The sequence below is a fragment of the Streptomyces sp. NPDC058284 genome (assembly GCF_042881135.1).
Taxonomy (GTDB): Bacteria; Actinomycetota; Actinomycetes; order Streptomycetales; family Streptomycetaceae; genus Streptomyces.
Genome location: NZ_JBHVYE010000002.1, coordinates 74,649 through 130,293, shown reverse-complemented (window position 1 = coordinate 130,293; position 55,645 = coordinate 74,649). Strand labels below are relative to the sequence as shown.

Genomic DNA, 55,645 nt, shown 5'->3' with positions numbered 1-55,645 from the left:
ATGGCCTTCGTGCTGCTGATCGCCGGACACGAGACGACGGTCAACCTCATCGGCAACACCGTGCACACTCTCTTCACCCACCCCGGTCAACTGGCCGCGCTGCGTGCCGACATGACGCTCCTCGACGGCGCCATCGAGGAGGCGCTGCGCTTCGAGGGCCCGGTGGAGGCCGCGACGTACCGCTTCGCCACCGAGGACACGGAGCTGGGCGACCTCGTCATCCCCGCGGGCTCCGTCGTCCGGATCGGCCTCGCCGCGGCCGACCGTGACCCCGCCCGCTTCCCCGACCCCGACCGCTTCGACATCCGCCGCGCCCCGCAGGGCCACGTCGCCTTCGGGTACGGCCTGCACCACTGCCTGGGCGCCCAGCTGGCCCGGGTGGAGGCGAAGATCGCACTCGGCTCGCTCCTGGAGCGCTGCCCGGACCTCGCGCCGGACGGCCCGCCGGGGGAGTGGCTTCCGGGGACCCTGATCAGGGGGATGCGGCGGCTTCCCGTCCGGTGGTAGAAGTCGGTCATGACCGAGCCCTCCGCCGAGTTCCCCGCCGAGCCGCCCCTCGCCGACGATCCTGCCGAGATCCCTTCGGAGACCTCTGCGGAGACCGCGCCCGTGCAGCCTGCCGATGAGCCGCTGCCCGACCTGCGTGGGCTCGCCATGGCCCAGAAGGTCCTGGACGCCCAGCCGTTCAGCCGCCTCGTCCGGTCCCGCATCACCCGGTTCGGCGAGGGCGCGGCCACACTGGAGATCGGCATCCGCGAGGAACTGCACCAGCAGAACGGCTTCCTGCACGGCGGCGTGCTCGCCTACGCGGCCGACAACAGCATCACGTTCGCGGCCGGCACGACGCTCGGGCCCGCCGTGCTGACCTCGGGCTTCTCCATCCAGTACGTACGTCCCGCGACGGGCGCCACACTCGTCGCGCGCGCTGTCGTCGTCCACTCGGGGCGCCGCCAGGCGGTGGTCCGCTGCGAGCTGTCCACCGTGGCCGACGAGGGCACGGAGACACTCTGCGCGATCGCGCAGGGCACGGTGCTCTCCGCGGGCTGAGAGCCTGTCTTTGAACCCCCGTCGTCCGCGCGAAGCGCGGGCGCAGCGGTGGATTGGGGCCTCCCCTGCTCGAGCGGAGCCGAGAGCTTGGGGAAGCGTGCGATCGGTGTGCGGAGTCCTGGGTCATGTGGCGGAGCCACCTGTCCTGGGGCTCCGTGCGCCGAGCGTGCGTGCCGGGCGCCGGGGCGCAGGCGGGGGTTCAAAGACAGGCTCTGAGCCGCGCCGCGAGCCCGCCGGCCCGGTAGCGCGGCGCCCTACCCCTCGTACCCCTCCGAGTCCTCCGCGATCTCGGTCATCCGTACCGGCCGACGCTCCCTGCGCGACAGTTCGCACGCCTCCGCGATGCGCAGCGCGTGCAGCGCCTCACGGCCGTCGCAGGGGTTCGTCCGGTTTCCCCGGATGACGTCGACGAAGGCGGCGAGCTCCGCCTCGTACGCGGGGGCGAAACGCTCGAGGAAACCGGGCCAGGGCTTGACCGGCGCGGGCGGGCCCGCCGGTTCCACCGAGGTGAGGGGCGTGCGCTCGTCCATGCCGACCGCCAACTGGTCGCGATCCCCGGCGAGTTCCATGCGGACGTCGTACCCCGCGCCGTTGCAGCGGGTCGCCGTCGCCGTGGCGAGCGTGCCGTCGTCCAGGGTGAGGACCGCGGCCGCCGTGCCGACGTCGTCCGCCTCGCGGAACATCGCGGGGCCCGCGTCGGAGCCGGTCGCGTACACCTCGGTGACCTCACGCCCGGTGACCCACCGCAGGATGTCGAAGTCGTGGACCAGGCAGTCGCGGTAGAGGCCGCCGGAGAGCGGCAGGTACGCGGCCGGGGGCGGCGCCGGGTCCGAGGTGATCGCCCGCACGGTGTGCAGCCGCCCGAGGCGGCCGGCCCGCACCGCCTCGCGCGCCGCCGCGTACCCCGCGTCGAAGCGCCGCTGGAAGCCGAGTTGCAGCACCGTGCCCGCCGCCTCGACCTCGGCGAGGGCGGCGAGCGTGCCCGGCAGGTCGAGGGCGATGGGCTTCTCGCAGAACACCGGGAGCCCGGCCCGCGCGGCCCTGCCGATCAGCGGGGCGTGCGCCGAGGTCGCCGCCGTGATCACCACGGCGTCCACCCCGGCGGCGAAGACCTCGTCGACCGAGGGCACGGCCGTCGCGCCGGTCCGCGCCGCGAGATCGGCCGCTCTCGCGGCGTCCACGTCGGCGATCACCAGCGACGTCACCGCCGGGTGGCGGACCAGGGCCGCCGAGTGGAAGGAGCCGATGCGGCCCGTACCGATCAGTCCGATGCGCATGGCCCCACCCTCGCGACACCGGACCGGCCTGTCAATCCTTTGTCCGGACAACAGAACTTAATAACTTCCCGTCATCATCTCCTGGGGCTACGCTCGCCCCGTGTCCAAACCAGTCGCCAAAGCAGCTCAGGACAAGCCGGTCCAGGACCCCACCGTGGACCTCAGGCTCGGCGTCGACCGCAGCAGCCCCGTCCCGCTCTACTTCCAGCTGGCCCAGCAGCTCGAGGCGGCGATCGAGCGCGGCGCCCTCACCCCGGGCAGCCTCCTCGGCAACGAAATCGAGCTCGCCGGGCGGCTCGGCCTGTCCCGGCCCACCGTCCGCCAGGCCATCCAGTCCCTCGTCGACAAGGGCCTGCTCGTGCGCCGCCGCGGCGTCGGCACCCAGGTCGTGCACAGCCAGGTCAAGCGCCCCCTGGAGCTGAGCAGCCTCTTCGACGACCTGGAGGCCGCCGGCCAGCGCCCCGAGACCCGCGTCCTGCGCAACACCCTCGAACCGGCGTCCGCCGAGGTCGCGGCGGCGCTCGGGGTCGCCGAGGGCGACGCCGTGCACCTGGTCGAGCGGCTCAGGCTCGCCCACGGCGAACCCATGGCGCACCTGCGCAACCACCTGCCGACCGGACTCCTCGACCTCGACACCGCCCGCCTGGAGGCCACCGGGCTCTACCGCCTGATGCGCGCCGCGGGCCACACCCTGCACAGCGCGCGCCAGTCCGTCGGCGCCCGCGCCGCCACCGAGGAGGAGGGCGAGCTCCTCGCCGAGCCCGCCGGCGCCCCGCTGCTCACGATGCGGCGCACGACCTTCGATGACACGGGCCGGGCGGTCGAGTTCGGCTCGCACGTCTACCGCGCCTCGCGCTACTCCTTCGAGTTCCAGCTCCTCGTACGGCCGTAGCCGCCCGCACGGCCCCGGGCGTCCGGGCGTCCGAATGTTCTGACAAACCCATTGACGCTCCCTCACCTCCACCGCTAGAACTCCTCCAGCCGCACCGGGCGGCCGGGAGAAGAGGGGTGGTCCAACATGCGCACATCCCGCACGGCGAGGGGCGTCACGGCCTGTCTGGCGGTGATCGCGCTCGCCGCCGGCTGCAGCAGCTCCGGCGGCAAGGACGACGAGGACACGTCGGGGGACGGCGGCGGGGGCGGCAGGGGCGTGCACACGCCCCGCCTCAAGATCGCGATGGTCACGCACTCCGGCGAGGGCGACACCTTCTGGGACATCGTCCGCAGCGGCGCCAAGCAGGCGGCCCGCAAGGACAACGTCGACTTCCTCTACGCCAACGACAAGGAGGCCAAGGGCCAGGCCGAGCTCGTCCAGTCCTTCGTCGACAAGAAGGTCGACGGGCTCGTCGTGACCCTGGCCAAGCCCGAGGCGATGCGCTCCGTGCTCGCCGACGCGAAGGACGCCGGCATCCCGGTGATCACCGTCAACTCCGGCGGCGAGTTCTCCGCGAAGTTCGGCGCGCTCGGCCACATCGGCCAGGACGAGTCGGTGGCGGGCGAGGCCGTCGGCGACGAGCTGAACACGCGCGGCAGGAAGAAGGCGCTCTGCGTCATCCACGAACAGGGCAACGTCTCCCTCGAACAGCGGTGTGCGGGCGTCAGGAAGAGCTTCGAGGGCTCGGTCGAGAACCTCAACGTCGACGGCACCAACGCGCCCGCCGCCCAGTCCTCCATCAGCGCGAAGCTGCAGGCCACCAAAGGCATCGACGCCGTCGTCACGCTCGGCGCGCCCATCGCCGCGTACTCCGTGAAGGCGAAGGCCGAGGCGGGGAGCAAGGCGGAGGTCGACACGTTCGACCTGAACGCCGAGGTCGTCAAGCGCCTGAAGGCCAAGGAGGTCGGCTTCGCCGTCGACCAGCAGCCCTACCTCCAGGGCTACGAGGCCGTCGACCTGCTCTGGCTCCACGCGTACAACGCCGACACCCTGGGAGGCGGCAAGCCCGTCCTCACCGGGCCCGCGATCGTCACCGGTAAGGATGTGCCGAAGCTGGAGAAGTACACCGCTCGCGGTACCCGATGAACACATGCGTGATCCGCGTGGTCGATACTTGGGCGGCTGGGGCCGGAGATCCGGACCGGCCGCACAGAGCAGCAGAGCAAGAAGGGCACGGCGTCGTGGCAAGGGTGAAGACAGGGGTACGTGCGGTGGGCGCCGTGCTGGTGGCGGTGCTCGGCGTCACCGCGGGACTGACCGGGTGCAGCAGTACCGGCGGCAAGCGCGCGGAGGACGCCCGCAAGGCGGCGACGGCCGGGGGCAGGGCGGCGGTGGACACGCCCCGCTGGACCTTCGGCATGGTCACCCACTCGGGCGACGGCGACACCTTCTGGGACATCGTCCAGGAAGGCGCCAGGCAGGCGGCCCGCAAGGACAACATCAAATTCCTCTACTCCCACAACGCCGAGGCCCAGCAGCAGGCCCAGCTCGTGGACTCCTACATCGACAAGAAGGTCGACGCGATCATCGTCACCCTCGCCAAGCCCGACGCGATGAAAGGCGCCCTGGCCCGCGCCAAGAAGGCCGGTATCCCGGTGGTCACCGTGAACTCGGGCTCCGCGGAGTCCAAGAAGTTCGGCGCGCTCACCCACATCGGCCAGGACGAGACGATCGCGGGCGAGGCCGTCGGCGAGGAGCTCAACAAGCGCGGCAGGAAGAAGGCGCTCTGCGTCCTGCACGAGCAGGGCAACGTCGGCCACGAGCAGCGCTGCGCGGGCGCCAAGAAGACCTTCGACGGCACGATGCAGAACCTGTACGTGACCGGCACCAACATGCCCGACGTGCAGTCCTCCATCGAGGCCAAGCTGCAGTCCGACAAGTCGGTCGACGCCGTCGTCACGCTCGGCGCGCCCTTCGCGGACACCGCCGTGCAGGCCGCGGAGAGCGCGGGCAGCAAGGCCGAGGTCGACACCTTCGACCTCAACGAGAAGGTCGCCGCGGGCCTGAAGTCCGGCTCCCTGGGCTTCGCCGTCGACCAGCAGCCCTACCTCCAGGGCTACCAGGCCGTCGACCTGCTGTGGCTCTACAAGTACAACGCCGACGTCCTCGGCGGCGGCAAGCCCGTCCTCACAGGACCGCAGATCGTCACCAAGGACCAGGCCGACGAGCTGGAGGAGTACGCGAGGCGAGGGACCCGATGACCGCGAAAGCAACCACCCCCGCACCCGCGCCCGCCGACGACGCCGACGAGCGCCTGGTCAAGACCTCACCGCTGAAGAAGCTGATGGGCCGCCCGGAGCTCGGCTCGGTCGTCGGCGCCATCGCCGTCTTCGTCTTCTTCTCGTTCGTCGCGGACAGCTTCCTGCAGGCCACGAGCCTGGCGACGGTCCTGTACGCCGCCTCGACCCTCGGCATCATGGCGGTGCCGGTCGCGCTGCTCATGATCGGCGGCGAGTTCGACCTGTCGGCGGGCGTGCTCGTGACGACCTCCGCGCTCGTCTCGTCGATGTTCAGCTACCAGATGACGGCGAACGTCTGGGTCGGCGTCGGCGTCTCGCTCCTGGTCACGCTCGCCATCGGCGTCTTCAACGGCGTGATGCTGACCCGCACGGACCCGCCGAGCTTCATCATCACGCTCGGTACGTTCCTGATGCTGACCGGCATGAACCTCGGCTTCACGAAGATGATCAGCGGCACGGTCTCCACCAAGTCGATCTCCGACATGGAGGGCTTCTCCTCCGCCAAGGAGGTCTTCGCCTCGACGATCACCATCGGCGGCGTCGACTACAAGATCACCATCGTCTGGTGGATCGTCCTGGTCGCGGTGGCCACCTGGATCCTGCTGCGCACCCGCGTCGGCAACTGGATCTTCGCGGTCGGCGGCGGCGAGGACGCGGCCCGCGCGGTCGGCGTCCCGGTCGCCAAGACCAAGATCGGCCTCTACATGGGCGTCGCGTTCGGCGCCTGGATCGCGGGCCAGCACCTGCTGTTCAGCTACGACGCCGTGCAGTCCGGCGAGGGCGTCGGCCAGGAGCTGATCTACATCGTCGCGGCCGTCATCGGCGGCTGCCTCATCACCGGCGGCTTCGGTTCCGCGGTCGGCGCGGCCGTCGGGGCGCTGATCTTCGGCATGGCCAGCAAGGGCATCGTGTACGCCGAGTGGAACTCCGACTGGTTCAAGTTCTTCCTCGGCGTGATGCTGCTCCTGGCGACGCTGCTCAACCACTGGGTCCGCAAGCGTGCGGAGGCGACGAAGTGACCACGGACATCACGAAGGCCGACGCGGTCGCGGAGGGCGGGCGCACGCCGCTCGTCGAGCTGGACGACGTCAGCAAGTTCTACGGCAACATCCGCGCGCTCGAAGGGGTGTCCCTGGAGGTGCACGCGGGGGAGATCTCCTGCGTCCTCGGTGACAACGGCGCGGGCAAGTCCACGCTCATCAAGATCATCGCGGGTCTGCACCGGCACGACGCGGGTGTCTTCCGCATCGAGGGCGAGGACATGCGTCTCAGCTCGCCGCGGGCGGCCCTGGACCTGGGCATCGCCACGGTCTACCAGGACCTCGCCGTGGTCCCCCTGATGCCGGTCTGGCGCAACTTCTTCCTCGGCTCCGAGCCGACAAAGGGCGTCGGCCCCTTCCGCCGCATGGACGTCGACCTCATGCGCAGGACGACCCGCGCGGAGCTGCTCCGCATGGGCATCGACCTGCGCGACGTCGACCAGCCCATCGGCACGCTCTCGGGCGGTGAGCGCCAGTGCGTGGCGATCGCGCGGGCCGTCTACTTCGGCGCGAAGGTCCTCGTCCTCGACGAGCCGACCGCTGCGCTCGGCGTGAAGCAGTCGGGCGTGGTCCTGAAGTACGTGGCCGCCGCGCGGGACCAAGGCCTGGGTGTGGTCCTGATCACCCACAACCCGCACCACGCGTACCTGGTCGGCAACCGCTTCGTCCTCCTGAAGCGGGGCGTGATGTCCGGCTCGTACGCACGCGACGAGATCACCCTGGACGAGCTGACCCGCCAAATGGCGGGCGGCACGGAACTGGACGACCTCCGCCATGAGCTGGAGGGCGGGGCCCCTTAGCGGGGGGGCGATGTCGCCGGGTGCGCCCCGCCCGGACACGGGACGTCGCCGGGTGCGCCCCGTAAGGGGCGCGGGGAACTGCGCGAGCGACCAGGGCGGGTCCGCAGACGCATCTGGGCGCGTTCCCGGCAGACGCGTCTGCGGCTTTTCCCGGGCGGGGCGCGCAGTTCCCCGCGCCCCTGAGGCCACCCGGCCCCGGGCCACCGGGAGAGGACCCCGCCCCCCCCACGGGGGGCCGAGCCCCGTATCCCGTTGTGCGCGCCCCCGCGAGCGTGAGGCAGAATCGCCGCAATGAGCACCTACCGCGACCTCGCGCACCGCGGCTCCGCGCGAGCCACCGTTCTGCGGACCGTGGGCACCCGCGAACGCCGATCGCACCTCACGGCGCCCCGCGTCAACACCGTCGGCATCGACATCGGCGGCACCAAGGTGATGGCGGGCGTCGTCGACCCCGACGGCAACATCCTGGAGACCCTGCGCACGGAGACCCCGGACAAGTCGAAGAGCCCCAGGGTCGTCGAGGACACCATCATCGAGCTCGTCCTCGACCTCTCCGACCGGCACGACGTGCACGCCGTCGGCATCGGCGCGGCCGGCTGGGTCGACGCGGACCGCAACCGCGTGCTCTTCGCGCCCCACCTGTCCTGGCGCAACGAGCCCCTGCGGGACCGCATCTCCGGACGCCTCGCCGTCCCCGTCATGGTGGACAACGACGCGAACACCGCCGCCTGGGCCGAGTGGCGCTTCGGCGCGGGCCGCGGCGAGGACCACCTGGTCATGATCACGCTCGGCACCGGCATCGGCGGCGCGATCCTCGAGGACGGCGCGGTCAAGCGCGGCAAGTTCGGTGTGGCCGGCGAGTTCGGCCATATGCAGGTCGTCCCCGGCGGCCACCGATGCCCGTGCGGCAACCGCGGCTGCTGGGAGCAGTACAGCTCCGGCAACGCCCTGGTCCGCGAGGCCCGCGAGCTCGCCGCCGCCGACTCCCCGGTCGCGTACGGCATCATCGAGCGGGTCAAGGGCAACGTCCCCGACATCACCGGCCCGCTCATCACCGAGCTGGCCCGCGAGGGCGACGCCATGTGCGTCGAGCTCCTCCAGGACATCGGCCAGTGGCTCGGCGTCGGCATCGCCAACCTCGCCGCCGCGCTCGACCCCTCCTGCTTCGTGATCGGCGGCGGCGTCAGCGCGGCCGACGACCTTCTGATCGGCCCGGCCCGCGACGCCTTCCGCCGCCACCTCACCGGCCGCGGCTACCGCCCCGAGGCCCGCGTCGCCCGCGCCCAGCTCGGCCCCGAGGCCGGCATGGTGGGCGCCGCCGACCTCTCGCGCCTGGTCGCCCGCCGCTTCCGCCGCGCCAACCGGCGCCGCGTGGAGCGCTACGAACGTTACGAGCGCTACGCAGAGGCGCGCCGTACCAACGACCGCACCTCCCAGGGAACCCCGTAGATGACCGTGCCCCGCCAGCCCTCGTCCCCGGACCACCCCGGCGCCCCGGAACCGCCGGACCGCGACGAGGGCAAGGCCCTGAAGACCGAGGACCGCCGCCACATGCTCCGCCGCCGCTGGCTGACGGCGATCATCATCGTGCTGCTCATCGGCGTCCCCGCCGGCTATCTGGTGATCTCCGCGAACCAGAGCCGGAACAGCGGCCGCGACAAGGAGGACAAGTACTCCGCGACCGGCCTCACCGCGGGCTGGCCCTCCAAGGTGCAGCGCCGCCTGTACGACGTGCCGGTCCAGCCGTACTCCGCGGAGGTCGCCTACTACGAGACGAACAACTGGCGCACCAGCCGCCTCTACGTCCAGTTCCTCACCAGCAACGAGGGCCTGAAGCGGTTCCTCACGCAGATCGGCACCACCGAGGACAAGCTCAAGCCGAAGGACATCACCATCAGCAAGCGCGACAGGAACGTCGTCGGCTGGGAGTTCACGGGCCAGGGACCCTGGTCCGGCCTCACCCACGACCAGAAGAACCCCAAGCCGACGCAGGACGTGGTCGTGGACCGCTCGAACGCGCAGCACCCGATGGTGTACGTGGTCTCGACGACGACGCCCTGAATTCTTTCGCGACGGTGAAGATCGGGGCGTTCCCCCGACAGGGGGCCCCAAGGCCTCCTAGCGTGTGGCCATGACAAGAATTTCGGACTCGGAATCGGCGTACGACCGGCACAGACTGCACCAGTGGCTGGCCGGGGAGGCCCGCGCAGAGGGGGTGGGCCGCCGGGACCTCCTGCGGCTCGCGGCCACCGTGGGCCTCGTCTCCGCCGTACCGGCCGCGCTGGCACCGGCCACGGCGAGCGCGGCGGACGTAGCGGACGAGGCGGGCGGTGCGACGGACGGGCAGCCCCGGTCGCGTGCCGTGGGGGACGGCATCGTGAAGCCGCTCCCGCCGGAGCGGTTCATCCTGCACGGCACCAACGCGGAGACCCGCTTCGAGTCCCTCGCGGACACCGGCCACCTCACCCCCGTCTCCCACTTCTTCGTCCGCAACCACACGACGACGCCGCGCGTCGACGCGCGGACCTGGCGGCTGAACGTCTGGGGCGACGGACTCACCGGCGCAGCACGGCAGTTCGGCCTCGCGGAGCTGAAGAGCCTTCCCCCGGTGACCCGTACGGCGTTCGTCGAGTGCGCGGGCAACGCCAGGAACTTCTTCAAGACCCAGCAGGGCCAGTCCGTTTCGGGCACGCCGTGGACCATGGGCGCGATCGGCGCGGCCCGCTGGCGCGGCGTACGCCTCGCCGACGTCCTGCGCAGGGCGGGCCTCTCGCACCGCGCGGTGGACGTCATGCCGCGCGGCCTCGACGACGAGTACGTCACGCCGAACGGCACGAACTACGGCCGCGTGCGGCGCCCCATGCCGGTCTCCAAGGCCCTGGACGACGTCATCCTCGCGTACGAGATGAACGGCGAGCCCCTCCCCGCCGACCACGGGCACCCGGTCCGCCTCCTCGCCCCGTCCTGGGTGGGTATCTCCTCGATCAAGTGGCTGGGCGACATCGAGGTCTCCACCACGCCCCTCTACTCGCCCTGGAACACCGACTTCTACCGGCTCTACGGCGACGCGTACCCGCCGGGCGGCAGCGCCCCGCTGACCCACCAGACCCTCAAGTCGGCCTTCGAACTCCCCTGGAACGCGCCGCTGTCCGCACACACCCGGCACCGGCTCACCGGCCGCGCCTGGTCCGCCACGGGCGCGATCACCAAGGTCGAGGTCAGCACGGACGGCGGCGCCTCCTGGCGACCGGCCCGCCTGCACGACCGCTCGCACCCCGGCTCATGGACACGCTGGTCGACGCGGTGGACCCCCGGCGAGCCCGGCCCCGCCGAACTCCTCTCCCGCGCCACGGACTCCACGGGCCGCACCCAGCCCGAGACCACCGTCCACAACACGCAGGGCTACCTGTTCGACGCGGTCGTGCGGCACGCGGTGACGGTGGGAGCCTGAGAGCCTGTGTCATATCCCCGGCCGGGTGGTCGCCGCCTGGCACGCACGCTCGCCGCGTTGCCGAAAAGCCCTAGTAGCTCCTCCCCCAGGCCTGAACGGCCCGGGGGGACCCCCACCGAGGACTTCCCGGCGCCTTGCGATCGCACGCACCAGACGACGCCCACTGATCCGACCGGGGATATGACACAGGCTCTGAGGGGCCCTCACCCGGTGGCCGCCCACCCCTCGTACACGGCGGCCGCCACCGCCAGGTCCTCCCAGGCCATCCCCGCCGACTTGAACAGCCGGGGCCGCCCCTCCACCGGCTTCACCTCGCCCCTGACCAGGGCGTCCAGCGTGTGCAGGCGCTCCATGGCGAAGGCGCCCTCGGCGACCGCGAGGACCAGGTCGCCGCACTCCCGCTCCGCCACCTCGCGCGACTCCGCCACCACGGTGGCGCGCCCCACGAGGCGGGCGTCCACCTCGCGGGCGTCCGGCTCGTGCGAGCCGACCGCGGCGACCGTCGCGTGGGCGGGCAGCAGGGAGCTGTCGAACAGCGGCTCACGCGCCGTGGTGCAGCAGCAGACCACGTCGGCCCGGGCCACGGCGTCCGCCGTCGTGGGGGACGCCGGGAGGCCGGCCGCGCGGCAGCGGTCGACGAAGGCGGCCACCCGGCCGGTGTGCCGCGCCACCACGTCGACGTGGCGCAGCGCGGGACGTACCGCACGCACCGCCTCGACGTGTCCCCACGCCTGCGGCCCCGTCCCGAAGACGACCAGCCGCTCGGCGTCGGGAACCGCGAGCCGCCCGACGGCCACGCCGGACACCGCGGGAGTACGCAGCGACGTCAGCGCGATCCCGTCCAGCAGGGCCAGCGGCGCATGGGTCACGCCGTCCAGGAGCAGGTACAGCCCCTGGACGCGGGGCAGAGCGCGCTCGGCGTTGCCCGGCGTGACCGTGACCGCCTTCACGCCGGTGTACGAGGCCGTGGCCGACGGCATCAGGAGCAACTGGCCGCCGGGTACGTCCACGACGGAGCGGGGCGGCTCCGCAGCGGGGTCGAGCCCGGCGGTGATGACGGCCTCCAGCGCGTCGACGGCGGCGGACATGGGGACGAGCCGGGCCATGGTGGCGGCGTCGATGTGGGGCGTGGCGGGGGAGGGGGCCGGTGTGCTCATACGGGTCCTTGTCGTGCGGGTGATGTGACGGATCCGCGGTGCGGCGGGAGTGAAGGCGGACGTCCCGGGCACTCGCGGGGGGAAGGCAAAGGTGCACTGCCCGGCCCCGGCGGAGAAGGGGCCGGACGAGTTCACGAGGAAAGGTGTCATCCGTGTCGCAAGTCGAAGAGTCCATCGAAGTCAACGTGCCGGTCCGCGCGGCGTACAACCAGTGGACCCAGTTCGAGACGTTCCCCGAGTTCATGGAAGGCGTGCAGCGGATCGAACAGCGCACCGACAAGCTCACCCACTGGGTGACGAAGATCGATGGTGTGGAGCGGGAGTTCGACGCCGCGATCACCGAGCAGATCCCGGACGAGCGGGTGGCCTGGACCACGGTCGAGGGGCAGGCCAAGCAGGCCGGTGTCGTCACCTTCCACCGCCTGGACGACTCGCGGACCAAGGTCATGCTGCAGATGGAGTACGACCCTGAGGGTCTGGCCGAGACGGTCGGCGACAAGCTCGGCTTCGTGAAGCGGCAGGTCACCGGGGACCTGGGCCGGTTCAAGAAGTTCATCGAAAAGCGCGACGGCGTGGAGACCGGCGCCTGGCGTGGCCAGGTGTAGTTCCCGGAGCCCGACGCGAGATCCCTGGTGACGCCCAGCGGCGGCGCCCCACGGTCCTCATACGGACCACTGGTGGGCGCCGCCGCGAGCGCGCGGAGCAGGCGTCCTTCGGCGGTGTCCGTGTGCACATCGGGCCTCGACCGTCTCGCGGCGGGACGGGCCGCGGAAAATCGTAGGCCGAACGCGTCCCGTGTCGGTTAACGTGGAGGCGACTTCGAACATGTGACGAGGAGCCCGGACATGGTGGTGGACGACGACATCTCCGGGTGATGCCCGGACCCGGCAGGCCACCGGCAGGCGCGTGGAAGCGCCGCCGATGTGGTCTCGCTGTCGTGCCGTCCTCCGCTGTCTGCCGCAGGGGCAGAAATGTCTTGCCTGCCCCCCGTCCGCAAGGTCACCACCATGCCCGAAGCGTCCATTGTGTGCTCCAACCTGTCCTTCGCCTGGCCCGACGACACCCCCGTCTTCCAGGACCTGTCCTTCACCGTCGGCTCCGGCCGTACCGCTCTCGTCGCCCCCAACGGCGCAGGCAAGAGCACACTGCTCAAGCTCGTCGCCGGTGAGCTGCGGCCCCGTTCCGGGTCGCTCTCCGTGGCCGGCTCCCTCGGCTACCTCCCGCAGAGCCTCCCGCTGACCGGTGACCTCACCGTCGCCGAGGTGCTGGGCGTCGCCGCGATCATCCGGGCCATCGACGCCGTGGAGTCCGGGGACGTCGACGAGAAGCACTTCACCGCCATCGGCGACGACTGGGACATCGAGGAACGCACCCGCGCCCAGCTCGACCGCCTCGGCCTCGCCGACCTCACCCTGGGCCGGCGCCTGCACACCCTCAGCGGCGGCCAGGTCATCTCCCTCGGCCTCGCCGCCGAGTTGCTGAGGCGGCCCGACGTCCTGCTGCTCGACGAACCCACCAACAACCTCGACCTGGACGCGCGACACCACCTCTATGCCGCGCTCGAGGAATTCACCGGCTGTCTCTTCCTGGTCAGCCACGACCGTGCGCTGCTCGACCGCATGGAACGCGTCGCCGAACTCGACGGCGGCGAACTGCGCTTCTACGGCGGGAACTTCACCGAGTACGAGGAGGCCGTCAGGGCCGAGCAGGAAGCCGCCGAGAACAACGTCCGCAATGCCGAACAGCAACTCAAGCGCGAGAAGCGGGAGATGCGGCAGGCCCGCGAGCGCGCGGAGCGCCGGCAGAGCAATGCCGCCCGCAACCTCAAGAGCGCCGGTCTGCCCCGCATCTTCGCCGGCAACATGAAGCGCGGCGCGCAGGAGTCGGCGGGCCGTGCTGGCCGGCTGCACGCGGGCCGGGTCGGCGATGCGCAGGCCCGGCTGGACGAGGCCGGGCGTGCGCTCCGCGAGGAGCAGCGCATCACGATCGACCTGCCGGACACCCAAGTGCCCGCAGGACGCACCCTGTTCCTCGGGGAGCGGCTGCGGGTCCGGCTCGGGGGCAAGGAGGTGTTCGCGGGCCAGGGCGTCGACCTGACGATCCGTGGCCCCGAGCGCATCGCGCTGACCGGTCCCAACGGCGCGGGCAAGAGCACGCTGCTGCGGCTGCTCAACGGCGATCCGACGGCGGGGTACGAGGGCGTGATCAAGCGGGCCGACGGCCGCGTCGCCCATCTGTCGCAGCGGCTCGACCTGCTGGACGTCGAGCGGACGGTCGCCGAGAACTTCGCCGACCACGCCCCGGAGCGGCCCGAGGCCGAGCGGATGAACCTGCTCGCCCGCTTCCTCTTCCGGGGCGCGCGTGCCCATCTGCCCGTCGGCGTGCTCTCCGGCGGCGAACGGCTGCGCGCCACGCTGGCCTGCGTACTGTGCGCGGAACCGGCCCCGCACCTGCTGCTCCTCGACGAGCCGACGAACAACCTCGACCTGGTCGGCGTGGAGCAGTTGGAGAGCGCCCTGAACTCCTACCGGGGCGCCTTCGTGGTCGTCAGCCACGACGAGCGGTTCCTGCGCGAGATCGGTGTGAGCCGGTGGCTGCGACTGTCCGGGGGCGAGCTCGCGGAGACCGGGGCCCCCGATGACTGAACCACCGCGGCGACCTTGCCCGCGCCGAGAGCCCGGGTGTCGCCCGATGCGACACCCAGGACAGCGCCGGGCGGCACGCGCCCGCGGCCCGGCCCCTCAGCCCTGCACCAGCCGCGTGCTCAGCGCGCGAATGATCTCGGTGCCGAGGACCGCCTGGCCGCGGGCGTTGAGATGGATGCCGTCGCTGCTCCAGACCGACTCCTCGCGGCCCGTCGGATGGCTCTGCATGTCGACGTAGACCGCGTCGAGGCGCTCGGAGACCGCCCGCATGCGCTGCGACAGGACGGCGAGGCGCTCGCGGGCGACGCCGCGGTAGCGCTCGTCGAAGTGGGGGTTGCCGATGATGTCGAAGAAGCCGGACGTCACCAGGGTGCCCGCCGCCTTGCGCAGGGGCGTGAACAGCGCTTCGAGTTCGCTCTCCGCGGCGTCCGGGTCGAAGACCTTGCGCAGGCCGTCGTTGCCCCCGCACAGCGCGATCACCAGATCGGGTCCGAAGTCGAGCGCGGGCTGCAGCTGCGTCTCGCGGACCTGCGACGTCAGCAGGTCGCGTACGCCGAGATTGAGGGTCTCCAGATCCGGGCGCGCCGTGCGCAGCGCCGCGATCACCGGGCTTGACCAGGGCTGCGAGCGGTAGCCGTGGCGCGGCTCGCTGATCCCCGAGGCGACACTGTCGCCGACGATCACCAGCCTGGACCAGGGAGCGCCCCGCAGCAGCTCCGCCGCCCCGGCCGGTGACAGCACATAGGGATCATTGCTCTCGGTCACACCAGTGGTTTCCATGGTCCGGACGGTCCCTTCCTCGCGCACAGTCATGCGTCCCCCGTCAACGATGGCCCTCGGGCAGGCCGCCCGCTGGCGGAAATCCGACATCATCGCGGCGCCCGCGCGGTGGCCCCCACGGCGCGTCACTTCTTGTGCGCGCGGAAGCGGAGCTGGTGACCGCGGTGATCCCGCTCCACGACGGCCTCCCCGAACCCGGCCGCGGTGAGCCGCTCCGAGAGGCTTGCGGGCCGGACGACGTTCATGGTGTCCCCGAGGTGCAGCAGCCGGAACGGCAGGGTCGGCTGGCTGTCGCTGCCGGCGAGCACCCCGCCCGGCCGCAGCACCCGGAAGGCCTCCGCGAACAGCCGGTCCTGGAGCGCGACGGTCGGCACGTGATGCAGCATCGTGAAGCACACGACGGCGGAGAAACCGGCGTCGGGCAGCGGCATCGCGGTGGCGTCCCCGAGCACGATCCGGGCCCGGTCGCCCCAGTCGCGTCGGAGCAGGCGCGTGGTCGCCCCGTTGATCTCCAGAGCGGTGAGGCGCGGCACACGCTCCACCAGGACCCGGAGATTGGCGCCGTATCCCGGGCCCAACTCCAGTACGTCCTCGCCCAGTTCGACCCCTTCCAGCGCCCACGGCAGCAGCCGCCGCTCGGTGAAGCCCGCCCACGTGCGTGAACCGCACAGCACTCGGTGCGCCCTGTTCATCGGCATGCGCCGAAGCTAACTCCCGGCGTGCAGCCGTCCGCTGACACCGCCGCGCCAGCGCGCCGTCAGCGGCCCGGCCTACGTTGCGGTGGGCCCGGCACGCGAGGCCGGGCCCCATCCGACCGACACCTGGGGACGTGCATGCCCACCCACGCGACCGCCTCCCGACCCCGCTTCCTCGTGGACTTCGCCCCCACCCGCTTCCGGCGCAGGCTCTTCCCCTTCTCCCGGGTGCCCGCCACCGGACGCATCGGCGAGATGTGGCACCTGGCCGCGCGCAACCACCCGGAGCAGCGCGTGATCGTGGACCGCGCCCCCGACGTGGACCCGGAAGGACCGCTGGAGCGCACCTACCGGCAGTGGACCGCACTGGTCGACGACCTGGCGGCGCGGCTGCGGGCGATGGGCGTACGGGAATGGGACCGGGTCGCGGTCGTCAAGAGCAACCACCTGGACATCTCGCTGCTGGCCTCCGCCGCCGCGCGCATAGGCGCCATACCCGCGCTGATCTCCGACACCCACGCCCCGGAAGTCCTCACGGTGCTCCTCGCCCGCCTTGAGCGCCCCTACCTGGTGACCGAACGCCGGGTCCTGGAGGCGAAGGAGTTCGACGCGGAGGCCCTCGCCGAACTCACCGAGCGGGCCGCGAGCGTGGACGGAGCGCCCGCCGGCCGCACGGACGTGCTCGACTTCGGCCGCCTCGACCGCGGCCCCGCGCCCGCGCGACAGCTGCGGGCGTACGGGGAGCCCATGGTCATCACCCACACCTCGGGCACCACGGGCGTACCCAAACTGGTGCTGCACTCGGCCGCCTCCCTCTACTCCCTGGCGCTGGTGGAGGCCGAGCGCTGGCCGGTCTTCGGGCTGCGCGCCGACGACACCGTGGCCTTCTGCCAGCCGTACTCGCACCAGCGCGTCGTCACCGGCCTGCTGCCGCTGACCACGGTCGGCTCGAAGCTCCTGATGCTGTCCGACCCGCGGGGGCCGCGCCTGCGCGAGCTGCTCGTGCGCCACGCCCCCACCCTGGTGGAGACCCTGCCCAACGCGTTCCTCGCCTGGGAGGAGCTCAGCAGGGACCCGGGCAGGCCCTTCCGCAGGGTCCGCGTCTTCGTGAGTTCCTTCGACGCGATCCACGCCCGTACCGTCCGCGCCTTCCTCGCCGCCACCGACCGCAGGTTCCCGGTGTGGATCCAGTCCTGGAGCCAGACCGAGGCGGGCGCCGTGGCGGTCCGGCCCTACACCCGCAGAACGGTGCGGCGGCGCGGCCACCGGCCCGCCCCGACCCAGATGCTGGGCTGGCCGGTGCCCCGCTTCGGCAGGCTGCGGGCCGTGGACCCCGTGACGGGCGAGGAGGTGCCGCGCGGCGAGGTGGGTCTGATCCAGTTCTCGGCCCCGGGACGCTGCCTGACCTATGTCGGGGAGCACGAACGGCACGACCGCAAACGGCAGGACGGCTGGTGGAACCTCGGCGACCTGGCGGTGGTCAACCGCTGGGGCGCGGTACGCCTGATCGACAGGGAGGTGGACCGCATCCCCGGTTCGAGCGCCCTGGAGATCGAGGACCTCCTCCTCGACCGGCTGCCCGACACCACCGAAGTCATCGTGCTGTCCGTACGGGACGGCCTCCCGCAGCCCGTCTACAGCACGCGGCGCGACATCCCCGTGGAGCCGGCGCGGTGGCGCAGTGCCACGGCAGGACTGCCGGCGCTCGCCGAGCCGCTGCACATCCGCTGGGACGCGTTCCCCCGCACCGCCACCTGGAAGGTACGCCGCGTCCTGCTCCGCGAGCAGCTGATCGGGGACACGGCGGGAGCGGGCCGTGGCCACTGGACGTGACGCGGCGGCCCGCGGCTGAGGCGTCCGTCTCAGCCGGATCTCAGAGCCGTTCCAGCCGGGCACTGAACGATGGGGCCGGGGCAGCACACCCAGTCCCGCTCACGGCGCGCCACCCAGCCACCAGAGGAGTCCGGTGTGATTGTCCTTGGCTACAACGGTTTTACCGACGGCGCCGACATGTTCGGCCGGTTGTACGGGGCGACCGGAATCGACCGGCACAGCATCCTGGGCCATGACGCGGCCGTCGCGCTGTCCGTGGACGGGGAACTGGTGGCGGCCGTCGAGGAGGAGCGGCTGAACCGGGAGAAGAAGACGTCCGACTTCCCCGCGAACTCGCTGCGGTGGTGCCTGAACACCGCCGACGTGCGCCTGGACCAGGTCGACGTCGTCGCGTTCCCCTGGTCCTTCTCCTCCGACGTCGTGAACGCGATGATCAAGGACATCGGCGACAGCGGCCTGACCGTGGAGCAGAAGTTCGACCGGCTCAGGCGGTTCGGCGAGCTCTACGGCGGACTGGTCGGCAAGGACGCGGTGCACGCCGACTTCAAGCGGCGTACCGGCTACGACCTGCCCGCGGAGAAACTCGTCCCCGTCCCGCACCACCTGGCCCACCTGATGTGCGGCTACTACCTGTCCGGCGAGCGGGACGCGGCCTTCCTGGTGAGCGACGGCCGCGCCGAGCGTCTTTCCTCCGTCATGGGTGAGGTGCGCGGCGGCGACATCCGGCTCTTCGAGAAGTCGGCCATCGGCGTCAACCACTCGCTCGCCCTGCTCTTCGGCGAGATCACCCGCTACCTCGGCTTCATGCCCAACAACGACGAGTACAAGGTGATGGGCCTTGCGGCCTTCGCCCCGCCCCCCACCGCCTCGGACAACCCCCTCCTGCGCCACGTGGTCGAACTGCACGAGGACGGCCGCTACACCCTCGCCCTCGCCAACGACCCGAGCGGCACCCGCGGCTACTACCCCCTCCTCGACCGGATCTTCGGCGGCGACGAACGGTGCCGCGAGGAGAGGGAGTACCGCGCCCGGGTGGCCGCCGCCGCGCAGCAGATGGTCGAGGTCGTCACGGCCCACCAACTGCGCGCCCTGGAGGACGGCACCGACCTGACCCGGCTGATCTACGAGGGCGGCCTCGCGCTCAACTGCGTGAACAACGCCAAGCTCCTGGAGAGCACCCGCTTCACCGACATCCACGTCAGCTTCGGCGCGAGCGACCCGGGCGTGGCGATCGGCGCCGCCGTCTACGCGGGCCGGCTCGGCGGCCGCTCCCGCACGGCCCCCGCCACCCCGTACCTGGGCCCCTCCTACGACGACGAGCAGATACGCGCCGCGCTCTCCGCACGCGCCGACGACGTCGAGTGGACCGAGCTCGACGAGGAGTCGGTGGCCGAGCAGACCGCCAAGCTGCTCAGCGAGAAGACCGTCGTCGGCTGGTTCCAGGGCCGCACGGAGTACGGCCCGCGGGCCCTGGGCAACCGCAGCATCCTCGCCAACCCAGGCTTCGCCGACATCAAGGACATCATCAACACCCGCGTCAAGCACCGGGAGCCGTTCCGGCCCTTCGCCCCGGTCGTCCTGGAATCCGAGGCGCCCCGGGTCTTCGAGATGGGCAGGAAGAAGACGTCGCCGTACATGACGTTCGTCTTCCCCGTACGCCCCGAGTTCCACGACGTCATCCCGGGCGCCACACATGTGGACGGCACCTCCCGGGCGCAGACCGTCACGCCGGAGTCCAACCCGAAGCTGGCGGAGCTCCTGGAGAGGTTCACCGCGCTGACCGGCGTGCCGTGCCTGGTGAACACGTCGTTCAACGTCGCGGGTGAACCGATCGTCTGCTCGCCGGCCGACGCGCTCGGCTGCTTCCTCCACACCGAGATCGACTACCTGGTCCTCGGGCGCTTCCTGGTCGTCAAGAAGTGACGGACCTCGACACGGCGCGGCCGAAGCGGCCGGCCCCCCGGCCGGTCGGCCCGCTCCTGGAGGCCGTGCTGTCCGAGCTGACCCGCGGGGCAGGCCGCCCCAGCCCGCTGGAGGCGGCGTGCATCGCCTCCGTCGAATGCGCGCTCCAGCTCACCAGGACCGCCGAGCGGGCCCGGCGGGCACCGGCCGACGAGTTCCTGTCCGTCGCCGCGCGCGAGGCGCTCGGCGCGGCCCGTGCCTCGGTCCTCGCCGCGACGTGCGCTGTCAGATCCATCGAGGACCGGCGGCGGGGCCCGCGCCGGGGCGACGCATGAGCGCGCCGGAACCGACCCACGGCCCGGGGGCCACCCTTACCCGGCGGCTCGCCGACTGGGCGGCCCGCCTGCACCACCACGACCTGCCCGAACGCATCGAGCGGTACGCGGTCAGCCAGGTCATGTCGCATCTCGCGGTGGTACGGGCGAGCCTGGCCCATCCGCTCGGCACCAAGCTGGTACGGGCCTTCGGCTCACCGCTCGCCCACGATCCCGCCCGCGCGGCCCAGGTCCTCGCCGCGCTGTCCTCGTGCCTCTACTACGAGGACAGCATGTACGCGGGCCACGTCACGCACGCCTCCGTGGGCGTCCCGCTGGCCTTCCGGCGGCGGCAGCGCCTCGACGGGCGGGCCCTGCTGACCGCGGTCGTCGCCGCGAACGAGTGCGCAGCCCGGGTCACCGCCGCGGGCGCGCTGGGCCCGCTGCGCGGCCAGGGCACCTCCTACACCCAGCTCGTGGGCGCCGTGGCGGGCCGGATGAGGGGGGCCGGGGCGCCGCCCACGCGGTGGGTCGACGCGTGGGGGCTCGCGCTCGCCATGCCGCCGTGGCCCTTGCGGCGCGCCCTCCTCGGCAGCGAGGCCAAGGTCCTCTCGGCCGCGTTTCCGGTACGGACCGCCCTCGACGCCTGTGACGCCGCCGACGCGGGACTGCGGGGCGCGCACGACATCCTGGAACACCCCGGCGGCCTGCTCGCCAGGTTCTCCCACGTGCCGTCCCCGGAGGTCGTCACGGCCGGTCTCGGCACGCGCTGGCACACCGAGACCCTCACGTTCAAGATGCGCCCGGCCGGCGCGTACGTCGACGCGGCCGTCGACTGCGCCGAAGAACTGCACGCCCGACTGACCCCGGAGGAAGCGGAGTCGATCGAGGAGATCGTGGTATCCGCGCCCCGGCTGGCCATCGCCATGGACGACGAAGGCGCCGCCTACCTCGACCGCGAACGATCGGCGATCATGGCGCTCAACGTCTGCGTCGCCTACAACGTCGCCACCGCGCTGCTCACCGGCTCCGTCACCCCCTTCGACCTCGCCGAACCGGCGACCGCGGAGCCGCGGCGCTGGTCCCTCGCGGACCGGGTCCGCCTGGAGTACGACGCCGGTCTGAGCCGCGAAGTCCTGCGGGCCACCGCCCCGTTGGGCGAGGCGCTGCGCCAGGCCGGGGAGCGCGGGACGCGGTGGCTCGCCGACTTCACGGGGGACGGCGCGGTGGCCGCGGCGGTCGGCGGACCTCCGAGCGACACGTTCCAGGAGGCCGACAAGGCCGTCGGCGCCCGGCTGCGGGTCACCCTGCGCGACGGCCGGGTGCTCACCGCGTCCCGCGAGCGGCCGCGGGGATCGGCAGGCCCCGCCACGAGGGACACCCACCGGGTGCTCGCCAGGGAGAAGCTCACCCGGTCCGGCAACTCGGCCGACGTGATCGACGGACTCGAGGACATCGCCTCACTCGGCACGCGGGAGCTGGACGACCTGGTGAACCGCGCGCTGTCCGAACCGCTCCCTGCGGGCGACGCGCCTTCCGTCTCCCAAGTGCCGTACACCACAGGCCCGTTCACCGGGTCCGGCCCGCCGCACCGCTCCTGACAACCGGGAAGGCGCCCGGCCCGCACGCGGCATCCGGGCGCCGAAGGAAAGGGGTATCGCACCATGTCCGAGCCCACACCCAGATTCACCTACCCGACCAAGCGGACCGATCCGCTCGTGCCGCCCGACGTGTACGCGCGGGCGCTGCGCGAGGAGCCGGTCTGCCCCATCACCCTCGCCACCGGCGACCCCGCCTGGTTCGTGGCCCGGCACGACGACGTCCGCACCGCCCTTTCGGACCGGCGGTTCAGCAGGGAGGCGCTGTTCCGGCCCGGCGCCGCCCGCGCGCAGGTGATCGAGCCGGATCCCGACAGCATGCTCACCATGGACCCGCCGCGCCACACCCGGCTGCGCAGACTCGCCAACCGGGCCTTCAGCCCGCAGCGCGTGGAGCGGCTGCGGCCCTACGTCGAGCAGGTCGCCGCCGACCTGCTCGACGCCATGGAGACCGGCCCGCCCGAGGGCGACCTCGCCGAGGTGTACGCGCGCCCGCTCGCCCTGCGCGTCATCTGCCGCACCCTGGGCGTGCCGTTCGAGGACTACGACCGGTTCGGCGCCTGGTCGGACCGGTTCATGTCCCTCACCAAGTACCCGCCCGAAGAGATCAACCGGGCCAACCAGGACATGCGGGAGTACTTCGCACGGCTGATCGTCCTGCGGCGCAAGGACCCGGGCGACGACCTGATCAGCGCCCTCGTGGCGATCCACGACGAGGAGGGCGAGCCTTCCGAGGCGGAGATCGTGGGCCTCGGCGCGCTGCTGCTGCTCGCGGGCCACGACACCACGGTCACCGTGCTGTGCGGAGGCGCCGCCACCCTGCTCGGCAACCCCAACCAACTCGCCCTGCTGCGCGAGAACCCCGCCCTCTACCCCGACGCGGTGGAAGAGGTCGTACGCCTCAACGGCCCCGGCGGGGGCACCTCCATCCGCATCACCACCGGCGACGTCGAACTGGGCGGAACCGTCATCCCCGAGGGCTCGGCGGTCCTCGCCTCGGTCGGCACCGCCAGCCGGGACCCCGAGATCTACCCCGACCCCGACCGCTGCCTGATCCAGCGCGAGAACCGCACCCAGGTGGCCTTCGGACAGGGCCCCCACTTCTGCATCGGCGCCGGACTCGCCAGGGTCGAACTGGCCATCGGCATGCGCGCCCTGTTCGAACGCTTCCCCGAGCTGCGGCTCGCGGTGCCCCCGGAGCGACTGCGCTGGAAGGACTTCGCCGCGCTCGGGGGATGGGAAGAACTCCCCGTCGCCTGGGGATGATCGCGTGATGTCCGCGCGCGCGGTCGCGTTCTTCGACGTCGACGAGACACTGATCTCGGTGAACAGCATGCTCGGATTCCTGCTCCACCACGTCCGGGCCTCGGGCCACCCGCGGTCCGTCTTCGACGAGGCGGTACGCGGCCTCCGTACCCTGGCACGGGGCGGCGCGTCCCGCGCCGACGTGGCGCGCGCCTACTACCGCCACTACGGCGGCAGCGACGCACGCGAACTCGCCGCACAGGGCCGTGCCTGGTTCGCCGCCGAACTTGCCTCCGGCGCCCTGTTCCTGACGGAGAGCGTGGCGGCGCTGCGTGAGCACCGGCGCCGGGGCGACACGGTCGTCCTGGTCTCGGGCTCCTTCGCCCCCTGCCTTGACCCCATCGCGCAGCAGCTCGGCGCCGACGCGGTGTTCTGCGCCCGCCCCGAGACGATCGGCGGTGTCCACACCGGCAGGCTCGGCGCCACGATGATCGGCCGGGAGAAGGCCCACGCGGTGCGCGGCCTGCTCAAGGAGCACGGCATCCCGGGGGACCGCTGCCACGCGTACGGCGACCACGCGTCCGACCTCGACATGCTGCGCGCCGTGGGCCACCCCGTGGTCGTGGGCGCCGATCCGGTGCTGGTCCAGCACGCCGAGGCGGGCGGCTGGCGCAGGCTTCCCGGCGCACCGCCCCGCTGAACGCCCGGCCAGGACACGGGCGGTTTTCGGCCCTCGTACCGGCCCTGGGCGACCACGTCGAAAACCTGCCAGTGACAGGCGGGCGGCCTTGCGAGAGTGGCAGGCAGACATCGGTGCGACGAAGGGCTCAAGACACATGGTACGAAGCCCGGACCCAGCCGCCCGGAAACCGAGCTACCCCGTCGTGGTCACGCTCGCCGCGGGCGCCATCTTCCTCTCCATCCTCGACGCCACCGTCGCCAACCTCGCGGTGACGGACATGCACGACAGCTTCCCCGACGCCGCGGTGACCGACCTGACCTGGGTCATCTCGCTCTACGCCATCGTGTTCGCGGCCTTCCTCGCACCCGCGGGACGCCTCGCCGACGTACTGGGCAGGCGCCGGCTCTACGTCATCGGCATGTGCCTGTTCACCGCGACCTCGCTCCTCTGCGCCCTGGCGCCGGACCTGCCCACCCTGCTGGTCGCCCGCGCGCTGCAGGGCCTCGGCGCGGCGGCCATGATCCCGGCCTCTCTCGCCGTGGTCCTCGCCGATGTGGCACCGCGGCGCAGGGGGGCCGCCATCGGACTGTGGAGCGCGGCGGCGTCCGCGGCGGCGGCCGCCGGGCCGGTCCTCGGCGGCGTCCTCATCGACTCCGTCGGCTGGCGCTCGGTGTTCCTCATCAACGTACCCCTGGGCCTTGCGCTGCTCGCCGGGATCAGGGTCGTACGCCGACCGGAGCGGACCACGCAGGGCCTTCCCGACATCCTCGGCACCCTGTTCCTCGCGGCGGGCGCGGGACTCGTGGTGCTCGGCGTGACCCAGGGGCAGGAGTGGCACTGGGACGATCCCCGGGTGCTCGGCGCCCTGGTGGGCGGCCTCGTCCTGCTGGCGCTCGCACTGGTGCGGGCCCGCAGCCACCCCCGCCCCGCCCTCCAGACACGGCTGTGGCGCAGCAGGGTCTTCGCCCTCGCCAACCTCGTCTCGTTCTTCTTCGGCGCCGCGCTGTACGCCTGGCTCCTTGTGGGGGCGCTGTTCCTGGTGGACGTGTGGGGGTATTCGCGGATCGCGGCGGGTCTGTCCATGAGCCCCGGGGCGGTGCTCTCCGCGGTGGTCGCGGTGCTGGTCGGACGCTCGCTGAGCAAGCGCTGCCCACACCTGGTGGTGTTCTTCGGGGCGAGCGCGCTGGTCGGCGCGGCCCTCTGGCTGGCGCTCACGCTGGCCTCGGACGCCGCCCTGTGGAGCATGTGGATCCCGGTCGGGCTGCTGGCCGGTGCCGGGATCGGCGCGGCCAGCACGGGCGTGTCCAGCGCCGCCGCGCTGTCCGTGGAACCGGTGGACTTCGCGGGCGCGACCGGACTCAACATGGCGGTACGGCAGATCGGCGGCGCCCTCGGCATCGCCGTCCTCGCCGCGATCCTGCCCGCCTCGACCTCGTCCTCGCCCACCCCGTACAGCCACGTGGTGTTCTTCGCCTGCGCCATGGCCGCCGTCGCCGGGCTGCTCGGCCTCGGACTCGCCCCGGGCCGGAACCGGCCGGGTCCTGACACCGCGCAGCAGGCCCCCGTGCCCGCCGCCGAGCCCGCGACCGGCAAGGGAGCGGAGCGGTGACCGCGCGCGAGACGCCGTCCACCGAGCGGGAATGGACGGTCGAGGAACGCGTCGTGGTCCGCGCACCGGCGGAGCAGGTCTACGCCGCGGTGGCCGGCATCCGGCGGATGGGCCGGTGGAGCCCCGAGTGCCGGGCCGTCGTCTCGCGGCGCGCCGTGCCCCGCACCGGCGACCGCTTCGTGGGCCTCAACCGGCGCGGCCGGTCGGTCTGGTTCACCTCCTGCCGCGTCGTACGGGCGGACCCCGACCGGCAGTTCGCGTTCCGGGTCACCTCCTTCGGCCTGCCCATCGCGCTGTGGGGCTACCGTGTGGAGCCCTGCCCCGACGGGGTGGAGCTCGTCGAGTACTGGAAGGATCTGCGCCGCGGCCGGGGCGCGAAGGCCGCCGAGTTCCTCGGCCGGGTGTTCACCGGAACCCCGCCCGCACAGCGCGCCGGCGTCAACAGGGCCGGTATGCGCACCACGTTGCACCGGATCCGCGACGCCGTCGAACAGCCGGGACAGTCCCGGTGAACCCGTCGGGCGGGCTTTCCGCCCGTCGCCCCCTCTGCGAGGAGAACTCCGTGAACGGCGCCCCACCGCACGAACGGCACGACTCCCCCCGCGACCCGCGCGGCGAGGACCCCGACTTCCGTGCCGGCACGCCCTGGCGGCGCTTCATCGTCCTCGGCGACAGCGGGGCCAGGAGCCGCGGGTCCTCCCGGCGGGGTTCCGGCAGTGAGCCCTGGGCGGACCGGGTGGCCGGGGCGCTGCGCTCGCCCCGGCCCGAGCTGGCCTACCTCAACCTGAGCCGGGCGGACCAGTCGGCCGCCCAGGTGCGGTCCAGACAGCTGGCCAGGGCCCTGGCGTTCCGGGGCGACCTGGCCGCGGTCGTCGCCGGTGGCCACGAGGCGCTGCTCGACTCCTTCGACGTCGACGCCACCGAGGCGGAGCTGCACCGCATCGTGGGGGCGCTCAGGGACTCCGGCGCGGACGTGATCACCCTGGGCGCGTACGGCTCGTGCGGGCAGGCCCCGGCGGTGGCGGAGCGCGGCGGTGGACCGGAGCAGCGGCTGCGGCTCCTCGCGGAGCGCACCCGCGCCCTCGCCCTGCAGCACGGCGCGATGCATGTCGACATGGTGGGTGCGGGGGACGGTCCGGCCGGTGACAGGGAGAGAGCCGTCGCGGCGGCGGTGATCCGCCGTCTGGCGGCGCACCCCGAGGTGACCCGGACCGCGTCATGGTGAGGAGTCCGGCCTGAGACCGGCCCTCCCGGCACCCGTCCCGCCGACCCGCCCCCGCTGATTGGTGCGCCCATGTCCGAGTCCGTGATCGTCGCAGGAGCGGCCACGTCCGGCGGAGCCCTCTGCGCGAGTCTGGGGGCGCTGCCCTCCGTCACACTCGGGGCCCTCGTCATCGAGGCGGCACTCGACCGTGCGGGCATCGGGGCCGCCGACGTGGACCACGTGCTCGTCGGACAGCGGCAGGCGCGGCAGGTGGTGCGACGCGCCCTCGTCCCCGACCGGGTGCCGGCCGTCTCCGTGGGCGGGACCCGGTTCTGCGCTCTGCGCACCCTCGCGCTGGCCGACCGGCTGATCCGCGGCGGGGAAGGGGACGTGGTCGTCGTCAGCGGCACGGACCCGGGGCTCGCCCGGACCGGAACCGGACCGCCGTGGCGCGTCGAGCGCGCGGTGGCCGTCGTCCTGATGCGTCGCACCAGGGCCGAACGGCTGGGCCTGCCCTGGCTGGCCGGGCTCGGCGCGCACAGCACGGTCGTCGGTTCTGCGGGGTCGTCGTACGCCCAAGCCGTACGCGCCGTCCGGCAGGCGCTGCGGGAGACCTCCGCGGTGCCGCGGGACCTGTGCGCCGTCGATGTGCGCGAGTCGCCGCGGGCGGCGCGGGGGTACGACGCCGTTCCCGACGAGCATGTCTTCGACACCACGGGGCTGCGCATGGCCCTGCGGCTGTCCCGGAGCCTGCGCCGGCGGGAGCGGGGGACGGGGGCCGTCGCCATGTGGGGCGACCACGGGGCGGAGGCGGTGGTGATCTGCGCCGACAGGATATGACACAGGCTCTGAGAGCGGTCGCACGGCCACCTCGCGCCCGTCCCGCTGAAGCGCGCGTTTCAGCGGCCTTTCAGCGCGCCCTGCGAGATTGCGGGTATCACTGCCGACGGTCTGGCGGATTCACGTGGACGTGTCCAGAAGATCAGCCGTGAAGCACGGGCCCGACGAGTGTGCGGCTGGGACGTGGGGAGCCGGAGGAAGGCTCACGGTACGGGAGTGAAGGCGGCCTTCCTCGAAACCAGGGCATCCACGGAGCCGGAAACGAGACAACTATATTTCGCCGTCTTGATCCGGTTGGGCCGCAAAGTGCGAGTCCGTACACTCCGCGCTGGGGACGCATGAACACTCCGAACCACTGTGGTGGTCCGGATCGTCGGTCCGGCAGCCCGCCCAATGGCGTTGGGCGCATCGCTCGGCATCTCCACCCGCACCTTCCGCCGCGCCAGGCTGCCGTTACACCGGGAAAACGGGGGATCAGCGTGCAGATCAGACTTCTAGGCCCACTTCAGGTGATCGAGGGAAACGTTCCTCTCGATATACCGGGAGAAAAACTCAGAACCATCATGGCGGCCCTGGCGCTCACCCCCGGCACCCCGGTGCTCGCGGTGGACCTGCTCGACGAACTCTGGGGCGACCGCCTTCCCAAGACCGCCGAGAACTCTCTCCAGTCCCACATCGCGAGGCTGCGCCGCATACTGGCCAGGCAGACCGGAAAGCCCAGCGTCCGAAACCTCATCCGCACCTCGCACTCCGGGTACGTTCTTGACGTGGACGCCGCGGACGTCGACGCACTGTGGTTCACCCGGGCCGTCGAAATGGCTGGCCGGTATGTGAACGAGGACTTCGAGATGGTCATCAAGCTGCTCAACGACGCGTTCGCCGTCTGGCGCGGACCCGCGCTCCTTGACGCCGGTTACGGAATGATCTGCCGGATCGCCTGTGCCCGCCTGGAGGAGACCAAGCTCATCGGGCGCGAACTGTTCGTCGAGGCGCATCTCGAACTCGGCCGGCACCAGCAGGTGATACCCGAGCTCGAACAGCTCCTCACCCAGCACCCGTTGCGCGAGCGCTTCTGCGAGCACCTGATGACCGCGCTCTACCGGTCCGGTCGGCAGGCGGACGCCATCAGCACCTACCGGCGGGTGCAGCACAACCTCTCGGCGGAGCTCGGAATCGACCCGGGCCCCGGAATGCGGAAGAAACTGAGGGAGGTGCTCCAGCAGGAGGACGACCTGCTGCTGCACCGATGAGACAGCCCGGCCACCTGGCTCTCGCAGGGTCTCGGACCGCGGGCGCTCAGACCGAGTTGGTCAGCCGCAGGATGTGCCACACGGCCCGCAGGCTCGCCCTGCCCTCGAAGGCGAGGTACTCCGGCAGCACCAGCTGCGGGCCCCACTTCTCCTTGTACGCCAGCTGTCCCGCGGCCGGGTAGACGGACTCTCCCTTGTCGGCGAGGAACCGCAGGAACTTCCCCGTCAGGGCGCTGTGCCCGGGCAGTTCGAGGGACCGGTCCAGGCCGGTGAACGGCGTGAAGCCGAAGTGCAGCCACTCGGCGCCTTCCTGGGTGAAGGTCTCGATGGCGGTGGCGTTGATCGCCTCCATCACGCCGGGCCGGGTGTCCGGCAGGCGCCGGCTCAGGTCGTGCAGCCACCCGGCACGCGCCCCGTAGGCGGGGGAGTACGAGATGTAGGCCACCGGCCGCCCGTCGAGCGCTCCCAGGAACAGCCGCCGGTAGCGCTGGACGGGGCCGCCGGTCTCGCCGACCAGGAACTCGATCTCCTTGACGTGTCTGCCCTTGCCCCGCAGCCAGGCCGAGTCGATCCGCGCGACACTGTCGCCGTGTTCCGCGAACGAGACCTCCTTGACGTCGAGGCCGTTCCGCCTCGCCTGGGAGATCTTGTTGCGCAGCTTCATGAACCGCGAGCCGCGCAGCGTGAATTCGGGGAGGTGCACCGCGTAGGACGAGCCCACCTGGTTGAGCGTGAATCCCTCCTGCGCGTACAACTCGGCGTCCGACCGCTGCAATTGGATGCCCGCGATTTTCCGGCGGCGTTCGCGCGCGTACGCCCGGAACTCCCGCAGAACCTCCGCCTGGCGTTCCGGCGGCCCGTACACGCCGCCGAACTGGATGACGTAGCGACCGGCCTCCCGGTAGGCGACGAGTTCCCCGCCCTTGCCGAGGAACAATTGGTTCCCGGCGTTCAGCGCCAGGAAGGAACTCGGGTTCTGCGCGTACTTCTGAACTGCGGTCAGTGCGGCCTGAGCGGTCTCGGCGTTCTCTCGCGGCATTTCTGACACCCGGCTCATGCGTCGCACGCTCCCCGATCGGCCGACGAAAGTTTCGCGCAACATATCGCGGGGCCGCCGCATCCGGCTGAGGCCGCGGTGTCAGCGGACTTTCAGCGGCTTCTCAGAAGGCCCTGTGAGGATCGCGGCGTGGCTCGGCACCGGTCGGCCGGACCGGTTGCGCACACGAAGGAGTGAGCGTGGGAAGTACGCAGTTGTATCGGCACCGGCTTCAGCACGGAACACGTCACCTTCCCGCGCGGATGCGCACTTATCAATCCTATGTCAACGCGCGAGAAGTGCCGGGCGAGGACTACGTCTACGTACTCGACGCGGATTCCCTCCTCGACGACGTTTTCGCCAGCCTCACGCTCAAAAGGAAATTGGAGCAGGGGCGCGCCGCGCCGGACGATCTCCCGGCGAGCGTGGTCGGACGGGTGGGCAAGGCCGACCGCGCCACCGTGGAGCGGGCCGTCTCGGCGGCTGCCACGGCGGCCCCCGTCTGGGGCGCCGTCCCCGCGGACGTCCGTATCGACACGGTGGGCCGGCTCCTGCACGCGCGACTCGCCGCGCACGCCGATGACGTCGCCGCCGTCCTGGTCGAGGAGGGGCACCCGCTGGCCCTCGCCCAGTGGCAGGTCTCCGGGATGCTGGAGTGCTTCGGCCCGGAGTCGATCAGCTTCTACCGCTCCCAGATGTTCCAGGAGTTCCACCGCGGCGAGCGCCGCCTCCAGGTGCGCAGGCGGCCCGACGGCGTGGTCTGCCTCAACCCGCCGCAGAACGCGCCGCTCTCCAGCGCGCTGCTCGGGGTCACCGCCGTGATGGGCGGCAACGCCCTGGTGGTGCGGGCCCCGCGCAGCGCGCCGCTCGGTGTCATGTACGTCATGCAGGAGCTCGTGGCACCCGTGCTCCAGGAGGTCGGCGCCCCGCCCGGGACGCTGAACGTCGTCTGCGGCGACCCCGCCCCGATGCTCGGCTGCTGGCTCGAGCATCCGGCGGTGGACGACATCATCTACTTCGGCAGCAGCGAGAACGGCCTGCGGTTCCAGGAGCGGTGCGTCGCCGCGGGGAAGAAGCCGATCCTGGAGCTGGCCGGCAACGACGTCGTCACCGTGTGGAAGGACGCCGACGTCGAACTGGCCGCCGAGGCCCTGACCGAGAGCTTCTACGGCTCCGGGCAGCTGTGCATGATCCCCAACCAGGTGCTGGTCCACCCCGAGATCGCGGACGCCCTGGTGGAGAGCCTGATCCGGCAGATCGGCCACATCCGGCCGGGGCACCCGTGGGAACCCGACGTACTCCTGACGCCCGTCCTGCGCAACGAGAAGTTCTTCAGCTGCCTCCAGGACGCCCGCGACAAGGGCGCCGAGGTGGTCTGCGGGGGACACGCCATGCAGCTCGACGAGACCCGCGACCCCAACGGCATCTTCCTCGAACCCACGGTGATCGTCGTGCGCGGCGTCGAAGGGGCCCGCGATCTTGAGGCCGTACGGCACGAGACGTTCTTCCCGCTGCTGCCCCTGGTGATCGCCGAACCCGCGCCGGACGCCGACATGCTGGAGACCTTCGTCGACTACGTCAACTCCAACCCCTACGGGCTGCGCAACTCGCTGTGGGCCAAGGCTCCCGGGGTCGTCGACACCTTCGTCTCCCGCGTCCGCACCGGCGGCCTGTTCAAGGTGAACGACTCGCACATCGGATTCCTGCCCTACCTGCCCACGCACGGCGGGACCGGCCTGACCGGAGGCGTCTTCGGCGAGGCCAACTACCCCATCCTGCGCACCTCGCACCTTCAGGGCGTGAGCCTCAGTCCCGGGTCGCGGCCCAGGGACGCGGTCTTCGGTGCCTGGCAGTCGCTGATCGATGAGCGCCACTGAACCGCGGCCCCGCCCGGTGGACGCGGATGTTCCCAAGGAGACGACGTCATGCGCTCGATGAACACGGCCCGGCGCACCTGCGAGAAGCATCTGCCCGGCCTGCTGGACGCACTCGCGAAGGTGCCGCTGGCCGACCTGGAGAAGCCGGGCAGTCCGGCGATCGACCTCTTCCGCTCGCACGGGGGCCCGGGGCTCGTCATCCCCACCACGTACGCGGGCAGCGGTGCCACGCCCCTTGAGGCGGTCGCCGTCACCATCGCGCTGGGCGCCGCCGCCCCCTCCCTCGCGGTGGCCACCACCATGCACCACTTCTCGGTGGCCACGCTCTTCTCGCTCGCCGACAGCCTGCAGAGCGGCGGAGTCGAGTGGGCACTCCTCGAAGGCATCGTCGAGCAGCGCCTCCTGGTCGCCTCGGGGTTCGCCGAGGGCCGGCCGGGGCGGGGCATCCTCAACCCCACGGTCGAGGCCCGCCCCGCCGAGAAGGGCTACTTCATCACCGGGTCCAAGAAGCCCTGCAGCCTCTCCCGCTCGATGGACCTGCTCACCGCGAGCGCCGCACTGCCGAACGCGGACGGCACCACCGACATGGCGGTCCTCCTGGTGCCCCGGCAGGTGGAGGGCCTGACGGTCGAGCCGTTCTGGTCGAGCTGGGCCCTGGCCGGGGCCGAGAGCGACGAGGTGCGGCTGAAGGACGTCTTCGTCGACGAGCAGCAGGTCATGCGCACCGAACTCGGCGACGCGGGCGAGCTGGACGAGTTGCAGACGGTCGGATTCATCTGGTTCGAACTCCTCATCACCGCCTCGTACATCGGGATGGCGGGAGCGCTCGTCGAACGAGTCGTCGAGAGCCGCCGCGGCGCGGACACCGAACGCGCCGAACTGCTCGCCCGCTACGAGACGGCCGCCCTCCTCACCGAGGGCACGGCTCGCATGATCATGGAGGGTTCGGTCGGCAACGAGGGCCTCGGCCGGGCGCTGGTCGCGCGGTACGGGGCGCAGGACGCGATCCGGTCCGCCGTCGGCCGCGCCGTGGAACTCCTCGGCGGGATGGCCTTCATCGGCTCCGGCGACATCGCCTACCTGGCGGCCGCCTCGCACGGCCTGGCCTTCCACCCGCCGTCCCGTTCCAGCTTCACCGTGCCCTTCCTCGACCATACCGACGGCCTGCCGCTGCGGCTGGCGTGAGGAGCCTCGTGACCACTGCCCTGCCCGCACAGACACCCGGCCGCGAAGAGATCGGCCGGCTGTACAGGACACGCCTGAGCAAGGGGCGCGCCACCCTCGGCGAGCTGCTCGGCGGCGAACTGGAGACGGAGTCCCAGGGCGCCTGGGTGACCACCGCGTCCGGCCGCCGGCTCCTCAACTGCGGCGGCTACGGCGTCCTGTTGATGGGCGCACGCCACCCCACCGTCGTACGCCATGTCGTCGAGCAGCTGCACCGCAACCCGGTGGCGACCCGCGTCCTGCTCGAACCCCAGGCGGCGCTGGCCGCCGACGCGCTGGTGGCCACCGCCCCGCCGGGGCTCGACCGGGTGCACTTCGCCTGCTCGGGCGCGGAGGCCGTGGAGACGGCCATCAAGATCGCCCGTACCCGCGGCAAGGACCGGCTGATCGCCACCCACGGCGGCTACCACGGCAAGACCATGGGCGCGCTCAGCCTCACCGGGAAGGCCCTGTTCCAGGAGCCGTTCCGCCCACTGCTCCCCGGCACCGCCCATGTGCCCTACGGCGACGCGGAAGCCCTGGCCGGGCAGCTCGAAGCGGCGTCCGGCCGCGCCTGCGTGGTGATCGAGCCGGTCCAGGGCGAGGCGGGCGTGGTCATCCCGCCGCCCGGCTACCTGCGGACGGTCCAGGAACTGTGCCGCGCCCACGACGCGCTCTTCGTGCTGGACGAGATCCAGACCGGGCTCGGCCGCCTCGGCGTCCTGTGGGGCGCCGACGCGGACGGGCTGACCCCGGACATGCTGCTCAGCGGCAAGGGCCTGGGCGGCGGCATCATGCCGGTCTCCGCGGTCGTCGCGCGCGCCGAGGTGTTCGGCGCCTTCGACCGCGACCCCTACCTGCACACCTCGACCTTCTCCGGCATGCCCCTGGCGATGGCCGCCGTGCGCGGCGCGCTCGCGGCCATCGAGGAGGAGGACCTCGTCACCCGGGCCCGCGAGCTCGGCACCGAGATCCTCCAAGGGCTGCGTCGGATCGCCGGGGAGACCTTCGGCGGCCTGGTACGGGAGGTACGGGGCCGGGGGCTGCTCCTCGGCGTCGAGTTCACCGAGCCGGGGCCGGCCGGGGACCTCCTCGTCGAGCTGATCCAGCAGGGCGTGGTGGCCAACCACTCGCTCAACTCCCACCTGGTGCTGCGCTTCACCCCGCCCGCCGTCCTGATCCCTTCCGAGGTGCGGTTCCTCCTCGACGCGTTCGAACGCGCCTGCCGTGTGCAGGCGGCCCGCTACGTCCCGACTCCCGAAGGTGGTGCCGCCCATGCGCGGCGTTGACGTGACCGTCGGCGTGCCCGATAACGCTCCGGACGCCGTGTACGACCGGGTGAAGGAGTTCGCCCGCTACCCCGATTTCGCGCCGGTGGTCCGCTCGGTCACCGTCCATGACACCAGCGACGTGGCGGAGACCAGCGACTGGGAGGTGTACTTCCGCAACGGCGTCCTGCGCTGGACCGAGGCGGACCGTTTCGACCGGCAGGCCCTCACCATCGTCTTCACCCAGCTCGACGGCGACTTCGAGACGTTCGAGGGCAGCTGGCGGATCTCCACCACGGGCGGCGCGGTACGGGTCGTCTTCCGCGCCGAGTTCGACTTCGGCATCCCCAGCCTCGCGGGCATCCTGGAGCCCGTCGCCGAAAGGGTCATCAAGGAGACCATCGCCCGGGTGGTGCTCGGGCTCTTCCCCGCGGGCTCGGTGGTGGGCGACGAGGCGCTGGCCCGCGCCGTCGCCGCACCGGCCGTTCCGGCGCCGCACGTGGCACGGGCGGGCTGATGGACACCAAGAATTTGTTCATGACGCCGGTGACCGCCCGGCTCGTGCGGGCGGAGTACGGGCTCGGCCTCGTCGTCGCCGCGGTCGCCTTCCTGACCCACCTCTCAGAGGTCCGCTGGCTGCCCGCCGTCGCGCTGTTCGTCTACATAGACCTGATCGGCTACATCCCGGGCGCCATCCAGTACCGGCGACGCAAGGGCGAGATCGGCAAGACGTACTACGTGCTCTACAACGTCATGCACTCCCTGGTGACCCAGGGCCTGGTCGCCCTGGCGTGGATCTGGCTGTGGGACGCCGAATGGGCGCTGCTCGCGCTGCCGCTCCACCTCTTCGGGGACCGGGCGCTGTTCGGGAACTACCTCAAACCGTTCGGCCTGCACTTCGAACCGCAGACGCATCAGGCGTACCGCCGCTTCCGCAGCGAGTTCGTGGCCACCGGGGCAGCCGGAGACCGGGGGGCCGACAAGCTGGACGAGGTGACATGGCCCTAGCCACACGGCGCCCGCCCGTGGCCGCCCCGGCGGACTCCGCAGCCGCCGTCATCACCGCGATGCGCCACTTCGTCACCGGGGTGACGGTGCTCATCTGCGGGGTGGGCGACGAGGTCGAGGGCGTGACCGTGAGCACCTTCGGGACCGTCCCGGGCGACCCCCCGATGGCCTGCGCGCTGCTGCGGGCGGGCAGCCGGGGGCTGCGGGCGGTGGCCGGCAGCGGGGTCTTCGTCGCCAACGGCCTCGCGGCCGGGCAGGAGCCGCTGGCCCGGCACTTCGCCCGCCGCACCCGCCCCACGGGCCTCGGCCAGCTGCCCCCGGCGGCCTGGCTCGGCGACCGCGCCGACGCCGTGCCCCGGATCGGCGGCGCCGTGGCCTGGCTCGAATGCCGGCCGGAACTCACCGTCCCGGTCGGCGACCACGAGCTGGTGATCGCACGAGTCGTCGCCGCGGTGCACCGCGGCGGCACCCCGCTGGTCAATTTCGCCGACGAGCTGCACGCAGGCCCGTCCACGGCCGCCCCCCCGCCACGCGGGAAGGGACGGAAGGGATACCCCATGACGACATCGACGCCCGCGACGGCGGGCATCCCCGCCGAGGCCGACTGGGAGCGGGCCCCCTCGCTCCTGGCCGGCGCGGAGGACCTCGAACTCACCCCCGCCCTGTGCAATCTGCGCTACTGGCTCAACGCCGTACCGAACGGAACCCTGCGCGGCAACCTCCTCGGCCACGCGCCGGACGTCCGGCCGCTCGACGTGGTCGTCCAGCCCGGCCCGCTCAACAGCGCGCTCACCCAGGAACTCGCCTACCGCTCGGTCGCCGAGGAGAAGGCCACCCGGGCGATCGGCTACCTGACCGCGCTGGCACCCGACAACGACACCCTGGAGTTCTACGCGACGCAGCTGATCGACGAGGCGCGCCACGCCATGGTGTTCCGCAGTCACCTCATCGAACTCGGCGTCAAGGAGGCGGAGTTGACCGACACGGTGGCCCGCCTCGCCGCCACCGACGAGAAGGAGATCCTGGAGCCGCTGGAGAACCTCGGGCTGCGCGTGCTGCGCGACGAGCGGGACTTCGTCGGCGGCGTCCTGGTCCTGACGGTCCTCGTCGAGGGCGTCCTTGCCCCGGCCGCCGAGCTCAGCGAACGCAAGTGGCGGATCTTCGACCCGGCCGCCGCCGACATCGAACGCGGCGCGGGCATCGACGAGATCCGCCACCTGACGGTCGGCAGCGCCATCGTCCGCGACCACCTGCGCGCCGCCCCGCACGACCGGCCCCGCCTCCTCCGGCTGATCCGCGAGGGATACGCGCTCTGGGACCAGCTGCCGACCACCGAGCAGCTGATGCGCCGCGAGGAGATCTTCCAGCAGGGCGTCGAGGACCACCGCGACCTGCTGCGCGACTACGAGATCTGGCCCGGCCGCCGTCTGGCGGACACCACCGCGCGGGAGCGGCTGGAGAAGGGGCACGAGTGGGCCACGCGCATGCAGCGCTCCCGGCTCACCTACATGGGCCTTGAGGAGGCGATATGAGCGCCCTCGACAGGACGCCCGCCCCCGCGGCGGCCGGACAGGACGTGGCCGCCCCGAGCCTTCAGGAGATCACCCGGCTGGTCAGGCAGACCGGACTCATGGACTCGCAACCCGTCTACTACACGTACAAGATCATCGCGAATCTGCTGCTCCTCGCGGCGGGCTGGACCCTGTTCGCGCTGATCGGCGACAGCTGGTGGCAACTGGCCGTCGCAGTCTGGCTCGCGGCCTGCTTCGGCCAGACGGACCTGATCGGGCACGACGCCGGGCACCGCCAGATCTTCCGCACCCGCAAGGCCGGCGACGTGATCGGCTACCTCCACGGCAATCTGCTCACGGGTGTCAGCTTCGGCTGGTGGGTCGGCCACCACACCAAGCACCACAACTACCCCAACCACCTCTCCCTGGACCCCGACATCCTGCGCCGCCAGGTCATCTTCGACGCCAAGGACCGGACGAAGCGCACCGGGACCGCGGGACGCTTCATCGTCCGCCACCAGGCGTGGATGTTCTACGTACTGATCCTGCTGGAAGGGCTGCGCCTGCACGCCTCGGGCTACGTGGCGGCGCGCAAGGGCGCCCTCCAGCGCTACGCCGCCCTGGACCTCGGCCTGTTGACCCTGCACCTCGCGGTCTACCTGACCGTGGTCTTCATGGTGCTCCCGGTCGGCATCGGCCTCGCCTTCATCGCCGTCCACCAGTGCCTGTTCGGCTTCTACATGGGGCTGATGTTCGCGCCCAACCACAAAGGGCTGCCCGTACGCGACGGAGCGGAGGAGGAACTGGACTGGCTCACCCGGCAGGTGATCACCTCCCGCAACCTGGCACCCAACCGGATCACCGACTTCTTCTACGGCGGGCTCAACTACCAGATCGAGCACCACCTGTTCCCCGCCATGCCCCGCAGGAACCTGCGCCGCGCCCAGCCGCTGGTCAAGGAGTATCTGGTGCGCAACGGCCTGCCGTACGCGGAGGAACGGCTGCTGCGGTCCTACCTGAAGGTGGCCGACCACCTCGGCGACGTCAGTCGAGAGGTGGCCGTGCTGGAGCGCGAGGCGCAGGACGGGGGCGCCCGGTGAGCGCCGACGCCGCGGTGCTCTGCGGCCTGGGCACCTGGCTGCCGCCGCACGCGGTCACCAACGACGACCTCGCGCGGGAGCTCGACACCTCCGACGAATGGATCCGCAGCCGTACGGGCATCGGCACGCGGTACGTCGCCGACCCGTCCACGGCCACCTCGGACCTCGCGGTGGAGGCGGGCCGGCGCGCGCTGAAGTCCGCCGAGCGCGACACGGTGGACGCCGTGGTCCTCGCCACCAGCACCCCCGACCACCCCTGCCCCGCCACCGCGCCGCTGGTGGCGGCCCAGCTTGGCCTCGGAACCGTGGCCGCCTTCGACGTCGGGGCGGTCTGCACCGGCTTCCTGTACGCGCTGGCCGCCGCGGCCGGACTGATCGCCGCCGGTACGTCGGGCAGCGTGCTGGTCATCGGCGCGGACACGTACTCCACCATCCTCGACCCGGCCGACCGGTCGACCAGGGCCATCTTCGGCGACGGGGCGGGCGCCGTCGTCCTGCGGTCCGGCGGCGCCGACGAGCCCGGCGCGCTCGGCACCCCGGTGCTCGGCAGCGACGGCAACGGCAGCGGCCTGATCGGCGTCCGCTCGGGCGGCTCGCGCGAACCGCTGCGCCCGCACACCGCGGAAGGGGCGGACCCGTACTTCCGGATGGCGGGCAAGGCCGTCTTCCGCAACGCCGTGGAACGCATGGCCGACGCCTCGCTGACCGCGGCGCGGCGGGCCGGCTGGGAGGTCGGCGACATCGACCGGCTCATCGCCCACCAGGCCAACCTGCGGATCCTGCACGCCGCCGCGGACCGGATGCGGCTGCCGCGCCGCCGGTGCCCCGTCCACCTCGACCGGGTCGGCAACACGGCGGCCGCCTCCATCCCGCTGGCCCTCTCGCACGCCGTGGCGGGCGGCGAACTGCTCCCCGGCCACCGCACCGTGCTCACCGCCTTCGGCGGCGGCCTCACCTGGGGCGCCTGCACCGTCCGCTGGCCCGCGCTCATCCCCGTATGACTCGACCCACCCACCATTGAGGAGCACGCATGAGCAGCACCTACGACCGTCTTGTCGGCCTGCTGGCCAAGGGCTTCGGCATCGAGGCCGACGAGGTCGTACCGGAGAACACCTTCGAGGACCTGGAACTGGACTCGCTCGCACTCGTGGAACTGACGCTCGCCGTGCAGGAGGAGTTCGGCATCAGCCTCACCGACGACGACCTGCAGGCGAAGAGTTCCCTGGCCGAGGCGGCCGGCGTACTCGACGTCAAGCGGGTGACCGTCTGATGGGGACAGGCGGCGACGCCCGGTTCGACGCGGCGGTCACGGGAATCGGCATGGTCACCCCCGCCGGGCTCGGCACCGCCGAGTCCTGGGAGCGGATCAAGGCGGGGGACGGGACCGCCGCGCGGCCCGTACCCGCTCTCGCCGGCATCCCGGCCGACTTCGGCTGCTGGATCCCCGGCTTCGACCCGGTCGCCGCCGTCGGCAGACGCAAGGCCTGGCGGCTGGACCGCAGCAGCCAGTTCGCGGTGGCGGCGGCGAAGGAGGCGCTGGCCGACGCGGGCCTCGACCCGTCCCGCTGGGACGGCGACAGGGTGGGCGTGGTCCTCGGCAGCGGCATCGGCGGCGCCGCCTCCTGGGAGAAGCAGCACCACGTCCTCCTGGAGCGAGGCTCGGAGAACGTCTCCGCCATGCTGATCCCGATGCTCGCGGTCAACATGGCGGCCGGTTACGTCGCCATGGAGTTCGGGGCCCGCGGGCCGAACTTCGTGACGGCCACGGCCTGCGCGTCGGGCGCCACGGCCGTCGGCGCGGCACGCGATCTGCTGCGCTCAGGACGGTGCGACGTGGTGATCACGGGCGGCACCGAGGCCTGCCTGATCCCCTCGATCATCGCCGGATTCCAGCAGATGGGCGCGCTCTCCACGCGCCGCGACGACCCCACGAGGGCCTCCCGGCCGTTCGACGCCGCCCGCGACGGCTTCGTGCCCGCCGAGGGCGCCGCCGTCCTGATCCTGGAACGCCCGGACGGCGCGCGGGCCCGGGGAGCACACATCCACGCGCACGTCAGCGGTTACGGTGCCTCGGCCGACGCCTACAACGCGACCGCGCCGGAACCGAGCGGCGGCGGCGCGGAGCTGGCCCTGCGCGCGGCCCTCGACGACGCGGCGGCCGACCCGCGCGCCGTCGACCACGTCAACGCGCACGGCACCTCCACCCCGCTCAACGACCTCATGGAGGCCGGACTGATCCGCCGCGTACTCGGCGAAGGGCCCGCGGTGACCTCCGTGAAGGGCGTGACGGGCCACTCCCTCGGCGCGTCCGGAGCGATCGAGATCGCCGTGGCGGCCCTGACGGTGGAGCACGGTCTCATCCCGCCGACCGCGAACCTGGACAGCCAGGACCCGGAGATCGAACTGGACATCGTCGCCAAGGAGGCACGCCCCGCCGACGTCCGGGTGGCCGTCAGCCACTCCTTCGGATTCGGCGGGCAGAACGCCGTGGTGGTGCTGACCCGCCCCTAGACAGGGCCCGCAGGACCGGCTCCAGGGCCGAAGAGGCCGCCGCACGTCTTCGACGCGCGGTGGCCTCCTCGCCGTGTGCGACAGGCTCTCAGCCCTCGTCCGCGAGGAGCCGGCCGTGGGCGACCGCCTGATGGACCTCGTCCTGCCGCTCGGCCAGTTCGCGGCGCTCGGCGTCCAGCGCCTCGGCGCGGTCCTCGTCGGCCTTCATGAGCTCGAGCAGGTCCCGGTCGGCCAGCTGGAGCACGCCCATGTCCTCGTAGGCCTGCCGCACCTTCGGGCCCCACAGCCCGATGTCCTTGACGCAGGGCACGATCCGGGTGAACAGACGCGAGCGGAAGGCCTGCATCCGGGGGCCCCGGTTCATGTACTCCATGCACTCCTTCATGTCGTAGCCGAGCGTCTCCCACACCTCCTGCATGCGCAGCCGGTCGCGCATCAGATAGCAGCCCTCGACGATGAAGTCCTCGCGCTCCGCGATCTCCTGGCTGGTCAGCTCCTTGTAGTAGTCGCGCAGGGCGATGCGCCCGAAGGCGACGTGCCGTGCCTCGTCCTGCATGACGTACGACAGGATCTGCTTCGGCAGCGGCTTGTCCGTCCGGTCGCGCAGGATGCCGAACGCGGCGAGGGCGAGCCCCTCGATGAGGACCTGCATACCGAGGTAGGGCATGTCCCAGCGCGCGTCGCTCAGAGCGTCGCCCAGCAGGGCCTTCAGATGCGGACTGATCGGATACGTCATGCCGATCTTGTCGCGCACGAAGCGCGTGAACAGCTCCGCGTGGCGGGCCTCGTCCATGACCTGGGTCGCCGCGTAGAACTTCGAGTCGATGTCCGGCACCGACTCGACGATCCGCGCGGAGCAGATCATCGCACCCTGCTCGCCGTGCAGGAACTGGCTGAACTCCCAGGACGCCATGTGCTGTCGCAGCTCCCGCTTCTCCCGCTTGTTCAGCCGGGAGTACTGCCGGGACCCGTACAGCGCGAGGGTGTTCTCCGGGGTGCCGAGGACGTCACACGGATCCACCTCCAGGGACCAGTCGATGCGTTTCGTGCTGTCCCACTGCTTGTCCTTGCCCTTTTGGTAGAGGTTGAGCAGCACTTCCCGATCGGTGTCGTACTCCCAGGTGAAGGTGGTGCGCCCCTGCATCGGGAAGGACCAGTCGGTGCCGTTGTCCGAGCCGGTGCCCGAATGCGGGGCGTCGGCGGTTCCGCTCATGGGCAGTCCCCTTACGCGGTACGGGATGGCGGTGCGGGATGGCGGTACGGGATGGTGTCTCGCGGTCAGGGCGCGGGCGGGGAGAGGAAGGGCAGCACCGCGGGAAGGACGTCCAGCGTGTAGCGCGTGCGCCCGCGCTGGATCTCACCGTCCCGTTCGAAGGTGAGGAAGGCGCCGTCGGTGCGCTCGATCTCGACGCGGCGACCGCGCCGGTAGACGACCCCGGGCCGTTCGAGGTGGCGTCCTTCCCGGGCCAGCTTCGGTAGCTCCCGGGGATCGAGGCCGTCGGTCACCACGCACACGTCGAGCAGGCCGTCGTCGAGCACGGAGTGCGGCAGCAGCAGGAACCCGCCGCCCCGGTACCGGCCGCCGCCGACGTTGGCGAGGACGACGCCGCCGTCATGGATCACCGCACCGTCCACGAGGACCCTGGCCGGATGCGGTGCGAAGCCGCGCAGCGTCTCGGCGACCGCCTCCCGGTAGCGGGCGCGCCCGGTGAGGTGGGTGAGTTCCGCGGCTGTCTCCAGCGCCTCGGCGACGAGACCGGAACAGGCGCCGAGCAGCACGGTCTCACCCGTCTCGAGGACGCGCGCCATGTCCAGGTTCCTGATCCGCGGCCGGGCCGTGCCGAGGGAGGCGGTGAGCGACGCGTGCCAGGGGCGGTCCTGCCAGATCTCCTTGTAGAAGGAGTTGCCGGTGCCTGCCGGAACGCAGAGCAGGGCCGGGCGGCTGCTCCCCGCGTCCGCCTCGGCCACGAGCCCGGCCGCCACTTCGCTCGCGGTGCCGTCGCCGCCGACCGCGAATACCGCGTCGGCGCCGTCCCGCGCGGCTTTCCCGGCAAGGGTCCGTGCGTGTCCCGGGTACGCGGTGTGCACCACGCCCACATCTCCGACGAGCTCCTGGGCCGCCTCGATGACGGCCGAGAGGGGCACCGAAGCGGCACTGCCCGCCCGGTCGTTCGCCACTATCACCGCGGTACGTGCCCAGTGGCTCCCCATGCGTGGCTTCCTGTTCGCGTCGTCGGGCGTTGCCGGGACGAGCGGAGAGAGCAGGATTCGAACCTGCGTGGGGCGTGAACCCCTGGCCGGAGACGAGCTCCAGCCCCCAATGGGCCGCTATGGGTACCTCTCCCGGCCGGCCTCGGCGGCCGACGTGAAGACCTTCGCACTCGCCGCTTGCAGACCGCTGAAACACCCGTTTCAGCTGCGTACGCCCGGCCTTCGGGGCCCGTGCGCACCGGCTGGTGCAGGCGCGGTGCCTTGCGCAGCGCGAAGTCCACGGCGGCGGCCTCTGCGCCCAGTGGCCGGCGGGCGGCGATGAGGCGGTGGGCCGCCTTGTGCGAGGCCTCGAAGCGCGAGCAGCGGGTCAGGTCCTCGGCGAGCGCTCCGCGGACCATGGGCGTGTCGGTGAACCCCGGCTCGATCAGGGAGATGTGGATCCCGCCGCCGGCGGTCTCCCTGCGTACGGCGTCGGTGAGCGCCTCAAGCGCGTGCTTGCTCGCGCAGTACCAGCCGTTGAGGGGCAGCGAGATGAGCCCGCCGCACGAACTCATCTGCACGATGCGACCGCCGCCGCGGCGGCGTATGCCCGGCAGTACGAGCCGGGTCATGCGGGCCACGCCGAGCAGATTGGTCTTGATTCAGTGGCGCGCTGATGACCGTCCGGCTCTGCGCCATGCGGAGGAAGAAGCCTCCCATGGCCGGTGAACTGTCCTCTGCTTCGACGACACCGCCCTCGCCGGAGGCCCGGACGACGCCGTGACGGGACAAAACTGGTGTGCGGAGGCGACGGGACCGGGTAACGTCTTGCCTCATGTTCTTCCAGATGTTCTTCCAGACGCCGATTTACGAGTGAGCGTGACGGGCCCCTGCTGACGTCCTTCGACGTCGCCGCGCCCGTCCCCGTCGATGAATCCGTAGATCACTTCACACCTTCCCGGGAGAACCCGTGAGCAAGAACATCAACAACCCCGTGGGCATGGGCGGCGGCAAGCGCAAGAAGCTGTCCCGCGCCGAACGGCAGAACAACGGCCCGCACCGCAACCTCGACCGCCAGGGCGCCGCCGACCAGAAGGCGGAGCTGGTGCGCAAGATGCGCGAGAAGACGGGCAAGGCCGAGGGCACCGGGCAGCCGGACGACGCCGCCGCCCAGAGCTGACGCACCGCCGCCGCGGGCCGGGCTCTCACAAGGCGGTGCCGATGCCGAGGACTACCGGGCAGGTCTGCGACCCGCCGTCACCCCGCCAGGCGGGCCCCCCGGCGCCAGACGGCGCGCGTGTTGAGTGTGTCGCTGATGTTGCTGGTCGGGTCGCCGTCGACCAGTAGCAGGTCGGCTCGGAGGCCCTCGGCGATGCGGCCGCGGTCGCTGAGGTGGAAGCGGCGGGCCGTGGTCGTTGTGGCGGCGCGCAGGGCGCGGGCGGGCGTGAGGCCGGCTGCTACGAGGTACTGCAGTTCGTGGTGGAGGCTGGCCCCGTGTGCCAGGCCGCCGAAGAACGTCTCGGGCATGGAGGCGTCGGTGCCGGCCAGCACGTCCACGCCGGCGGCGTCCAGCGCGCGCACCGTGTCGTACACCTCGTCGAGCTTGCCCTGCGGATAGCGGTTGTAGCTGGAGCGCAGGGTTCGGTCCCACCGGCTGTCGAGGCGGGCGGCGACGCGGGGGTCGTCGGCGAGTTCGCTGCCGGTGATGCCCATCATCGACGCGTTCAGGGTGATGCAGGGCACGACGAACATGCCCGTGTCCTTGATGAGGTCGATGATCCCGGCGGTGTGCGGCTGGTCCATGAAGACATGCGTGAGGCCGTCGACGCCGGCTTCGGCCGCCGTCCTTGTGGCCTCCACGGTCAGCGCGTGGGCCACGGTGAGCGCGCCGTACTTCTTGGCCTCCGCCACACCGGCGGCCACGGTGTCCCGGTCGAGCACCGGCAAGCCGGGGTGCCCCTCCACGCTGCCGTCGTCGATCATGAACTTGATGAAGTCGGACCCGCGGGCCAGAAGCTGCGGCACGAAGGCCGCCGCTTCCTCGGGCGTGGTGGAGAACGGCATCAGAGGCATCACCGGGGGAAGATCCCACTTCGGTCGGAAGCCCTCGGGCATCAGCTCACTCGGGTGACCGCCGGGCGGTGTGATGGCGAAGCCGGACGAACGTACGTCGGCCACCGTGTCGTCCTCGGTGATGGCCCCCCGGTTCTCCCGGGTGTTCATCCCCTGCATCTCCAGCTCGGTCGTCACCCCGAACCGCAGGGCCAGCGCCAGGGAACCCGGGGCGGAGTGGACATGGGCGTCGATGAGCCCCGGCAGCAGGGTGGCGCCGCCGCCGTCGACGACCTCACAGTCCCGGGGAGCGGCGCCGCCCACACGAGCGATCCTCCCGCCGTCGACGACCACGGTCTGCACGCCGAGGGACTTCTCCCCGTCGAAGACCCGGGCGTTGGTGATTGCGGTGAGTGCCATGGCGGTCCGCCTCATTCCTCGTTCGTCATTACATACCGGATGCTATGTAGATAGCAGTCGGTATGCAAATGCGCGGCTGTGGCCTAGACTCAAGCGCATGAGCAGCGGGTCTTCCTCCGAGCAGCCGTCCGGCGACCTGGCGTTGGATCAGATCGGCCCGGCGCTGTCACGTCTGCGACGGCGCACACCCGCTTCCGGCAAGGACCTCTCCCGCAACCTCGTGCTCAACGTGATCGCCGACGCGCCGGGCGAGACGACCGTCGGCGGCCTCGCCGCCGAGATGGGCGTCGTCCAGCCAGTGGCCAGCCGGACCGTCGCCGCCTGCATCGAGGACGGGCTGCTGCGCCGGGTGGCGTCGCAGTTCGACGGGCGCCGCACGGTGCTCGAACTCACCGAAGAGGGCGAGGCCGAACGCAGCCGCTTCGCCGCCGAGCAGCGGGTGGCGTTCCAGGAGATCACCGCCGCCTGGTCGCCGGAGGAGCGGATCCAGTTCGCGCGCCTCCTGGTCCGCTACGGCGCCGACGCCACCGCGTGGTCGAGGAAACAGGCCGCGAGCCGCGACTGAGCCGCCGCCCTACCCCTCCTCCCGGCCCGCGCCCTCCTCCCGTACGTACAGGTGCAGGAACGAGCAGAGGCCCGCCGCGCCCGCGATGACGCACACCGCGTCGGTGACGTCGGTGCCGAACAGCTCCATCAAGTGGCGGTCGCCCGTGGCGAGGGCGACGATCTGCCCGGCCACCACGGCGCAGCCGCCCAGGAGGAAGGCGACCAGGAGCACGCGGGTCGCGCCCGAGAGGAACGTACGGAACAAGGTGTGCATGGGACTCTCCGTTTCGCGGTGCGTTCTCGGTGCGTCTCTGGGTGTTCCCCGTGCGTCACTCTCGGCCCGTGCGTCGCTCGCGCCCCGTGCGCCCCTCAGCCCGGGATCCACAGCGCGCCCACCGCTATCAGCACGCCGAACAGGTAGGACGGCACCAGGTAGTAGAGGGCGACCGGCATGAAGATGCGCGCCGGATTGATGTCGGCGATGCCCGCGGCCACGTACAGCGGGGCGGCGCCCGGCGGTGAGCACCCCTCGGAGGAGGCCCACACGATGACGGCGGCGAACGCCACATGGGCCGGGATCCCGGCGGCCATCAGCGCGGCGAAGGCGACCGGGCCGACGGCCGCGAGCGTCGAGGTGGTGTTGAGGGGGCCCGCGACGATGACGATGACCAGGCCCACCACGAGCGCCGCCACCACCGGCGGCACGCCTTCCAGGTCCTGAAGGTACGGCGCGAGCTGCTCGTCGAGGCCGAGCCGGTCAAGGACTTCCGAGGCCGCGAACGCGGACACCATCGTCACGCCCACGAGCCCCAGCTTCGGCCCGATCTCGCCCAGCATCCGCCACCAGGCACCGGCCCCGCGCGGCAGCGCCCGCCGCTCCACCAACAGCCCCGCGATCAGCATCATCACCGGCAGCCACACCAGGAGCGGCACGGCGTCGGAGGCGTCGAGGCCGCCGAGCCGGTCCGTCGCCCAGTCGCTGCCCGGCCCCGTCGTGAGCAGGACGGGCACCGCGACGGCGGCGAGGACGAGCAACGAGGTCCAGCCGGCGCCGAACGACTGGCGCAGCGGCCTGATGTCCTGCGGCGCCATCGTGCCGACCCCCCGCCGCCGCACGATGACGTACGCGATGACGAGCCGCATCGCGACCATCCACGCCCCGGTCACGAACAGGGTGGCGACCACGTCGTGCGAGGTCAGCACGGGCATCACGGTCGGCGCTGCGAGCAGTACGAAGAAGGCGCCGCTGAACGGGAAGGTCGCGCCGACGCCCGCGTTGCCGGACAGCACGAGCGCGGCCGTCTCACCGCTGGCCCGGGACCGCTTCATCCACGGGATGGCCAGCGAGCCGACGGTGGCGACGATCGCCGCGCCGTTGTGCGCGACGGCGCCGAACAGGCCGGAGGCGACCGTCGCCGCGTACGCGGAGCCGCCTTTGCGGCGGCCGAGCAGCGAGCTGAGAATGTCGATCATCCGCTGCACGAGTCCCGTGCGCGTGAGCAGCTCGCTGACGAAGACGAACGCGAGGGCCGCGAACGTGATCTCCGACTTCAGGCCCTCGACCAGACACTCCCGGGCCACCCGCGCCGCGTCCGCGCCCGCGAACACGGCGCTCGCGAGGAATCCGAGGATCATGGCCTCGCCGATGTTCCGCTTGAACGCCACGTTCCACACGATGATGACCCCGATGAACGCCACCAGGGCGAGGATCGCGTTCACCGCCGTGGGTCTTCCAGGCCGGCCGCGCGGTACGCCTCCAGTGCGGCGTCGCCGGTGAGATGGCGCAGCAGCGCGGCGGCCTCCGGGAGGCCGACGGCTTCCGCGCCGAGCGCGATCGACAGGTCGGTGTAGTGCTGGACGTCCTCGGGCAGCGGTCCGACGACCCGCGCCCCCGGCACGAAGCGCAGCTCGCTCAGCTGCTGCACCGCCAGGTCCGCCCGGCCGTCGAGCACCGCGAGCGCGGTGAATCCCTTCTCCACCACCGTGGCACGCGAGTTGACCGCGTCCGCGATGCCGAGCCGCTCCAGGAGATCCGCGAACGCGACACCGCTCGCGCCTGTCCGGGAGTACGCCACCGAGCTCGCGGAGGTCAGCGTCCGCACGAGCGCTTCCGTGCTCGTGAGGTCCACGTCGGGGGCGCCGGGCGCCACGGCCACCCCGATCCCCACCCGGGCCAGCGGGCGCAGCGAGGACGCGTCGAGCACCCCGGAGGCGGCCAGCTTCTCCAGCGCACCCGTCACGCCCACCAGGACGTCGGGGCGGGCCCCGGCCCCGATCCGGTCGACGAGGACGTTCGTGGGCTCGTACGTGCCGTCGATCCCGATGCCGGAGGTGCTGGTGAACGCCTCGAGGACGGTGTCGTCCAGCGCCTTCTTGATGGCCAGGGCGCTGAACAGCGCGACGGCGCGGGGGAGTCGGGAGGATCGGGCGGATCGAGGGGATCGGGCGGAAAGTTCCATGCGCTGCTCCTCGGTGAGGCGTGCGTGGTCCGTGCCGTGCAGCAAGAGGTGGATCCGTGCGGTCTGTTCCAGTTCCTCGACGGCCTCCAGGGCACCGTCGAGCCCGGCGGCCGCCACGACGGGGCCGTGGTGGCGCAGCAGCAACGCCGCGTGCGTACGGGCCTTCTCCTCGGCGGCATCGGCGAGGCGTACGTCGCCGGGCGCGAAGTAGGGCAGCAGCGCGAGCCGTCCGACGCGCATCGCGAAGTACGCGGTGGGCGGCGGCAGCGCGTCGTCCGCGTCGAGGCCGTTCAGGCAGGACACGGCGGTGGCGTGCGTGGAGTGCGTGTGGACGACGGCGCGTGCGCCGGGGCGTGCCCGGAACACGGCCGCGTGCAGGAACGCCTCCTTCGACGGCGGGGGCCCGTCGAGATGGGTTCCGTCGGCGTCGATGACGGACAGCTCGTGCGGGGCCACGGTCGCGAGGTCGGCGCCGGTCGGGGTGATGAGGATCGTGCCGTCGTCGGTGCGCAGCGACACGTTGCCGGTGCGGCCGTGCACGAGTGCGCGGGCGGCCAGCCGTCGGGCGGTGGCGACGAGCGCCGCGCGTCCGGCCCGGTGGAGGGCGAAGGAGGTCATCGGCGGGCTCCTCGGTGTGGTCCGTGCGGGGCGGGGGAGTGGGCCGTGGGTGGCGCGGAGGCGGTGGCGAGGAAGTCGGGACCGCCGAAGTTGCCGGACTTGAGCAGCAGGGAGATCGGGGGGCCGGACGTGGGGCGGATCCAGGGCACGCCCGGCGCCGCGGCCCGGCCGATCCAGCCGCCGGTGACGTCGAGGGCGGCCACCACGGCGCCCGACGTCTCGCCGCCCGCCGCGATCACCCGCCGCACCCCGCGCGCCACGAGCCCCGCGGCGATCCGGCCGGTGGCCTCCTCCAGGACGGCCGCCGCCCGGTCCGCGCCCAACGCGCCCTGGGTCTCCCGCAGTTGCGTGGGCGGCACGGAGGAGTGGAACACGGGCGCCCCTCCTGACGGGCCCGGCGGCAGTGCGTCGTACCAGTCGAGGGCGCCGGCGGCGAGTGCCGCGGGGTCCGGCTCGGCGACGGGGTCGAGCCGGCGTACGGGGCGGCCGAGGGACCGCAGGACGTCGAGCTGTTCGAGCGTGCGCGCCGAGCAGCTCCCGCACAGCACGGCCGCGGGCCAGGCGTCCAGCGGATCGTCATCCTCGTCCGGGTCCCGGGCGCCGCCCGCGAGAGTGCGGGCGAGCCCCCCGGCGAGCCCGGCCGCCCCCGCGGCCAGTGGCGCGTCGGCGACGGCACGGCCGAGGACGTGCAGATCGTCCGCGGTGAGCGCGTCGGCCGGCAGATAGCGGACCCCGCGGCGGGCGGCGTCGGCGACGGCCGCGCGGACGGCCCCGGTGCCCGCGCGCACCGTCTCCCAGCGCAGGAGTCCGACCGCCCGGCCGGTCTGGGCGCCCAGGAGCCGGGGCACCGACGAGTCCGTCATGGGTGTCACCGGATGGTGGCGCATCGGGGACTCGGCCAACGGCACGCCGTTCACGAAGAGTTGACCCTCGTACTGGGTGCGGCCGTGCTGCGGCGAGCTGGGCGTCAGGAGCACCGTCGGGGCGTCCAGCGCGTCGGCGAGCGCGTCGAGGACGGGCCCGATGTTCCCGTCGGCGGTGGAGTCGAAGGTCGAGCAGAACTTGAAGTAGACCTGCCGCACCCCGTGCCCGCGCAGCCTGCGCAGCGCCGCGAGCGATTCCTCGACGGCCAGGGCGGCCGGTGCCATCCGGCTCTTGAGCGCGACGACCACCGCGTCGTGCCCGCCGGGCGCCGCCACGTCCGGGCGCGGCACCCCGAAGTACAAGAGGGTCCGCAGGCCCCTCTCCCGCAGCGCCAGGGCCACGTCACTGGCGCCGGTGACGTCGTCGGCGATCACTCCGAGCATGTGGTGGCTCCTTCCTCGAACCCATCGGGCTCCTCGATCTCGGCGCGCAGGGCGTGGGCCGCGGCGCGCGGTCCGGCGTACACCGGCAGTCGCAGGGCGGCCGACAGTTCGTCGGCCCGGGGGGCGAGCGAGTACTGGGCGAGGAGGACGGCGTCCGCTCCCGCCGGATCGGGCGGTTCACCGGGGACGGTCACCTGCCCGACGGCCTCGGTACGGGAGCCGGCGGTGGCCGCGGCCGCGCGGAAGCGGCTCAGGGAGTCCGCAAGGGCCGCGTCGAACGTGGCCAGGACGAGGACCCGGCGATGGCCGCCCGCGAGCGCCGCCGCGAACGCCGCGGAATCCGCCGCGAGGACCGGCACCCCGGCAGCGGCGCGCTCCGCCACCGGCCCGTACAGCGAACACGTGAGGAGTACGCCCCGGGCGCCGCCCCGGACGGCGTAGTCGATGAGCCGCCGCATCCGGTCCGCGAGGTCCGGGGTGAGCCCGCCCCGCGCCTCGGCGTCGGTGAGCAGCGTGTCGTCGAGCAGGTTCCAGGGGTCGGCCCGCGGAAAGGCTTCGGCGAGCCCGGCGACGGCGGGGCCGGTCGCTGCCGGTGTGGCACTGATCAGCGCGATGCGCGGACGGACGGCGGCGGGGCGGGGGTTCGGGGCGGCGCAGGCGCTCACGACGTCACCTCCGCGGGCCACCCGAGTCCGGCCACCGTGCCGTGCGCGGGCCGGTACTCGCAGCCGATCCAGCCCTCGTACCCGCCCTCGCGCAGTTCGTCGAAGACGCGCGGCCAGCGGATCTCGCCGGTGCCCGGCTCGGTGCGGTCGGGCGGGTCGGCGATCTGGAGGTGCAGGGCGTACGGCAGACAGGCGCGCAGCGTCCGCACCAAGTCCCCCTCTGTGACCTGGGCGTGGTAGAGGTCGAGGAGCAGCCCGGCGCGCTCGGTGCCGACCGCTTCCACGACGGCCCTGGCCCCGGCCTGGGTGCGCAGGAAGTACCCGGGCGCGTCACGCTCGTTCTGCGCCTCGACGACGAGCCGGACGCCGGTGCCCCGCGCGAGATCGGCGGCCCGGACCAAATGGGTGACATACGTGGCGAAAGCGCGCTCGGGGCCGACGTCCGGCGGTGTGACACCGGCGAGGACGTGCAGGAGTCCCGCGCCGAGTTCGGTCGCGTACTCCAGGCCGCGTTCGACCCCGGCGAGGAAGTCCGCGGTGCGCCCCGGATGGCAGGCGGTCCCCGAGCGCTCCGGCGAACCTGCTTGCCCCGCAGGGGAGTTGATGAGCACTTGCCGGAGCCCCGAGCCGTCCAGCAGTGCGCGCAGCCGTGCCGGGGGATACGGGTAGGGCGCGGCGTATTCGACACCGGCGAAGCCCGCGCGGGCAGCGGCGTCGAAGCGCCGCTCGAAGGGCAACTCCGTGAAGAGCCACTTCAGGTTGGCGGCGAGGAGGGGGCCGCCGGGTATCCGCAGGACGGGTGCGGGGTGCGCGGACCGGGACGGCGCCCCGCCCCGCTGAGCGGGCACCCGGCCCATGTCCCCCATCACCGCGCCCCCGCCCGGGCCGTCACGTACTCCGGGTTGACCAGGTGCTGCGGCGTGCGGTCGCGGAGTACGTCGAGTACCTGCCGGGCCGCCGCGAGGCTGGAGCGTGCCCTGGCCTCGGTCGTCGCGCCCGCGATGTGCCCGGTGACCAGGACGTTGTCGAACGCCCGCAGCGGGGAGTCCGGCGGCAGTGGCTCGTGTTCCGTCACGTCCAGGGCGGCGCCCGCGAGAGGGCCGTCGGCAAGGGCCGCGGCCAGTGCCTGTTCGTCGACGATGCCGCCCCGCGCCGTGTTGATCAGGTAGGAGCCGGGCCGCATGACGCGCAGCGCCGCGCCGTCGATCAGGTGCCGGGTCGACTCGTCGAGCGCCAGGTGCAGCGTCACGAAGTCGGCCTCGCGCAGCACCTCCGCCAGCGGCAGCACGGCCACCCCGCTCTCTTCCAGGACGGCGGGGTCCACGTGCGGATCGTGGCCGACGACGCGCATGCCGATGGCCAGGGCGAGCCCGGCGACGGTCCGCCCGATCGAGCCGAGCCCGACGACGCCGAGCGTCGCGCCCGCCAACTCCCGCCCGCTGGGCTGCGACCAGCCTCCCGCGCGTACATCGGCGACGCTCTGCGGAATGCCCCGCGCGCAGCCGATCATCAGGCCGAGGACGTGCTCGGCGACCGACCGCCGGTTGGCGCCGGGGGTGTGGGTGACGGCGATGCCACGCCGGGTGGCGGCGGCCACGTCCACGTTGTCGTATCCGGCCCCGCAGCGGCCGATGACCCGCAACCCGGGGGAGGCCGCCAGGACTTCGGCCGTGAACGGATCGGTCCCGGCGACGATGCCGACGGCCGCCGAGTGGGCGACGGTGGCACGCAGGGTCCGTGCGGGCTCGCGCCGGTCGGCGGGGCGGGCGAAGACGGTACGGAATCCGGCGTCCCGCAGCAGCCGGTCGACCTCGCCGCCGGGTTCGAGATACGCCGTGGTCACCAGCACACACGCGTCGTCATCGCGCATCGGGGATCCTCCTTGATCCATCGCTATACTATAGCGATCGTCAAAATAGTATAGGATTGTGAGGCGATCAAGAGGGCGCGGCGCTGCGCTAAGGTCGGGCGTCGAAGGAGGCACGATGGCTACGACCCGCCCGCCCGCCCGGCAACCCCTTGCCGACAAGATGTACGAGGTGCTGCTCGGGCAGTTCATGGACGGACTCTGGTCGCCGGGCCAGTCCCTCAACATCGGGGCTCTCACCCGCGAGCTCAACGTCAGCCAGACCCCGCTCCGTGAAGCCCTCGCCCGCCTCGAACACACGGGCCTGGTGCGGCGCGAGGCCCTCAAGGGGTACCGCGTCGCCCCGCTCTTCACCGAGCGCGAACTGATCAAGCTGATGGACGCGCGCCTCGTCCTGGAACCCGCGATGGTCCACGAGGCCGCGCGCCGCACCACGCCGGAGTTCCTGGCCGAACTCAAGGCGAGCATCGACGACTTGGAGCGGTACGCGACCGCGCCCCGCTCGGCGTCCGTACGCGCCTACTGGGCCGCCGACGAACGCTTCCACCTGCGCATCGCCGCCCAGTGCGACAACCCCTTCCTGGAGACGGCGTACCGCTCCCTGGGCGGGCACGTCCAGCGCTTCCGGCTCTTCACCGAGCTGGGGTCGTCGGAGGCGGAGTCCCCGGCCCGCGAACACGGGGCCGTCCACGCGGCGATGGCGGCGGGCGACGCGGAGGGCGCGGCGAACGAGATGCGGCAGCACATCGAGAACGCCAAGGCACGGGCCCTGACCGATCGTCAGGCGGTCGGGGAGGGCTGACTGGCCGGGTGGTCGGGAAGGACTGACGGCCGGGCGGTCGGTCGGGGCCGAGAGCCGGGCGGCGCGCAGCCGGGGCGCCGGCCCCGGCGGTCACCTCGGCCGTCGACGTACGTCACTCGGGGCCGCCCGCGTGCCGGTCGCCTCATCCGTCCACGTACCGGTCACCACTCCGTCCGCCGCTGTTCATGAGCCTTCGGGCAACTCCGTTCCGGGGCCCCTTGTCTAACCGGGTGACCAAAAGCAGCACTGCACACGCACACCCTTAAGGGGCACTTCCGCATGCGCATTCACCGGACCATCGCGGCCACCGCCACCCTCGCTCTGACCCTCGGCACGGCCGGGTTAACGGCGTCGATCGCCCAGGCGGCCCCGTCCGCCCCGTCCGCCGCGCGGGCCACGGCCTCCGTCGTCGTCGAGGACGGCGAGCTCTGGTACAAGGCGGCACCGGGCCAGCAGAACAAGGTGACGGTCGACGAGAAGATCGAACACCGCGGCGAGTTCGACTCGTACTACATCGTCACCTTCCACGACCGGTACGACATCGCCATCTCCGCCGACGCGGCGGCGGACGACGAGTGCGCGTACCCCGCGGCGGGCGACCGCACCGCCGTGCGGTGCGCGTTCAAGATCCCGGAGAATTCGGACGACTCCGACACCTACGACATCGACCTCGGCGACAAGAACGACACCGCGACCCTCGCGCCGGGCAGCCAGGCCTGGGCCGGGGTCTACGGCGGCAAGGGCAACGACACCATCAAGGCGTCGGCATCCGCGCTGCTGCACGGCGGCGACGGCGACGACCACCTCGACGGCGGCGGCGGCCCGTTCGGCTTCGGTCCGTGGGGCGACGCGGGCAACGACACCCTCACCCACTGCAGCCAGGACTGCTTCGGCGGCCCCGGCAACGACTCCCTGACCGGCACCGGCGAGGCGAACAACCTGCACGGCGAGGACGGCAACGACATCCTGCACGGCAAGGGCGGCGCCGACGTCCTCTACGGCGGCAAGGGCAACGACAAGCTGTACGGCGAGGCGGGTGACGACACGCTGTGGGGCAACAGCGGTGACGACGTCCTGTGGGGCGGCGCGGGCACCGACAAGCTCTCCGGCGGCCCGGGCCGCAACGAACTCCACCAGGACTGAACGGCCCCCTGAACACCGAGGTTCCCTGTCACGCACGGACCGCACGCGGGTCACCCACCGGCTTGAGCCACGGAGCCGGCGGGTGCCCCCCCTGTGCCCAGCGGACATGCCCTGCGAGGGCTCACACAGGCTCAAGTACGAGCAACGGAATGACGCGCCTTGACCGCATTCGGTACGTTTCGAATGGCCGGTAGACCCGCAGCAGGAGGGGCCGGAGTCTTTCCCGTTCTTCTGCGCACGCCCGCCGGGCCCGCACGTTGAGGTGTTCCGATCCGATCCGCACCCGCGTATCGGGGTGGGCGCACAGGTTGTGGTACCGGGGGCACCGGCGGGTTCGGAGCCGCGACGGCCCAGTGGCTCGTCGGCCTCGGCGCCCGCCCCATCGCCCTGGTCAGCCGGCGCGGCCCAGACGCGCCGGAGGCGGCCGTGACCCTCGATGCCCTGCGCGAGAGGGGCGTGCGGGCCACCGCGTACGCGGCCGACGCCGCCGACCCCATGGAACTCATGCGCAGCGCAGGCGGCACCATCACCGACCTCGCCGGAATGATCTACCTGCGCCTCAATCCGGCAGGCGGTGCCGACGCGTCGCTTCCCGGCCCGCGGACCGACGCGACACGTCCCTCCGACGTCGCGGTGGCAACGTAAGGGGGGAGTCCACCGGGCGCGAACCCGCCCCGCCACAGGATGTGGCGGAGGGGTTCGCGCCGGATGTGTTCCACCTGGGGGAGCGACTGATCAGGTCGGCTCAGTAGGCGTAGCTCGACTGGCTGTTGCCCGCGGTGACCCGCGTGAACGGGTTGTTCGTCTCGGCCTCCTGCGGGAACACCGTGACGAACTTGTCGTTGTCCGTCAGGTCATGGGTGAGGTCGTCACCACTGCCGAGCTGACCGTGGTTGTTCAGACCCCAGCCGATGATGTCGTTGCTGGTGCCGCCACCGGCCGCGCGCACGGCGAGGCCGTAGCCGCGGCCGGCCGAGATCGACCGCACCGAAGGCAGCTCGATGGCCTCGTGTGCGCTCGTCCGGTTGGTCTTCGTCCCGTCGGCGAGCTGTCCGTTCTCGTTGTTGCCCCAGCCGTAGACCTTGTCGTCGGAGTACAGGGCGTAGGCGTGGTCGTAGCCGGCGACGATGTCCCGGGCCATCGGGCCCGTTCCCTCGCCGGCGTCCGTACCCGTACCCGTGCCCGTCCCGGTCTCCGTCCCACCCGGCTGCCCGGCCGAGTCGGGCTGGGCGCCCTGCGCCTCGGGCAGACCCTGCACCTGGACCGGCCTGTTGCTGAGCTCCACGGCGTCACCGTCCTTGTTGACGCCGAGCTGGCCCTTGGCGTTGTCGCCCCACGCCCAGACAGTGCCGTCCCGCTTCATGGCGAGGCTGTACTCGCACCCGGCGGCGATCCTGACCACATCGGTCAGTCCGGGAACCTCGACCGGGGTGTTGTGGTCCTCGCCCGCTTCGTCGGTCTTCTCGTCGGGCTTCTCGGTCTTGCCGACAGGGCCGGTGCCGAGCTGGCCCTTGTCGTT

The 55,645-nt window shown here is 72.1% G+C and carries 55 protein-coding genes, 1 tRNA gene and 1 pseudogene (1 of these 57 running past the window's edge); 38 read left to right on the top strand and 19 right to left on the bottom strand.

Translation table 11 applies throughout. The features are described 5' to 3' along the window. Nucleotides 1–507, top strand: partial view of a cytochrome P450 gene (locus ACFVYR_RS03840; RefSeq protein WP_384248214.1) — the 3' portion only. It extends 693 nt beyond the left edge of the window; the window shows 507 of its 1,200 coding nt (coding positions 694–1,200); the start codon falls outside the window, past its left edge; it ends in the stop codon at nt 505–507. Between the two features lie 147 nt (nt 508–654). Further along, nucleotides 655–1,047, top strand: coding sequence for a PaaI family thioesterase (locus tag ACFVYR_RS03835; protein WP_384248672.1), 393 nt, complete (start codon nt 655–657; stop codon nt 1,045–1,047). Between the two features lie 254 nt (nt 1,048–1,301). Here ACFVYR_RS03835 and ACFVYR_RS03830 read toward each other — a convergent pair whose 3' ends face one another. Then, the gene (locus ACFVYR_RS03830) at nt 1,302–2,324 is read right to left on the bottom strand and encodes a Gfo/Idh/MocA family oxidoreductase (RefSeq protein ID WP_384248212.1); all 1,023 of its coding nucleotides are present in this window, start codon (nt 2,322–2,324) and stop codon (nt 1,302–1,304) included. Between the two features lie 154 nt (nt 2,325–2,478). Here ACFVYR_RS03830 and ACFVYR_RS03825 point away from each other — a divergent pair, with 154 nt between their 5' ends. From ACFVYR_RS03825 to ACFVYR_RS03790, 8 genes are all read left to right on the top strand, one after another. Continuing rightward, a complete protein-coding gene (locus tag ACFVYR_RS03825; protein ID WP_384248670.1) occupies nt 2,479–3,216 on the top strand; it encodes a GntR family transcriptional regulator in 738 nt (245 codons plus the stop codon). A gap of 126 nt (nt 3,217–3,342) precedes the next feature. Next, nucleotides 3,343–4,344 (top strand): sugar ABC transporter substrate-binding protein, encoded by a 1,002-nt coding sequence (locus ACFVYR_RS03820; RefSeq protein WP_384248211.1) that lies wholly within the window; start codon nt 3,343–3,345, stop codon nt 4,342–4,344. 95 nt (nt 4,345–4,439) lie between these two features. Next, nucleotides 4,440–5,459 (top strand): sugar ABC transporter substrate-binding protein, encoded by a 1,020-nt coding sequence (locus ACFVYR_RS03815; protein ID WP_384248209.1) that lies wholly within the window; start codon nt 4,440–4,442, stop codon nt 5,457–5,459. Beyond that, nucleotides 5,456–6,517 (top strand): ABC transporter permease, encoded by a 1,062-nt coding sequence (locus tag ACFVYR_RS03810; protein WP_384248208.1) that lies wholly within the window; start codon nt 5,456–5,458, stop codon nt 6,515–6,517. Before ACFVYR_RS03815 ends, ACFVYR_RS03810 begins: the two co-directional genes overlap by 4 nt. After that, a complete protein-coding gene (locus tag ACFVYR_RS03805) occupies nt 6,514–7,338 on the top strand; it encodes an ATP-binding cassette domain-containing protein (RefSeq protein ID WP_384248207.1) in 825 nt (274 codons plus the stop codon). The genes ACFVYR_RS03810 and ACFVYR_RS03805 overlap by 4 nt, the downstream gene beginning before the upstream one ends. A 291-nt stretch (nt 7,339–7,629) precedes the next feature. After that, complete coding sequence (locus ACFVYR_RS03800; protein WP_384248205.1) at nt 7,630–8,787, top strand: ROK family glucokinase; 1,158 nt, start codon at nt 7,630–7,632, stop codon at nt 8,785–8,787. After that, nucleotides 8,788–9,399 (top strand): sugar kinase, encoded by a 612-nt coding sequence (locus ACFVYR_RS03795; RefSeq protein ID WP_384248203.1) that lies wholly within the window; start codon nt 8,788–8,790, stop codon nt 9,397–9,399. It abuts the gene before it with no gap. 70 nt (nt 9,400–9,469) lie between these two features. Then, nucleotides 9,470–10,789 (top strand): sulfite oxidase, encoded by a 1,320-nt coding sequence (locus ACFVYR_RS03790; RefSeq protein ID WP_384248201.1) that lies wholly within the window; start codon nt 9,470–9,472, stop codon nt 10,787–10,789. 203 nt (nt 10,790–10,992) lie between these two features. Here ACFVYR_RS03790 and ACFVYR_RS03785 read toward each other — a convergent pair whose 3' ends face one another. After that, on the bottom strand, nt 10,993–11,946 hold the full coding sequence (locus ACFVYR_RS03785) for an ornithine cyclodeaminase family protein (protein WP_384248199.1): 954 nt from the start codon (nt 11,944–11,946) through the stop codon (nt 10,993–10,995). A 152-nt stretch (nt 11,947–12,098) separates the two neighbouring features. On the opposite strand from ACFVYR_RS03785, the gene ACFVYR_RS03780 reads away from it, so the two are divergent. Together ACFVYR_RS03780 and ACFVYR_RS03775 are read left to right on the top strand one after the other, a co-directional pair. After that, on the top strand, nt 12,099–12,551 hold the full coding sequence (locus tag ACFVYR_RS03780) for an SRPBCC family protein (RefSeq protein ID WP_384248197.1): 453 nt from the start codon (nt 12,099–12,101) through the stop codon (nt 12,549–12,551). A 402-nt stretch (nt 12,552–12,953) separates the two neighbouring features. Then, complete coding sequence (locus tag ACFVYR_RS03775; RefSeq protein ID WP_384248196.1) at nt 12,954–14,591, top strand: ABC-F family ATP-binding cassette domain-containing protein; 1,638 nt, start codon at nt 12,954–12,956, stop codon at nt 14,589–14,591. A 96-nt stretch (nt 14,592–14,687) separates the two neighbouring features. Here ACFVYR_RS03775 and ACFVYR_RS03770 read toward each other — a convergent pair whose 3' ends face one another. Together ACFVYR_RS03770 and ACFVYR_RS03765 are read right to left on the bottom strand one after the other, a co-directional pair. Further along, the gene (locus ACFVYR_RS03770) at nt 14,688–15,371 is read right to left on the bottom strand and encodes an SGNH/GDSL hydrolase family protein (protein WP_384248194.1); all 684 of its coding nucleotides are present in this window, start codon (nt 15,369–15,371) and stop codon (nt 14,688–14,690) included. A 125-nt stretch (nt 15,372–15,496) separates the two neighbouring features. After that, complete coding sequence (locus tag ACFVYR_RS03765; protein WP_384248193.1) at nt 15,497–16,069, bottom strand: class I SAM-dependent methyltransferase; 573 nt, start codon at nt 16,067–16,069, stop codon at nt 15,497–15,499. Between the two features lie 135 nt (nt 16,070–16,204). Here ACFVYR_RS03765 and ACFVYR_RS03760 point away from each other — a divergent pair, with 135 nt between their 5' ends. The 11 genes from ACFVYR_RS03760 to ACFVYR_RS03710 all read left to right on the top strand — a co-directional run bounded on the left by ACFVYR_RS03760 (nt 16,205) and on the right by ACFVYR_RS03710 (nt 28,543). Continuing rightward, on the top strand, nt 16,205–17,899 hold the full coding sequence (locus ACFVYR_RS03760) for a class I adenylate-forming enzyme family protein (RefSeq protein WP_384248192.1): 1,695 nt from the start codon (nt 16,205–16,207) through the stop codon (nt 17,897–17,899). Nucleotides 17,900–18,034: 135 nt separating this feature from the next. Beyond that, complete coding sequence (locus tag ACFVYR_RS03755; protein WP_384248190.1) at nt 18,035–19,822, top strand: carbamoyltransferase; 1,788 nt, start codon at nt 18,035–18,037, stop codon at nt 19,820–19,822. Beyond that, entirely contained in the window at nt 19,819–20,136 is a 318-nt protein-coding gene (locus ACFVYR_RS03750; protein ID WP_384248189.1) for a hypothetical protein, read from the top strand. Before ACFVYR_RS03755 ends, ACFVYR_RS03750 begins: the two co-directional genes overlap by 4 nt. Next, nucleotides 20,133–21,716, top strand: coding sequence for an MmgE/PrpD family protein (locus tag ACFVYR_RS03745; RefSeq protein WP_384248187.1), 1,584 nt, complete (start codon nt 20,133–20,135; stop codon nt 21,714–21,716). The genes ACFVYR_RS03750 and ACFVYR_RS03745 overlap by 4 nt, the downstream gene beginning before the upstream one ends. 63 nt (nt 21,717–21,779) lie before the next feature. Next, nucleotides 21,780–22,979 (top strand): cytochrome P450, encoded by a 1,200-nt coding sequence (locus ACFVYR_RS03740; protein WP_384248186.1) that lies wholly within the window; start codon nt 21,780–21,782, stop codon nt 22,977–22,979. 7 nt (nt 22,980–22,986) lie between these two features. After that, nucleotides 22,987–23,658, top strand: a complete 672-nt coding sequence (locus ACFVYR_RS03735) for an HAD family hydrolase (protein ID WP_384248184.1) — start codon at nt 22,987–22,989, stop codon at nt 23,656–23,658. A 184-nt stretch (nt 23,659–23,842) separates the two neighbouring features. Then, nucleotides 23,843–25,249 carry an MFS transporter gene (locus tag ACFVYR_RS03730; protein WP_384248183.1) on the top strand — a complete coding sequence of 469 codons (1,407 nt, stop codon included), beginning with the start codon at nt 23,843–23,845 and terminating at the stop codon, nt 25,247–25,249. Then, nucleotides 25,246–25,761 (top strand): SRPBCC family protein, encoded by a 516-nt coding sequence (locus ACFVYR_RS03725; RefSeq protein WP_384248182.1) that lies wholly within the window; start codon nt 25,246–25,248, stop codon nt 25,759–25,761. The genes ACFVYR_RS03730 and ACFVYR_RS03725 overlap by 4 nt, the downstream gene beginning before the upstream one ends. Nucleotides 25,762–25,811: 50 nt before the next feature. Further along, nucleotides 25,812–26,474, top strand: a complete 663-nt coding sequence (locus ACFVYR_RS03720; protein ID WP_384248180.1) for a GDSL-type esterase/lipase family protein — start codon at nt 25,812–25,814, stop codon at nt 26,472–26,474. A 69-nt stretch (nt 26,475–26,543) separates the two neighbouring features. Continuing rightward, complete coding sequence (locus ACFVYR_RS03715) at nt 26,544–27,293, top strand: hypothetical protein (RefSeq protein ID WP_384248179.1); 750 nt, start codon at nt 26,544–26,546, stop codon at nt 27,291–27,293. A gap of 479 nt (nt 27,294–27,772) precedes the next feature. Next, nucleotides 27,773–28,543 carry a BTAD domain-containing putative transcriptional regulator gene (locus ACFVYR_RS03710; protein WP_384248178.1) on the top strand — a complete coding sequence of 257 codons (771 nt, stop codon included), beginning with the start codon at nt 27,773–27,775 and terminating at the stop codon, nt 28,541–28,543. Nucleotides 28,544–28,589: 46 nt separating this feature from the next. On the opposite strand, the gene ACFVYR_RS03705 is transcribed toward ACFVYR_RS03710, so the two are convergent. Next, the gene (locus ACFVYR_RS03705; RefSeq protein ID WP_384248176.1) at nt 28,590–29,582 is read right to left on the bottom strand and encodes a bifunctional lysylphosphatidylglycerol flippase/synthetase MprF; all 993 of its coding nucleotides are present in this window, start codon (nt 29,580–29,582) and stop codon (nt 28,590–28,592) included. 260 nt (nt 29,583–29,842) lie between these two features. Here ACFVYR_RS03705 and ACFVYR_RS03700 point away from each other — a divergent pair, with 260 nt between their 5' ends. The 10 genes from ACFVYR_RS03700 to ACFVYR_RS03655 are packed head-to-tail and all read left to right on the top strand — an operon-like array spanning nt 29,843 to nt 40,057. After that, on the top strand, nt 29,843–31,456 hold the full coding sequence (locus ACFVYR_RS03700) for an aldehyde dehydrogenase family protein (RefSeq protein WP_384248175.1): 1,614 nt from the start codon (nt 29,843–29,845) through the stop codon (nt 31,454–31,456). 48 nt (nt 31,457–31,504) lie between these two features. After that, nucleotides 31,505–32,641: an acyl-CoA dehydrogenase gene (locus ACFVYR_RS03695; protein WP_384248174.1), complete on the top strand. Its 1,137-nt coding sequence runs from the start codon at nt 31,505–31,507 to the stop codon at nt 32,639–32,641. Nucleotides 32,642–32,649: 8 nt separating this feature from the next. Beyond that, the gene (locus ACFVYR_RS03690; protein WP_384248172.1) at nt 32,650–33,948 is read left to right on the top strand and encodes an aspartate aminotransferase family protein; all 1,299 of its coding nucleotides are present in this window, start codon (nt 32,650–32,652) and stop codon (nt 33,946–33,948) included. Then, nucleotides 33,935–34,444, top strand: coding sequence for a type II toxin-antitoxin system RatA family toxin (locus ACFVYR_RS03685; protein ID WP_384248171.1), 510 nt, complete (start codon nt 33,935–33,937; stop codon nt 34,442–34,444). The genes ACFVYR_RS03690 and ACFVYR_RS03685 overlap by 14 nt, the downstream gene beginning before the upstream one ends. Before the next feature lie 20 nt (nt 34,445–34,464). Further along, on the top strand, nt 34,465–34,935 hold the full coding sequence (locus ACFVYR_RS03680) for a hypothetical protein (protein WP_384248170.1): 471 nt from the start codon (nt 34,465–34,467) through the stop codon (nt 34,933–34,935). Beyond that, nucleotides 34,926–36,467: a flavin reductase family protein gene (locus ACFVYR_RS03675; protein ID WP_384248169.1), complete on the top strand. Its 1,542-nt coding sequence runs from the start codon at nt 34,926–34,928 to the stop codon at nt 36,465–36,467. Before ACFVYR_RS03680 ends, ACFVYR_RS03675 begins: the two co-directional genes overlap by 10 nt. After that, nucleotides 36,464–37,546 (top strand): fatty acid desaturase family protein, encoded by a 1,083-nt coding sequence (locus tag ACFVYR_RS03670; RefSeq protein WP_384248168.1) that lies wholly within the window; start codon nt 36,464–36,466, stop codon nt 37,544–37,546. The genes ACFVYR_RS03675 and ACFVYR_RS03670 overlap by 4 nt, the downstream gene beginning before the upstream one ends. Beyond that, a complete protein-coding gene (locus tag ACFVYR_RS03665; protein ID WP_384248167.1) occupies nt 37,543–38,547 on the top strand; it encodes a beta-ketoacyl-ACP synthase III in 1,005 nt (334 codons plus the stop codon). Before ACFVYR_RS03670 ends, ACFVYR_RS03665 begins: the two co-directional genes overlap by 4 nt. A 29-nt stretch (nt 38,548–38,576) precedes the next feature. Continuing rightward, a complete protein-coding gene (locus ACFVYR_RS03660) occupies nt 38,577–38,816 on the top strand; it encodes an acyl carrier protein (RefSeq protein ID WP_384248165.1) in 240 nt (79 codons plus the stop codon). Next, nucleotides 38,816–40,057, top strand: a complete 1,242-nt coding sequence (locus ACFVYR_RS03655; RefSeq protein ID WP_384248164.1) for a beta-ketoacyl-[acyl-carrier-protein] synthase family protein — start codon at nt 38,816–38,818, stop codon at nt 40,055–40,057. The genes ACFVYR_RS03660 and ACFVYR_RS03655 overlap by 1 nt, the downstream gene beginning before the upstream one ends. 88 nt (nt 40,058–40,145) lie before the next feature. Here ACFVYR_RS03655 and ACFVYR_RS03650 read toward each other — a convergent pair whose 3' ends face one another. The 4 genes and pseudogenes from ACFVYR_RS03650 to ACFVYR_RS03635 form a co-directional block, all read right to left on the bottom strand. Further along, on the bottom strand, nt 40,146–41,270 hold the full coding sequence (locus tag ACFVYR_RS03650; protein ID WP_384248163.1) for a ferritin-like domain-containing protein: 1,125 nt from the start codon (nt 41,268–41,270) through the stop codon (nt 40,146–40,148). Nucleotides 41,271–41,335: 65 nt separating this feature from the next. Then, on the bottom strand, nt 41,336–42,268 hold the full coding sequence (locus ACFVYR_RS03645) for a diacylglycerol/lipid kinase family protein (RefSeq protein ID WP_384248161.1): 933 nt from the start codon (nt 42,266–42,268) through the stop codon (nt 41,336–41,338). Nucleotides 42,269–42,310: 42 nt separating this feature from the next. Further along, nucleotides 42,311–42,401, bottom strand: a tRNA-OTHER gene (locus ACFVYR_RS03640). Between the two features lie 256 nt (nt 42,402–42,657). Then, nucleotides 42,658–42,897 (bottom strand): annotated as a pseudogene (locus tag ACFVYR_RS03635) (SDR family NAD(P)-dependent oxidoreductase); the annotation flags it as partial. A gap of 320 nt (nt 42,898–43,217) precedes the next feature. Between ACFVYR_RS03635 and ACFVYR_RS03630 the strand changes: the two are divergent. Then, nucleotides 43,218–43,427: a DUF6243 family protein gene (locus ACFVYR_RS03630; protein ID WP_384248160.1), complete on the top strand. Its 210-nt coding sequence runs from the start codon at nt 43,218–43,220 to the stop codon at nt 43,425–43,427. 77 nt (nt 43,428–43,504) lie between these two features. On the opposite strand, the gene ACFVYR_RS03625 is transcribed toward ACFVYR_RS03630, so the two are convergent. Then, complete coding sequence (locus ACFVYR_RS03625) at nt 43,505–44,719, bottom strand: amidohydrolase family protein (protein WP_384248159.1); 1,215 nt, start codon at nt 44,717–44,719, stop codon at nt 43,505–43,507. A gap of 97 nt (nt 44,720–44,816) precedes the next feature. Between ACFVYR_RS03625 and ACFVYR_RS03620 the strand changes: the two genes are divergently transcribed. Then, nucleotides 44,817–45,284, top strand: coding sequence for a MarR family winged helix-turn-helix transcriptional regulator (locus ACFVYR_RS03620; protein WP_384248158.1), 468 nt, complete (start codon nt 44,817–44,819; stop codon nt 45,282–45,284). 9 nt (nt 45,285–45,293) lie between these two features. Here the strand turns inward: ACFVYR_RS03620 and ACFVYR_RS03615 are convergent, their stop codons facing one another. The 7 genes from ACFVYR_RS03615 to ACFVYR_RS03585 all read right to left on the bottom strand — a co-directional run bounded on the left by ACFVYR_RS03615 (nt 45,294) and on the right by ACFVYR_RS03585 (nt 52,184). Next, complete coding sequence (locus ACFVYR_RS03615) at nt 45,294–45,539, bottom strand: hypothetical protein (protein ID WP_384248157.1); 246 nt, start codon at nt 45,537–45,539, stop codon at nt 45,294–45,296. A gap of 95 nt (nt 45,540–45,634) precedes the next feature. Continuing rightward, nucleotides 45,635–46,984 carry a TRAP transporter large permease subunit gene (locus ACFVYR_RS03610; RefSeq protein ID WP_384248155.1) on the bottom strand — a complete coding sequence of 450 codons (1,350 nt, stop codon included), beginning with the start codon at nt 46,982–46,984 and terminating at the stop codon, nt 45,635–45,637. Then, nucleotides 46,981–48,342: a class II aldolase/adducin family protein gene (locus ACFVYR_RS03605; protein ID WP_384248154.1), complete on the bottom strand. Its 1,362-nt coding sequence runs from the start codon at nt 48,340–48,342 to the stop codon at nt 46,981–46,983. The genes ACFVYR_RS03610 and ACFVYR_RS03605 overlap by 4 nt, the downstream gene beginning before the upstream one ends. Beyond that, on the bottom strand, nt 48,339–49,649 hold the full coding sequence (otnK, locus tag ACFVYR_RS03600) for a 3-oxo-tetronate kinase (protein WP_384248153.1): 1,311 nt from the start codon (nt 49,647–49,649) through the stop codon (nt 48,339–48,341). The genes ACFVYR_RS03605 and otnK overlap by 4 nt, the downstream gene beginning before the upstream one ends. After that, entirely contained in the window at nt 49,637–50,314 is a 678-nt protein-coding gene (locus ACFVYR_RS03595) for a hypothetical protein (RefSeq protein ID WP_384248151.1), read from the bottom strand. The genes otnK and ACFVYR_RS03595 overlap by 13 nt, the downstream gene beginning before the upstream one ends. Continuing rightward, nucleotides 50,311–51,180, bottom strand: coding sequence for a hydroxypyruvate isomerase family protein (locus ACFVYR_RS03590; protein WP_384248149.1), 870 nt, complete (start codon nt 51,178–51,180; stop codon nt 50,311–50,313). The genes ACFVYR_RS03595 and ACFVYR_RS03590 overlap by 4 nt, the downstream gene beginning before the upstream one ends. After that, on the bottom strand, nt 51,180–52,184 hold the full coding sequence (locus tag ACFVYR_RS03585) for a phosphoglycerate dehydrogenase (RefSeq protein ID WP_384248147.1): 1,005 nt from the start codon (nt 52,182–52,184) through the stop codon (nt 51,180–51,182). Before ACFVYR_RS03585 ends, ACFVYR_RS03590 begins: the two co-directional genes overlap by 1 nt. A gap of 115 nt (nt 52,185–52,299) precedes the next feature. On the opposite strand from ACFVYR_RS03585, the gene ACFVYR_RS03580 reads away from it, so the two are divergent. Beyond that, nucleotides 52,300–52,983 carry a GntR family transcriptional regulator gene (locus tag ACFVYR_RS03580; RefSeq protein WP_384248145.1) on the top strand — a complete coding sequence of 228 codons (684 nt, stop codon included), beginning with the start codon at nt 52,300–52,302 and terminating at the stop codon, nt 52,981–52,983. Nucleotides 52,984–53,262: 279 nt separating this feature from the next. After that, entirely contained in the window at nt 53,263–54,126 is an 864-nt protein-coding gene (locus tag ACFVYR_RS03575; protein WP_384248143.1) for a calcium-binding protein, read from the top strand. Between the two features lie 121 nt (nt 54,127–54,247). Here the strand turns inward: ACFVYR_RS03575 and ACFVYR_RS03570 are convergent, their stop codons facing one another. Then, entirely contained in the window at nt 54,248–54,409 is a 162-nt protein-coding gene (locus ACFVYR_RS03570; RefSeq protein WP_384248142.1) for a nitroreductase/quinone reductase family protein, read from the bottom strand. On the opposite strand from ACFVYR_RS03570, the gene ACFVYR_RS03565 reads away from it, so the two are divergent. Next, entirely contained in the window at nt 54,397–54,771 is a 375-nt protein-coding gene (locus ACFVYR_RS03565; RefSeq protein WP_384248667.1) for a KR domain-containing protein, read from the top strand. The genes ACFVYR_RS03570 and ACFVYR_RS03565 overlap by 13 nt on opposite strands. Before the next feature lie 100 nt (nt 54,772–54,871). On the opposite strand, the gene ACFVYR_RS03560 is transcribed toward ACFVYR_RS03565, so the two are convergent. Continuing rightward, nucleotides 54,872–55,645: RCC1 domain-containing protein (locus ACFVYR_RS03560; RefSeq protein WP_389611207.1), on the bottom strand; the 774-nt coding region annotated here is incomplete at its 5' end.

Bases quoted from the DNA above. Each gene is read 5' to 3' on its own strand.
- ACFVYR_RS03835 (WP_384248672.1), top strand. From the start codon at position 655: ATGGCCCAGAAGGTCCTGGACGCCCAGCCGTTCAGCCGCCTCGTCCGG.
- ACFVYR_RS03830 (WP_384248212.1), bottom strand. From the start codon at position 2,324: ATGCGCATCGGACTGATCGGTACGGGCCGCATCGGCTCCTTCCACTCG.
- ACFVYR_RS03820 (WP_384248211.1), top strand. From the start codon at position 3,343: ATGCGCACATCCCGCACGGCGAGGGGCGTCACGGCCTGTCTGGCGGTG.
- ACFVYR_RS03810 (WP_384248208.1), top strand. From the start codon at position 5,456: ATGACCGCGAAAGCAACCACCCCCGCACCCGCGCCCGCCGACGACGCC.
- ACFVYR_RS03800 (WP_384248205.1), top strand. From the start codon at position 7,630: ATGAGCACCTACCGCGACCTCGCGCACCGCGGCTCCGCGCGAGCCACC.
- ACFVYR_RS03795 (WP_384248203.1), top strand. From the start codon at position 8,788: ATGACCGTGCCCCGCCAGCCCTCGTCCCCGGACCACCCCGGCGCCCCG.
- ACFVYR_RS03790 (WP_384248201.1), top strand. From the start codon at position 9,470: ATGACAAGAATTTCGGACTCGGAATCGGCGTACGACCGGCACAGACTG.
- ACFVYR_RS03785 (WP_384248199.1), bottom strand. From the start codon at position 11,946: ATGAGCACACCGGCCCCCTCCCCCGCCACGCCCCACATCGACGCCGCC.
- ACFVYR_RS03775 (WP_384248196.1), top strand. From the start codon at position 12,954: ATGCCCGAAGCGTCCATTGTGTGCTCCAACCTGTCCTTCGCCTGGCCC.
- ACFVYR_RS03770 (WP_384248194.1), bottom strand. From the start codon at position 15,371: ATGGAAACCACTGGTGTGACCGAGAGCAATGATCCCTATGTGCTGTCA.
- ACFVYR_RS03765 (WP_384248193.1), bottom strand. From the start codon at position 16,069: ATGCCGATGAACAGGGCGCACCGAGTGCTGTGCGGTTCACGCACGTGG.
- ACFVYR_RS03760 (WP_384248192.1), top strand. From the start codon at position 16,205: ATGCCCACCCACGCGACCGCCTCCCGACCCCGCTTCCTCGTGGACTTC.
- ACFVYR_RS03745 (WP_384248187.1), top strand. From the start codon at position 20,133: ATGAGCGCGCCGGAACCGACCCACGGCCCGGGGGCCACCCTTACCCGG.
- ACFVYR_RS03740 (WP_384248186.1), top strand. From the start codon at position 21,780: ATGTCCGAGCCCACACCCAGATTCACCTACCCGACCAAGCGGACCGAT.
- ACFVYR_RS03735 (WP_384248184.1), top strand. From the start codon at position 22,987: ATGTCCGCGCGCGCGGTCGCGTTCTTCGACGTCGACGAGACACTGATC.
- ACFVYR_RS03715 (WP_384248179.1), top strand. From the start codon at position 26,544: ATGTCCGAGTCCGTGATCGTCGCAGGAGCGGCCACGTCCGGCGGAGCC.
- ACFVYR_RS03705 (WP_384248176.1), bottom strand. From the start codon at position 29,582: ATGCCGCGAGAGAACGCCGAGACCGCTCAGGCCGCACTGACCGCAGTT.
- ACFVYR_RS03700 (WP_384248175.1), top strand. From the start codon at position 29,843: ATGCGCACTTATCAATCCTATGTCAACGCGCGAGAAGTGCCGGGCGAG.
- ACFVYR_RS03695 (WP_384248174.1), top strand. From the start codon at position 31,505: ATGCGCTCGATGAACACGGCCCGGCGCACCTGCGAGAAGCATCTGCCC.
- ACFVYR_RS03685 (WP_384248171.1), top strand. From the start codon at position 33,935: ATGCGCGGCGTTGACGTGACCGTCGGCGTGCCCGATAACGCTCCGGAC.
- ACFVYR_RS03680 (WP_384248170.1), top strand. From the start codon at position 34,465: ATGACGCCGGTGACCGCCCGGCTCGTGCGGGCGGAGTACGGGCTCGGC.
- ACFVYR_RS03675 (WP_384248169.1), top strand. From the start codon at position 34,926: ATGGCCCTAGCCACACGGCGCCCGCCCGTGGCCGCCCCGGCGGACTCC.
- ACFVYR_RS03670 (WP_384248168.1), top strand. From the start codon at position 36,464: ATGAGCGCCCTCGACAGGACGCCCGCCCCCGCGGCGGCCGGACAGGAC.
- ACFVYR_RS03660 (WP_384248165.1), top strand. From the start codon at position 38,577: ATGAGCAGCACCTACGACCGTCTTGTCGGCCTGCTGGCCAAGGGCTTC.
- ACFVYR_RS03655 (WP_384248164.1), top strand. From the start codon at position 38,816: ATGGGGACAGGCGGCGACGCCCGGTTCGACGCGGCGGTCACGGGAATC.
- ACFVYR_RS03650 (WP_384248163.1), bottom strand. From the start codon at position 41,270: ATGAGCGGAACCGCCGACGCCCCGCATTCGGGCACCGGCTCGGACAAC.
- ACFVYR_RS03645 (WP_384248161.1), bottom strand. From the start codon at position 42,268: ATGGGGAGCCACTGGGCACGTACCGCGGTGATAGTGGCGAACGACCGG.
- ACFVYR_RS03625 (WP_384248159.1), bottom strand. From the start codon at position 44,719: ATGGCACTCACCGCAATCACCAACGCCCGGGTCTTCGACGGGGAGAAG.
- ACFVYR_RS03620 (WP_384248158.1), top strand. From the start codon at position 44,817: ATGAGCAGCGGGTCTTCCTCCGAGCAGCCGTCCGGCGACCTGGCGTTG.
- ACFVYR_RS03615 (WP_384248157.1), bottom strand. From the start codon at position 45,539: ATGCACACCTTGTTCCGTACGTTCCTCTCGGGCGCGACCCGCGTGCTC.
- ACFVYR_RS03605 (WP_384248154.1), bottom strand. From the start codon at position 48,342: ATGACCTCCTTCGCCCTCCACCGGGCCGGACGCGCGGCGCTCGTCGCC.
- otnK (WP_384248153.1), bottom strand. From the start codon at position 49,649: ATGCTCGGAGTGATCGCCGACGACGTCACCGGCGCCAGTGACGTGGCC.
- ACFVYR_RS03590 (WP_384248149.1), bottom strand. From the start codon at position 51,180: ATGGGGGACATGGGCCGGGTGCCCGCTCAGCGGGGCGGGGCGCCGTCC.
- ACFVYR_RS03585 (WP_384248147.1), bottom strand. From the start codon at position 52,184: ATGCGCGATGACGACGCGTGTGTGCTGGTGACCACGGCGTATCTCGAA.
- ACFVYR_RS03580 (WP_384248145.1), top strand. From the start codon at position 52,300: ATGGCTACGACCCGCCCGCCCGCCCGGCAACCCCTTGCCGACAAGATG.
- ACFVYR_RS03575 (WP_384248143.1), top strand. From the start codon at position 53,263: ATGCGCATTCACCGGACCATCGCGGCCACCGCCACCCTCGCTCTGACC.